We start from the raw sequence: 57,225 nt of genomic DNA on the forward strand, positions 1-57,225 counted from the left end.
GGTGCGGCGCGAGGTGATCCGCTCGGGCCTGCTTCTGCGCGTCGGTCGCGTCGATGTACCCGCGTTCATCGTCGTAGCACGGGGCGATGATGCGTCGTTCGAGCTTGCGAAGCTCGGCCCCCATCGTTTCGATACGGTTGGCGACGGTGATGGGGGAGTAGCGGGCCTCGGTCGTGTGAGTGGCGGCGTCGGCGCGTGCCTGGGCCTGCTGGGTGTCGGCCGTCGCGTCCAGCGCTGCCCGGGTGGCCCGGTCGGCTTTGGCGAGGGCGTTGCGGTGGCCAGTTTCGGAGTGGTGGCCGATTTTGATCGGTTCGCCGCCTTCGGGCAGCCGCCGCACGGCGGCGTGTTCGCGGTCCCACGCGGCCGTTTCGGCGGTGGCCGTGCGGTCGGCCTTGTGCTCGAGCGCGTCGACCCGGTCAACTTGCCGCTGCACCTTCCCGGCCTCGACCTCGGCTGTGGGGCGGTGGGTGCTGTCGAGGCTGGTGGTGACAGCGAAACCTGCGGCCTGCAGCGCTGTGGTGGTGCGCGCGATTGTGCCGAGTTTGGGGAGGCGGTCGCGGGACTGGGGGACGAACCAGGCGCTGATGCTGCGCCCCCAACGCCACCCGTTGGCCTTCAAGACCTCGGCGGTCCCGTCACCCTTGCTGGTGCCGTCGATCAAGGTGCCCTCAGCGTGCGTGTGGGTAATGGTGAGTGTGTTCATGATCTTGTTCTCTCTCCTCGGACAACTTGTTTTTTTGCCTTCCGGCGAGAGAAATCGATAGCGACCGTGAGCGGTGTAGTGCAGGGTCGTGGAATACCGGAGGGAGCGAAGCGAGTGAGGATATGCCGCGAAAGCCCGGAACGAAGACGCGGGAGGAAGCTACGATGACCGGCCGGAATGGTCAAAAAGCATCAGAAATACAGTGCCGCGCAGCGGCCCCGCCTTGGCAGGGATGAGGGCGGTCGCGCCGCCGTTCCGTGTCGGACTTGGCTGTTATGGGTTGTCTTGGTGCAGCAGCGCACGCGTGGCGGTCTTGGCTGCTAACCGTGGCTATGGGGTGTCATTGCGGTCGCATGTTGTCGCGTATGGGGTACGCGGGACGCCGTGGGCACACCGCAACAGCTCACCGCTGTCCTGATCAACGCGAGCTCTGATCGCATGAAGGGGCGCTCGTCGAGTGCACCTCGCCAGGTTGATCTCGATCAAGAGGAAGACTGGCACGGCGGCAGCCGGAGGCAGAAGAAGTGACCCCCTCGACCGCACCTAGCAGGACCTGGACGGCATCCCAAAAACCCTCGCCGCGATCAAGCGGATCGCCGAGGTCTCCATCGGTGCGGGGGAGCAGGTCCAGTCATAACCGGGCCGCTCGTCCATGCTGTCTGTGCTACCGCCACGTTCGATGCCGATCCAGCACAGGTTCTGGAGATTACGGCGTTGGTCAGGACGGCGCTACGGGGCAATCTCCCTGTCTAGGGTGGATATATGAGCCATTCGATAGTGCCGAGCACTACGTATCTGCAGAAGCTTCAGGCCGAGACGGCCCGCAGGATGCAGACCTATGAGTCGGTGCCGTCGCCGTTCTCTGGGGCCGCGGAGGAACTTGCAAGCGCCGTCGAAGCCCAGGTTGAGGCGCTCGTCCGGGATCTGAACGACGTCGTTCACACCCTGCACGCCGACCCGGAGACCGCCTTCGCCGAGCATCGAAGCGCCGCCTATCTGGTGGAGCTACTCGGTCGCTATGGGATAGACGCGCAGCTCGGCGTGCACGGACTCGACACCGCAATCCGCGCCGAGATCGGGTCGGACGACGGCCCGGTCATCGCGATTCTTGGCGAGTATGACGCCTTGCCCGACGTGGGGCACGGCTGCGGGCACAACGTGATCGCCGCCACCGGCATCGGCGCTTTCCTCGCTCTGGCCAACACGCTCAGGGAGAATCCCGACGCATTCAGAGGCCGGGTAGTTTTCCTTGGAACTCCCGCCGAGGAAGGCTTCTCCGGCAAAGAAGCGATGGCCAGGCACGGCGCCTTCGAGGGCGTTGACGCCGCGATTATGGTGCACCCCTACGGCTACGACCTCGCCGACCAGGTGTGGCTCGGTCGCCGTGTGCTCACCGTGACGTTCACGGGCGTCGCGGCGCACGCATCCGCTCAACCCTTCATGGGTCGCAACGCCCTCGACGCCGCCACTCTGGCGTACCAAGCTGTTGGGCTGCTGCGTCAACAGCTTCCTCCGGTAGACCGCGTGCATGCTGTAATCAGTGAGGGGGGATCCCGGCCGAGCATTATTCCCGAGCGTGCAGTACTTAAGCTTTACGCCCGTTCCAAGTACGCGGACACGCTCAAAGACCTCAGCGTGCGACTGGACGACATCGCGCGCGGCGCGGCATTGATGACGGGAACGAGTGTTGAGATCGACTGGGACGAGCACGCCCCATCGCTCCCCGTGCGGACGAACAGCGCGCTCACCGGTCGGTGGGTCGCCGCCCAGCAGCGCCGTGGACGCCAGCCACTCCCGCTGGGCGTGGTGTCAGAAACCATTGCAGCGTCCACCGACTTTGGCAACGTGAGCCATCGCATCCCCGGTATCCACCCTCTGATCAAAATTGCCGCGCCCGACGTTGCCCTGCATACCCGCGAATTCGCGGCGGCCGCTGCAACGGATGCCGCGGAGTCGGGTGCCCTCGACGGCGCCTGTGGTCTCGCCCTCACCGCCCTGGATTTTCTCTGCGACGCCGAATTACGACGCAGCGTGGCGGAAGAGTTCGCGGAACAGGGCGGCGCCGTCGATGTGCCGCACTTCTTCGACTGACGCCTGACCGGGCACTGTCTAACTCCGCTCACACCGATCGTTTCGTTCCCTCCGACGCAAGGTAGTCCCCATGTCTTCAGCACAGATCCTCACTCGGCGCACCGTTCTGATCGACCGTGTACTCGGCGGAATCGAACGCGTCGGCAACAAGCTGCCCGACCCGTTCATGCTCTTCCTCCTGCTGTTCGCAATCACGGCGGTGGCGTCGACTGCCATGGCCTGGGCCAACGTCACGGTGCAGTTGCCCGGGACCGACGAGGTCACAGTGATCAAGGGCTTCTTCACCGCCGAGGGGCTCACGTGGTTCACCCAGAACATTGGGGTTAACTACCTGGGCTTCCCGCCGCTGGCGACGGTGCTCCCCATCCTGCTCGCGGTCGGTGTTGCCGAGAAGTCCGGCCTGCTCGCTGCGCTGATCCGTAAGGCTTTCGGCTCGGCGCCGCGCTGGTCGCTGCCCTACGCCGTGGCGTTCGTGGGGGTCGTGGGGTCGATCATGTCGGATGCGGCATTCGTGGTGATCCCGCCGCTTGCAGCTTTGGTGTTCAAGGCCGCCGGCCGGCATCCCGTCGCCGGGCTGCTCGGTGGGTTTGCCGCCGTGGGTGCCGGCTACTCCACCTCGCTGTTCGTGACAAGCCTCGACGCCTTATTCGCCGGCATCACCACGTCGGTCACACAGAACCTACCCAATGCCGGTTCCGTTGTGACCCCGATTTCGAACTACTTCTTCAATGTGGTCTCCGCGCTCGTACTCATCGCCCTGGCCGGCTTCATGATCGACAAAATCCTCGAACCGCGTCTGGGCCGCCAAGGGATCTCGCGCGAGGAGATCATCGACAACGACGACGTGTCGGGTTCCGCCGCGATGAACACGCGGCTCACGGACACCGAGAATCGCGGCCTGTTCTGGGCGTTCGTGGCGGGCGTCGTCGCTGCCGGAGTGATCCTCGTCGGCGTGCTTCTGCCCGAATCCCCGTGGCGAAACGAAGATGGCGGGTTCTTGCCTCGCTCGCCCCTGTTGAGTTCGATCGTGTTCATCGTTTTTGCCACGTTCGTGATTCCAGGGCTGGTGTACGGCAAGATCACCGGAACCATCGCCAGGGGCAGTGACGTACCCCGCGTGATGGGGCACGCCATCAAGGACATGAGCGGATTCCTCGTGCTCGCGTTCATCCTCGGCCAGTTTGTCGCCCTGTTTAATTTCTCCGGAATCGGAAGCTGGCTGGCTGTTGCCGGAGCCGGAGGCCTTGAGTCCATCGGCCTCACCGGATTTTCGGCCGTCGTTGCCTTCGTACTGCTCGCCTCGCTGCTGAACCTTTTCATCATTTCCGGTTCGGCCATGTGGACGCTGATGGCCGCAGTGTTCGTGCCGCTGTTCGTATTACTTGGCTATGAGCCCGCGTTCATCCAGGGTGCTTTCCGGGTCGGAGATTCGGCCACCCAGATACTCACACCCCTCAATCCGTACATGATCGTGCTCCTCACGATGCTGCGCAAATACGAGCCACAGGCGGGGCTTGGCACCATAATCGCCCGCATGCTGCCCTTCGCAGTCACCTTCTGGCTCGCCTGGGTAGCCGTGCTGAGTGTCTTCTTCTTTTTCGACCTACCGATGGGCCCGGGCAACGGCATCATGATCCCGCAGTAGTAACTGCGCAAGACCCAAGGAATACGCCGTGCCGGAGCCTCCTTAAGTTCAGTGTGACCCGAAAGGATTTTCATGACTGTTAACCAACCCACGATCTATGCCCTGCACGAGAACCCCGAATGGTTTCCACCGTTCGCCCGGGCCTTTGAAGCAGAGGGCATGGAGGTGAAGGAATGGCTGCTCACCGACGGCGTTCTCGACCTGGATTCGGTACCACCGGAGGGAATCTTCTGGTCGCGCATCAGCGCATCCGCTCACACGCGTGACCATGGAAAGTCGAAAGACTACGCCCGCGCCGTGTTGGCCTGGCTCGAGGCCCACGGCCGCCGTACAGTGAACGGCCGACGTGTGCTCGAGCTTGAGATGAGTAAGGTCGAGCAGCTGGTCGCGCTCAAGGCCGCTGGCATCGACACCCCGCGCACCGTGGCGGCGGTGGGTCGCGAGCAAATTCTCGCCGCCGCACGCGACTTTCCCACCCCGTTCATGACCAAGCACAACCAGGGCGGCAAGGGTCTGGGCGTGCGCAAGTTCACGAGCCACGAAGAACTCGCCGAGTACGTAGCTTCCGACGAGTTCGAGGAGCCGCAAGATGGCATCACCCTGATTCAGGAATACATCCAGGCTGCGGAACCGTTCATCACCCGGGTCGAGATCATCGGCGGTGAATTCATCTACGCCGTCAAAGCCGACACCGCGCGCGGCGGCTTCCAGCTGTGTCCAGCGGATGCCTGCGCCATCGACCCGATCACGCGCGAGCTGATCATGCCTCCCGGCGCCACTATCGCACCCGTGGCCGGTCAGCAGCTGTTCAGCCTACGGGAAGACTTCGACCACTCGATAATCGAGAAGTACCTCGCGTTCGCGCACCGCAACAGCTTGGAAGTCTGCGGCATCGAGTTCATCGAAGCTGAAGACGGTCGGGTGCTCACCTACGACGTGAACACCAACACGAACTACAACGCGCTCGTCGAAGCCGAGGCCCCTCGTTCGGCCCCACGTGCCCTCGCTCAGTACCTCAAAAAGCTCGCAGCCTAAAATACGTGGCGCTGGCCCCGGGGCCAACTCACGAAACAGATCAACTTGCAGGTTGATCCGCGACGGTTTGAGCTCCCGTGGTAGCTGGCACCACCGATGCAACGCTGGAATCAACGCAACCGAGATCTTTTGCAACGCCGGCGGGAGGGATCTATTGGCGAGAGATTTCTTCGCGGGAGAAGTACGCAGACTCGAGCGACCCAGCCGGGAAGAACTGGTTGCCCGCAACCAGGATGGTCGTACCCGACTTTGCCGGGACGACATCATTCCAAACTGCTAGGTACATGGCCTACTCCCTGCATGTTGTGTGCGGATTGACCCGCAACTGCACCACGTGTAGGTGGCTTACCCGGCGCGGTTCTATAACCGGGAACGTACACAGCACACCCGAGAACGTGAACATGACCTCGGGTGTGCGCCATAGTGCTCAGTCAGATGTCGCTGGCAGTGTCAAACATTGAGACCTGGGGCGCACTGGCTAGTAATGAGCCTAGTTCGGTCGCACCCGCGCCCGCCCGCCACTGACGATAGGCCGCGTCAGCGTCGGCCGACGCCCACCGCTCCAGCAAAATCATGTGGGCGGGATCGTCACTATCAAGCAACACGTCAACACCCAGACACCCCTCAAATGCCCGGGTCCCAGCAAGGATGTCTCGCAGCATAGCCGGCGCAGCGAGAACGGCTTCCGGCTTCAGGTGAAGGTCAAGAAGAACTGTCAGGGCCATGAAAACTCCAATTCATATCCGGGAAAAGGGCGGACGTGGCGCTTAGAAGTTGAGGATTTGGTAGCCCTCGACCACGAGGGAACGGATACTTGCTTCGCCCTTGTACTGCGCCAGTAGCGGCCACCCGCCGGCCTTGACAGCATCGGTAACCCCGTGGGAGGCGACGCAGAATGCGCAGGCGCCCCGGATATTGTCGTGCAGGGCGACGGCGAGAGGGTTCATCTTGTGCGTGGGATCTGATATGGCGGCGAGGGATTCAACACCCGACCCGTCGAAAACGACGACGACGTCATCGCCAGCATCCTTGAATTCAAGGGCTGTCTTGAGACCGCGATAGACGCGTGAGGTGTCGGAGCCGATGGGCTCATAAATGACGACGGCGATCTTCGAATCAGACATAAATACTTACCTCCTAGTTAGACCGATCTGGCCACCACTAACTATACCGATCGGTCTGGTAATATCAAAGTATGCATGCGTCGACCATCACCCCGATAGTGAGCGCGAAAGAGCGCCTACTCGCCTCCGCAGGCCGCCTGTTCCACGAACACGGCATCAATGCAACGGGAATCGACCTCGTCGTGCGTAACGCGGGCGTTGCCAAAGCCAGCCTCTATAACAACTTCGCCAACAAAGAAGCTCTCGTCGTGGCCTACCTGGAACAGGAACTCGACGGCTGGATCAGAAACGCCCACGCCCTGGACAATCCGCTCTCGCCACGCCGGGAGCGAATCGCAGCCTTATTTGAGGCCATCGCGCGCTCAATCGAATTGAACACGTTCCACGGCTGCCCATTTACCAATGCCGTGATTGAGCTGCCGGAATGCGCGGCAGTACGTACAGTCGCCAAGCACTACCGCGCCGTCGTTCGCACGCACCTAGCCAACCTCATCGGTGCAGACACTACTTCCACGGCAGTATCCCGCCTGGTCTTGCTTTACGACGCAGCCATCACAGCAGCGAAAGTCGGCCGCGACGCCGCTCTCGTCCGCGAAGCAAGCACCATGGCCCAAGAACTCGTCGACGCCCATACCCCACAGGTATAGGAGTCTGGCCAGTAGTGGGGGTGAATCTTCTTATATCTGTCAAGCTGCGATTGGGATCGCTTCAGTGGCAGCGTGGAGTGCATTCAGGGCGCGATAAAGATGACGACACTCGATGCTGTGACGAAGAATACAAAAACTGAGCCCACTCGTGAAGCTGTGGCCGCGAAGGAATGGGTGCGCCTGGCCAAGGAGCAGAGCCTAGCTCTGGACGGAATTGTAGAACGTCATTGTCGGTCTTTTCATCACCTTCATCAGGTTCGTCTGCTCGATCGGCAATGTGCATCTGATGGCTGCCCTGTCCAAGGACGGCCTCAGTTTGGACGGAACCATCCCCTTCGTGTTTGCCGATCTGATCGCCCTACCCCTGATGATCATTTATGGAAAGTTCTACGCCCGCCGCATCGTCTTGCGGATCTTCTTCAGATTTTGAGCGGTGATGAGCGTCGCAGGTCTTGCCGTGGACCTGCTCTTTCCCGTCTTCGGCATCCCTGCCACGGCCCGGCCAATACAGATCGTGCCGACGCACTTCGAGTGAAACTGCACCACATATTTGAGCACCGCTTTCCTGCTCGTGGCCGGTTTGGTAGGCTGGCCGAACCGGAACAGGTCCCGTTTGGGCGAGGAAAACAAGCGTGCCAGAGACGTGGTGTGCGGAATGCAGGTCAAACGCGCCCAAGCACCTGCCACCGACCTACACAAAGGCATTATGTGCTACTTCTACTCCATCCGCTGCCACGACAGGCTCGTGGCGGAGTCGCCGCAGTACCGGGAATCGAACCGATGACCAGTATGGGCGTGAAAACCATCAACGCAACAGCAGAACCGAGCTTGACCTTCCGGTGGTACCCGAGCTGTCAGCATAAGCAATGATCGAGTTCCGCTCGGTGACCAAGCAGTTCCCGGATGGCACGACCGCGGTAGATAATGTGAGCCTTGTCTTCCCCTCTCGGAAGACAACAGTGCTCGTCGGTTCCTCCGGTAGTGGGAAGACGACGATGCTGAGGATGATCAACCGCATGGTCGATCCAACAAGTGGATCAATTGAGATCGACGGAGAACGCGTTTCTACCCTTGATCCGGTCAAGTTGAGGCGCAGCATCGGCTACGTCATGCAGAACTCGGGGCTGTTGCCGCATCGCACGGTCGTCGACAATATTGCGACAGTACCCGTGCTGCGTGGCATTAAGAAGAAGGAGGCACGTCAGCGATCTCTTCGTTTGATGGATACGGTGGGTCTTGAGCGCGCTCTTGCCGAGCGTTACCCGGGGCAGCTCTCTGGCGGGCAGCAGCAGCGGGTGGGTGTTGCCCGGGGTCTTGCCGCTGACCCTAATATCCTGCTGATGGATGAACCTTTCGGTGCTGTCGATCCGATCGTGCGTGCCGAACTGCAGACTGAACTCGTCCGGCTCCAACGTGAGCTTGACAAGACAATCGTGTTCGTCACCCACGACATCGACGAAGCTTTCCTGATTGGAGATCAAATCGTGATCTTCCGTCCTGGCGGAATCGTCGCGCAAATCGGCAGCCCGGCAGATATTCTGGCGAACCCGGTCGACGCGTTCGTGGCGAGTTTCGTGGGAGTCGATCGCGGGAAGCGCTCCTTGCATCTTGAGGGAACGCCGGAGACCCCCGTCGTCGTCGACAGCGAAGGCAGGGTGGCCGGGGTACTGGCCGCTGGCTCAAATCCGCTCCTGATAGCAGAGGCGGTGCCCCAACCGGGCGCCGGTGCTCCAGCGCAGGGTGCCGCCACGTAATGACGTGGCTGTGGGCAAACCTCGGCCTGGTCTGGCAGCTCACGCTGGACCACGTCGCGCTGAGCGTACCTCCGATCATTCTGGGATTTCTGCTCGCCCTTCCGCTCGGCTGGCTTGCCAACCGCCACCAGCCTTCACGCGGCGTGCTGCTGTCGATCGGGGGAGTCCTCTACGCCATTCCGTCCTTGCCGTTATTCGTAATGATGCCCCTGATCCTCGGCACGAAAATCCTTGATCCAATCAATGTTGTCGTCGCTTTGAGTATTTACGCGTTGGCATTGATGGTGCGTGTGGCTTCGGATGCTCTGGCCGCCGTCGACACGGATGTCATCGCTTCCTCGACGGCTATCGGTTATTCAGACTGGTCGAGGTTCTGGCGCGTGGAGCTGCCGCTGGCTGGGCCTGTGTTACTGGCTGGTTTGCGGGTGGTTTCTGTCAGCACGGTCAGCTTAGTCAGCGTCGGCGCCATTGTCGGTGTCGACAGTGTCGGCTTCCTGTTCTTGAACGGTTTCCAACGGGCTTTTCCCGAAGAGATCCTGATTGGGATTATTGCTTCCGTTCTGATCGCCTTCGTCTTTGATGTCGTCCTGGTCCTCGCCGGAAGAGTTTTGATGCCGTGGGCTCCCGTGTTGCGCTCACGCGAACATCCCCGTGGTCTTATGACGGAAAAGACGGTGATCGGGCAATGAACCAACTTTTCGCAACGTTCGCCTGGCTTCTCGATCCAGCACATTACGCCGGACCTGATGCCATCCAGGTCCGGGTGGGCGAGCAAGTCGAATACACCCTGCTCACGCTGCTGCTCGCCTCCATAATCGCACTTCCAGCCGGCTTGGCAATCGGACACACTGGTCGCGGTCGAACCCTCGGCGTCCAGATTCCAGCTGTGCTGCGCGCGTTACCGACCCTGGGCTTGGTCATCCTGCTTGCCCTGATGGTCGGGCTCGGCCTCCTTGCGCCACTGATCGCGCTGGTCATCCTCGCGATCCCGCCGATCCTCGCTGGCGCTTACTCCGGCTTAGAGTCCGTAGATCGCGAGACGGTCGACGCCGCACGCGCTCTCGGCATGACCGGCTGGCAGGTCCTGTGGAAGGTGGAAATTCCGCTGAGCTTGTCGCTCATCACCGGCGGTCTTCGCTCAGCTGCCCTGCAAGCGGTCGCCACCTGGACCATCGCGGCGATCCTGCCGTTGGGCGGGCTTGGCCGGTACATTTTCGACGCTTTGCCCGTACAGGACTACCCGAAGATGCTCGCCGGGTCGATGTTGGTCATCGCGCTGGCTTTGGTAACGGACGCGCTGTTCGCTCTCCTACAGAAGGTGGTGACCCCGCCAGGGGTGAGGGCGGGGCGGGCGTCCCTGGTGCGGGCGAAGACAACTCATTCTCATGCCAGGGCGGCACTCTTCCGCCATGCATCATTCATTCGAAACGAAAGGTGAACTATCTATGCTGCGAAGAAGAGGCCTTGTTGCCGCCGCACTCATCATCACCGGCCTCGTCGCACTCAGCGGGTGTGCGTCAGGAGACCCCCTGAGTACTACTAACAGCAATACGGCCGGCGAGGGTTCGGCCGGTTCTGACACGATCGCGATCGGGTCTGCCGCATTTCCTGAGAGCGAGATTCTCGCCGAAGTTTATGCACAGGCGCTTGAAGGAAAGGGGGTGACCGTGAAGCGCAGTTTCAACATCGGACAACGTGAGGTGTATCTATCGGCGCTGAAAGACGGTTCGATCGACATGATTCCCGAGTACTCGGGCAACCTGCTGCAGTCTTACGACACAAACACAACGGCGGAATCCAGTGCCGACGTTTACGCGGAACTGCTAGAGAAAGTACCGTCCGGCTTCGAAGTGCTCGATCAATCCCAAGCCCAAGACAAGGACTCCTACAACGTCACCAAAGAGTTCTCTGAAAAGTATCAGGTCAACAGCCTTGCCGATCTGAAGAACGTAAACATCCCCCTCAAGCTGGCGTCGAACCCTGAGTCCGCAGAACATCCCGCGGGTGTCGAAGGCATCAAGCGACTGTACGAGGTTAGCGTGACCCTCGTACCGATCAGCGACAGCGGAGGACCACTGACCGTTAAGGCTCTGCTCGACGGCACCGTGCAGATGGCAGACGTGTACACGACATCGCCCGCGATTAAGGCCAACCATCTGGTCACCCTCGACGATCCCGAGAACATGATCCTCGCGCAGAACGTGCTGCCGCTGATCAACAGCAGCAAAGCGTCGGCAAAAATCACCCAGGTCCTCAACAATGTGTCCGCGGTATTAACGACCGACGACCTGATCAAATTTAACACGAAGAGTAGCGGTAGCGCCAAAGAGTCCCCGGCAGCGATCGCGAAAGATTGGCTCGCTGGGAAGGGACTCTGACTCCGTGCCTGTCCGAACTTCACGATCGGATGCATGGCGAATCGGCGATGATCTGGCCCGGGAAATCTTGGCCGCAGTGCAAGAAGAAGGAGACTATTGTGAGCATTCGACTGGGAGCCGTCTTGGCGGAACAATCGGACAAATTACGGCATGAACCCACCGCCAAGCGCGTGCGGGCTTTTGTAGGGGCGGAGGTCGCCGTTGACAGCGAACGAGCCGTGCTCGTGTGGGAACCGCATCAGGCCATACCGACCTATGCTGTACCACGAGAGGATGTAGTCGTTCAGATCATCGACGTGAAGCCGGGTGAGAAGGCTCCTAACGGTGCCCCCAGCCACGACATTCCCGGGTTCCGTGTGATTCTTCGAGCCAGCGCCGGCAGCCCTGAAGGATCGGGCTATGTCGCCGATGACCCTGATCTCTCCGACTTCGTCATCCTTGATTTCAGCAGTTTCGACCGCTGGCTCGAAGAAGATGAGGAAATCGATTCTCATCCGCGCGATCCGTTCCACAGAGTCGACGTCCGCAGCACGTCCCGGCACATCCAGGTGATGATGAATGGTCAGCTCCTCGCCGACACCGTCCACGGCAAATTGCTCTATGAGACGACGCTGCCGACCCGTTACTACCTGCCAACGGAAGACGTACTTACACCGCTTACGCCGAGCCCGACACGCACTCTCTGCCCGTATAAGGGTCAAGCGTCGTATTGGTCATTCACCCTTGACGGACAAGCGGTCGAGGACCTCGTTTGGAGCTACGAGGATCCACTCGAGGACGCAGCCGGATTAAAAGGGTACCTAGCCTTCTACGACGACAAAGTCGAAGTGCTGCTGGATAAGAATCTCGCGGACGCCGACTAGGAGCGCGCTGATTTACGACGTTTCAATGGGCTGTTCGAGTGTCGAAGACCATTTTTTGCACCGCGCCGGAGCCGCGTAGGACCCACTGTGGGGAACTTAGTGCATTTGGAAAGCAAGCGCGATCAGACCAGTTGTGGACACCTCGGGCGGCTGGTGACCATTTCCGGGGTGCCCGCTTGTCACGCTGAATATGGCACGGCGTTGGACTGGTAGTCGTAGGGGTCGGGGTCTGAGGAGGAGCGGTACGAAAAGTCACGCTAAGACCGTGGCGTGTGATGAACTTCCTGGAAATATCAAGGTTCTGTGCTTGTTCGGGACCCACACGCTGGAGTTTTCAATATGGATGTGCTTTCGTCCGGCGCGGGTCGTTTCCTCTGTCATCCCATATCGGCCGTGTAAGTGACAGGAAGCCAAGGTAAACAAATTCCTAAACGTGAATTTCCGTACCGATACTCCTCAGACCCCGGTACTGATCAGACGCGCCAATGCATGACGACGGAGTAGATAGATATGTCAGACCGAGAAACCCGACACGCAGAGCTGGCCTCGACGTACCTGCCCGACGACCTGTTGGGCCGTTTCCGCAGGCGGGCCGACATCTACGACCGGGAGAACCGCTTCTTCGATGAGGACCTCGCCGAGCTCACAGCGCAGGGCTATCTCACTCTGTTTGTGCCGGAGAAGTTCGGCGGCGCAGGTCTGAGCCTCAACGAAGTATCTCGGCTGCAGCAGCGCCTAGCCACGGCAGCGCCCGCAACGGCCCTCGCTATCAACATGCACCTGATGTGCGTCGGAGTTGTACGTGCAATGTTCGAGCGCGGCGACCGGTCACTGACGTACGTGTTCGACGAGGCGATGGCCGGTGAGATCTTCGCGTTCGGGGTGAGTGAGCCGGCCAACGACTGGGTACTGCAGGGATCAAACACCGTTGCTCAGCCGCAGGAGGACGGCGGCTACCTGCTGACCGGGGTGAAGATTTTCACCTCACTGTCGCCGGTATGGACGCGCTTGATCACCCACGGGCTGGACAGCACAGATGCCGACAATCCGAGGCTCGTGTACGGATTCATCGAGCGGAGCGCGGAGGGCATCAGCGTGTCAGACCAGTGGGACGTGCTCGGTATGCGCGCGTCACAGAGCCGCGCGACGATCCTGGAGAACGTGCGGATGCGGCCGGAAAAGGTAGCTCGCAGAATCCCGACGGGGCGATACCCCGATCTGTTGACGTTCGCGATCACGAGCAACTTTCAACTGCTGATCGGGGCTGTGTACACGGGTATCGCACGCCGTGCGCTGGATCTAGGCGCCGCGGGCCTGAAAAGCCGGAAGTCGGCCAAAAACGGCACTACCTACGCCCAGGTTCCGGAGTTCCGGGCACGCCTGGCCGACGCCCTCATGGCGTACATGGCCGTGCCCGCGCAGTTGGACGCTTACACTCGCGACTTCGACGACCTCATCGACCACGGCGCAGGCTGGCCGCTGCGTCTAATCAGCGCCCGCATCAACGCATCGAACGTGGCCCGGCACGCGACTGAAACCGCGCTGATGTGCGCAAGTGGCAGCGGATACAACAACAGCACCGAGCTCAACCGCCTGTTCCGGGATGCTACGGCCGGGCTGTTCCATCCGCCAAGTGCCGACGCCGCCCGACCGATGTACGCGGCCGCATTACTCGACGAGCCCACCGTTGACTGACGGGCTTCGTCCGCCAAAGCTGATCCCTATTCGCTGATCATTCCATGTCCTGCCAACGCGACTGAGGCTGTGTGCAAACTCCCTCCGACAAATCAAACCGGACGATATCGTGGCATTCTCGGCACGAACAGGGCGGGGAAAAGCACCATCATCACGATAGCCGCAACTCTTCTGCAGCCAACCCACGGGAGAACGTGAATTTCATTGCCGACCTCCAGGACACCAACAGCAAGCGTAGAAGTCGGCCCGACTCGGACTGGAACTGGAAGGGGCGAATTTTAGACGATTAGTCATGAAACATGATTCTCCTTACCTCTGTCTCGATTCACCATATGGACGCAAGGGAAGAGTCAAATTTTTGAGAGTCGATGTATTCGTACTTGCTCACTACCGCTGCTCCCGCGCGAAGGAAGCGCTGGCTTTTTCAAGAATGCGGTCTCCGCGCGCAGCTCTTGATTTTCTCGCTCGAGCTCTTTCAGACGGGCCCATTCGGAGCCGGTCAGCTCAGTATCGGTGCCCCCGTTGGCCTCACGAAACTTGTTCAGCCAGTTCCGGAGAGTCTCCGGCCCGACGCCATACGCGGTTGCGACGTCCTTGATCGATTTGGACGTCGCGATCACCTCGCGGCACAACTCGTCCTTGAACTCCTGGGAAAAACGCTTCCGTGTTACGGCCATGCTGATCTCTACTTTCAGTAGACCTTCACTTTAAGAGAGCCCGCTGTCCGAGATATCCGCAGCAGGTCATACCCACAGATAAGTCAAGAGAGTCGCATAATGTGCTATTCATTCCGTTTCGTGAGCTGACCCATCTTCTGTATCAGGACGGGCCGTTCTAGCCGGCGATTACGCGGGTGGGGGAGGCCTGGCCGGCGACGATCGCATCCGCTGCCCGCACCAGGGCCAGGTGCGAGAGCGCCTGTGGGGTGTTACCGACCTGGTGGCTGCCGGCCACGTCGTATTCCTCCGAGAGCAGACCAACATCGTTCACGACGCCCAGTAAGCGGTTCATTAGAGTGTTCGAGTCGTCGATGCGACCCGAGGTGGCGTACTGTTCGACCAGCCAAAATGAACAGGCCAGAAACGGATGCTCATCCGGCGGCAGACCGTCTACTGCGGAGGTCGTCTGGTAGCGAATCAGTAGTCCGTTTCGCATCAGATCCGTTTCGATCGCGGCGACGGTGCCGAGCATGCGGGGATCGGTTGGCGCGCAGAAGCCGACCTGTGAGAGCACCAGGAGTGAGGCGTCCACTTCGGTACTCCCGTAGTACTGCACGTAACTGCCCCGTTCGGTGTCGAAGCCGCGGCTCTCGATGTCGGCGCGCACTTCGTTGCGGAGGCTCTTCCACCGTTCGAGCGGCCCGTCGAGGCCGTGCTCTTCGATGCCACGCACGGCGCGGTCGAACGCCGCCCAGACCATCACTCGGGAGTGGGTGAATTCACGGGCTGCACCGCGCATCTCCCAGATGCCCTGATCGGCCCGGCGCCAGTTCTTTTCGAGAAAGCTCATGAGCGCGCGTTGCAGCGGCCAGGAGAATTCGGTCTCATGTACCCCGGCCGTGCGAGCGGCGTGTAATGCCACCATGACCTCGCCGATCACGTCGGACTGAAACTGATCAACCGCGCCATTGCCCACGCGTACCGGGGCTGCACCGTTGTAGCCGGGTAGGCTAGGCAGTTCTCGCTCGGGCAGGTAGCGTTCGCCGGAGAGCCCGTACATGATCTGCACGTCGCCCGGGTTACCGGCGATGGCGCGCAGCAGCCAGGCCCGCCAATCGCCTGCCTCCATCTCGTAACCATGGCTGAGCAGCACCTCGAGGGTGAGCGAGGCATCGCGTAGCCAGACATAGCGGTAATCCCAATTGCGGGTACCACCAAATTGTTCAGGCAGCGACGTCGTCGCTGCAGCCACGATGCCGCCGGTGTGCTCGTGCGTCAAGGCGCGCAACACAAGTAGGGAACGCACCACTTGGGGGCGTAACGGGCCCTCGTGGCTGCAGTGTGAAGCCCAACCCTGCCACCAGGCGCAAGTCGACTGGTAAGCAGCATCAACGTCGATCGCCGACGGGATTTTCCGATACGAGGGATACCAGGTCATTTGCGCGTCGACCGTGTCGCCCGCCGAAACGTCGAAGCTCGACACGTGGCGGTGGTCGGAGGCGCGCAGGGCCGGGCCGCGCACGACAACCGCGTCAGGTCCGGCAATCGCCACGAGACCGCGCACCGGCTCGCCTTTTAGCTGACGCACCCAGGGAACAGTCGTAGCGTAGCCAAAACGGATGCGCAGATCCTGTGTCATATGCACCGTGCCGCTAATGCCGCGCACCCGTCGCACCAGGTCGGCACGCCCGTCACCGTGCGGCATAAAGTCGAGCACCTCGACCTGACCGGTATCCGTGTCCCACAGAGTCGATAACACGAAGGTATCGCCGTCGTACCGCCGCGTGGCAGTAGCATTTGGATCGGCGGGAGCCAGGAGCCACCGGCCATGGTCCTCATCGCCGAGCAGAGCGCCGAACATCGAGGCGGAATCGTAACGCGGCAGGCACAGCCAGTCGATGCTGCCGTCACGTCCAACAAGCGCCGCCGAGTGGCAGTCGCTGATTAATGCGTAGTCCTCGATAGGGAGTGCCATCAAACCATCTTGTCAGCCGAAGGGTGAGAATATCCTCACTACCTGGGCGCTCCTGACTCTCCCGTGGTTGAAACCATCCGGAGAGCACTGGTTTGTGCCCGCCGAGGCAGAGCACAGCAAGGGCGATGAAGGCATCGGGTGAGATGAAGCCGCAGGCGATGCAGGTCATGAGGCGGATCTTGATATTCACTCGACCCGGCTGTGGGAGAGTCCGTGCTCGATGGACGCGAAGATCGCGGTACGGTGCTTCTCGACGCTCTTCTGCACCTTCACAAAGGAAGAGATACGGCAGCAGCGGGCCCAACCGACCCACTCGATCAACTCGGTAAGCGTATCGGCGTTGCCTTCGCAACTCAATTAGCGCCAACCACGGTTCCAATACTGGTCAGACCCGAGGTTTCTTCGATGACCTATGACCACGACTGGCCGCTGGCATTCAGTGAAAATTCCCACTACCGTCCAATATTTGACTTTTTCACAAGCCACCCGCTCCGCGTAGCCGATCACGTCGCTAGAAACCTCTCCCACGGCCTCGGAGGGAACCTCATCGACTGCAATCCGATGCACTCTGTTCAGCCGGGGGTTAAAGATCCCCAGGTGCGTGATCTGCTCGAACTGTTCCGGGGTCTGAGGAGTATCGGTACGGAAATTCACGTTTAGGAATTTGTTTACCTTGGCTTCCTGTCACTTACACGGCCGATATGGGATGACAGAGGAAACGACCCGCGCCTGACGAAAGCACATCCATATTGAAAACTCCGGCGTGTGGGTCCCGAACAAGCACAGAACCTTGATATTTCAAGGAAGTTCATCACACGCCACGGTCTTAGCGTGACTTTTCGTACCGCTCCTCCTCAGACCCCAGTAACGTCGGCTTCTCTCGCAATCCGCCCGTACTACTCCGCTTTGCTGGCGCCGTTTTCGTCGATCAGCACGGCGAATAGGAGGCGGGGGCTCGCCGCGTATCTCTTCGAGAAATCTACGTGTAACTGGACGTTGTCAACGCCGCACTGAGTGGCTCCGACGCCGGGGCACTGACAAGGATGGGTTCCATCCGTGAGCTCACTGCGAGATAATCGGAAAACGGCCCCGTATGGTGACGATGAAGTACCCCACCCGCCGGGACGTGACCGAAGGGAATGGTGTGGTGTGAATTCTGCATGGCTGCCCGAACGTGGCGTGGGTGCACTCTCGGAATCTGACGCGGAGATATATGTTGCCTCCGTGTGTTTTAAGACCGGGCCACCGGGTGCTGCCGGAGTTGAGGTCGAACGGTTAGTCCACGATGTCTTGGATCCGCAGATCCCGGTTTCAGTCGCACGGGTCAGCGACGCAATGGCGGCATCACACGCACCGTTACCGGGTGGAGGAGTGATTACCTTCGAACCAGGCGGCCAGTTGGAGGTGAGCTCGATTTGCGCGTCGGATCTTCCCTCTCTCGTCAAAGCGACCCGGGCGGACCTTGCAGCTGCTGAGGCTCTGCTGACGGATGCTGGTCTTTGCTTCGGCGCGGTGGCTTTGGATCCTACTCGGCCACCGGTGCGGTCATTGGATCATCCACGTTATGCCGCCATGGAGCACCATTTTGATCGTTTCGGCCCCGCGGGACGGGTAATGATGTGTTCCACTGCCGCTCTGCAGATTTCGCTGGAGGCTGGGTTCAATACTCCCGGATCCAGCGGTGCGGCGCAACGTTGGACGCGGCTGCACAATCTCATTCCGGTCCTCGCTGCTATGTTCGCCAATTCCCCGTTCCTCCATGGCGTCCCCAGCGGTTGGCATAGCAACCGGCAGCGTATCTGGCTAGCGATGGATGCTTCCCGGACTGCAATGGTTCCCCGCTCGGTGGACCCACGCTTGGACTGGGCACGCTACGCGCTGGATGCGCTACTACTGTGCATTCCCTCACCAGAGGCTGCCTGGACAGCTCCGCGCGGGTTGTCGATGCGGAACTGGTTGCGCGGAGAAGGCCCAAGACCTGCAACGCTCGACGACCTGAAGTACCACCTGACAACGTTGTTCCCCCCTGTCCGTCCTCGGGGGTTCATGGAGATCAGGGTGATCGACGCACAGGCAGGCAGCGACTGGGAGTCCGTCACGGCCATGGTGACAGCACTGATGGATGATGAGCATGCAGCCGACCTGGCCGCGGAGGCCTGCGCCCCGGTAGCGTCCCTGTCCAATCCGCTCTGGACAGCCGCCCGTCACGCGTTAGCGAATCCCGTGCTCGCTTCGGCAGCCTACGGCTGCGCCGAAGCCGCTCTGATGGCATTACCCCGTTTAGGAGTCGACGCCGCCACGCGCCACCGCGCGGAAGAATTTGTTGACCGATATACGGCGCGGGGCCGGTGTCCGGCAGAGGAGCGACTGGAGGTGTGGAGAAGGACCGGTAGTTATTTTGATCCGTCAGAGCATGAGGAGCATTGTGAAAATGTCCGATAATTTTTTCGAATCCGGTCACGATCCGGAAAATCTCAAAACCTTCATCGTCGACGCGCTGGAAAGGTCCCGGAACAGGACGCACGCGTTGACTGAGTGCGACGAGGAAGATCTGCTGAAGCAGCACTCGGCGCTGATGTCGCCGCTGGTCTGGGACTTAGCGCATGTCGGCAGCCAGGAGGAACTTTGGCTGGTCCGCGACGTCGGAAAATTAGAGCCGCTGCGGTGCGACATCGACCAGATGTACGACGCTTTCCAGCATGCGCGCAGCGCTCGCACGTCGCTGCCATTGCTCTCACCGGAGGAATCCCGAAAATACCTCGCCCAGGTTCGGACCAAAACCCTCGAGGTCCTGGACCGGACCCCTTTGGAAGGCTCGCCACTGGTAGATCGCGGCTTCGCATTCGGGATGATCATCCAGCACGAGCAACAGCACGACGAGACGATGTTGGCCACCCACCAGCTCCGGGTTGGCAAACCGGTCCTACAGGCTCGAACATTGGCCGCCGACGTCGTGTCCACTGACCGGTACTCTCTACCGAAGGAAGTGCTGGTCCCTGCAGGGATGTTCCTGATGGGGACCTCGGTGGAACCCTGGGCGCTGGACAATGAACGCCCGGCCCATCCGGTCGATCTGCCCGCGTACTGGATCGACACTATTCCAGTAACCAACGGCGCTTACCGATCTTTCATAGACGACGGCGGCTACCGAACCCCCCGCTGGTGGACGGCCCAAGGATGGAAGCACGTCAGAGAAACCGGAATAATGGCGCCCAAATATTGGGAACGCGACGGTGACCGGTGGGTCAGAACCAGATTCGGTGTCGTTGAACAGGTGCCAGAAGACGAGCCGGTGCAGCACGTGTGCTGGTTCGAAGCGGACGCCTACGCCCGCTGGGCCGGGCGTAGGCTTCCGACCGAACCAGAGTGGGAAAAAGCTGCGCGGTACGACCCTCGGTCCGATTGCTCGCAGCGCTACCCGTGGGGTGATGAAGATCCCAGCCCGCATCACGCGAACCTGGGCGGATCCGCCCTCCGGCCGTCCCCCGCCGGCTCCTATCCGCGCGGCGCATCACCGTTGGGAGTGCGCCAACTCATCGGTGATGTCTGGGAATGGGTCTCCAGCGACTTTCGTCCGTACCCCGGATTTATCGCGTTCCCCTATCAGGAATACAGCGAAGTTTTTTTCGGGTCTGACTATAAGGTACTGCGCGGCGGCTCCTGGGCGGCGGACGCAGCCGCGTGCCGTGGGACATTCCGCAATTGGGATTACCCAATCCGCAGGCAAATCTTTGCGGGCTTCCGAACGGCGCGGGATGCTGCGCCGGATGAAGTGCGTTAATCTGTGTGTCGTCATTTAGCTTATATCGGGTCCCCGATGCCGCTCGCGGAGCTGCTACTCACCCCCGCGCACGGGTTGTTGACGCAATCCTGGGCGCCCAGACATCAGCGGTACGGGACCGTAAACGCTGATGGTTTCGGCGTCGGATGGTATGCCTCGGGGGATCCTCTACCGGCCCGTTACCGCCGCGCAATCCCCATCTGGGCAGACGGGTCCTTCGCTGATGTCGCTCGGGTTACCTCCAGCCAGGCGGTGCTCGCGGCCGTCCGGTCCGCAACACCAGGGATGACGCAGGAGGCGTCAGCTGCTGCCCCCTACGCGCACGGGCCCTGGCTTTTCAGCCACAACGGCCGGGTAAAGGGTTGGCCGCAGGCAGTGGAAGCTCTGGCCGCATCGCTTCCACCCGCCCGTCTGCTGGCCCTTGAAGCTCGGGTCGACTCCGCCCTGCTCTGGGCACTTGTCCTGGAACGGCTCGCCGCGGGGGACTGCGCCGGGGATGCGTTGGCGCACGTGGTCAACAGCGTCTCTGCCATCACCGACGCCCGACTAAATTTTCTACTCACGGACGGCACAGTCATAGCGGCCACGGCCGCCGGAGATACTCTTTTTTGGCGAACCGGTCCCGGGAGCGTCGTAGTGGCCAGTGAACCTTTCGATGACAGTCCCGACTGGCATGAGGTGGCGGACAATTCTCTTCTGACCGCCACCGCCGGCTACGTCGACGTCCGCCCAATTCCCAACCTCACGAAGGAACAGGTAGCCCCATGAGCCTCTTTGCCGCCCGCCCCGACATCATCCATCACCTATCTCCGGACTATCTAGGGCGAAGCCTGCGCGCAGACGTGCGCGCAGGACTTAGCGCGTCGCCGAAAACGCTGCCGCCGAAGTGGTTCTACGACAAACTCGGCAGCGAACTGTTTGAACGCATCACAGGCCTGCCGGAGTACTATCCCACACGAGCCGAACGTGAAGTGCTAGAACTCCACGCGGCAGAGATGGCGACCGCATGTCCTGCGGAGACGCTGATCGAACTCGGGTCTGGGTCTTCCCGAAAAACCCCCCTGCTGCTCAACGCCCTGAGAGACGAAGGCTCCCTTCGCCGTTACGTTGGCGTAGATATTAGCGATAGCGCACTGCTGGAGGCCCAAAACGAATTGGCTCCTAGCTTTCCCGATCTTGAACTGCAAGCCGTGACAGCCGACTTCGAGACTCAGCTGCACCTCCTACCTCGGATCGGACGTCGCATGGTCGCGTTGCTGGGCAGCACCATCGGTAATTTTGAGCCATCGACCCGAGCAAGTTTTCTCTCTAACGTCCGCGACCTGCTCGGCAAAGACGGTGGTTCGCTGCTTCTTGGTACGGATTTGGTGAAATCGCCACGCGTCCTCGTTTCTGCTTATGCCGACACGGAAGGGATCACCGCTGACTTTAACCGGAATGTGCTCCGCGTTCTCAACACAGAGCTCGGTGCCGATTTCGACGTGATGGCCTTTGAACATGTGGCAGTGTGGATGCCCCGAGAGGAGTGGATCGAGATGCGGCTGCGCGCCAGCAAACCAATGCTGGTGCACCTGCCAGAGATGGATATGAACATCCAGTTCCACAAGGGGGAAGAACTTCGAACGGAGATTTCGGCCAAATTCCGCCCTGACGGCGTGGTCGACGAGATGGAAGCGGCGGGGTTCTCCGTAGCCGGGCAGTGGACGGATCCGCAAAATCGTTTCGCCATAACCCTGGCCGCAGCCATCTAGGCCGGCCGGGCAACTAACCCCGCCCAACACTTCAGAACGTTCACCGAAGGAAACCAACAAGTCGCTGGATCTCGGCCTCCATGTTGTAATAGTGCACCGAGGCCCGCACCACCATATCCCCCTTTATCGTGTCCCCTGTGGGGGCGTAGTCGACCTGAGCGGAGAACAAGGGTGCCACCGAGACATTGATCCAGTGATCTGCCAAGTTGGCCTTGATATTCCTGGCGCCGTTTCCTTTCACCGAAAAGGTCACGATGCCGCACCTGGTGATCCCGCGGTCGTGGACAGTGACCGAGGGCACCGCCGCCAGTTCAAATCGCAGCTGATCCGCGAGTCCGACGACACGCTCTTGTACAGCCTCCAGACCCAAGGACAAGGCGTAATCGGCGGCCCGTCCGAGGCCCAGCCTTCCAGCAATACTGGCTTCCCAACTCTCAAACCGCCGGGCATCACCACGGACTTCAAACCCTCTGACGCCCGTGGGAACTGCGGAATACCCGTCTAGCATGACGGGCTCCAGCCGCCCTAAGACCGCGGCGCGCACATAAACAAACGCCGTACCGCGCGGTCCGCGCAAAAACTTTCGCCCCGTTCCCACCAACACGTCGCAGCCCAATGACTGCACATCCAACGGTATCTGGCCCACCGACTGGCATGCATCGAGCACGAACATTACCCCGGCAGCACGGCAACGCTTGCCTACCTCCGCCGCCGGATTTACCAAGCCGTTGGCCATTGGCACATGTGTTAGCGCGACCATGGCAACATTTCCACGTTCGAGTTCTCTTTGTAGATGCTCCACGTCAACCTGCCCGTCAGCATCGTCATCGAGCACCACAATCTCCAGGTTGTGGCGGCACGCAATCTGCCGCAACGCAATCACATTGCCGGCGTACTCGCTGCGACCGATCAACAGCCGCGTCCGGGGAACAAAAGGGAAGCTGTACACCGCCATTGCCCAAGCGCGACTGCCACTCTCAGCTAGGGCGATCTCGTTCGGCGCCGCCCCGATCAGCCGCGCCACGGAGGAGTACACGCCCTCCAGCCGATCAGAGGCCTCCTCTGCTGCCTCATAACCTCCGATCTCCTCTTCTCGGCGCAAATAACCCATCACCGTGTCGAACACAGGGCAGGGCACTAGCGAACTTCCTGCATTATTCAGATGGGTCACGCTCGAAACACCACGAGTCTGCCCGCGCACCGCTTCGACATCAATTGACATAACCCCATCCTCCTGCACCTACATCAGGAAGCGACCCCCCACCCACTCCATCCAAACCCATCTGTAGAGCAGTCCCGATGACACTGAGTGTGGCTTCTCTCATATTGTCTGGGCTCGGACGTAGGGATTGTGAGCGATGCTTTCCCTTTACACCAACGCGGGGTACAAGCGCTATGAATCCGACGTCTGGCTTTGCCCCGAGAACACCACTGCCCGAGGGAGTCCTTGAACGGATAGAGAAAGCATGTAACCAGTCCCGCATCCTTCCAGCAATTCGCGCGCGATTAAAACTGCAGGAGCTGGTGGTGTTCCACTGACAGTGTCAGTGCCGGCCGGCATAGCACGGGCTGGAGTCATCGTGCTCCATGAGGTACCTCTGGGACTCTCTGCACCAGTTGCCGATCTCTTCGTCCACCTGGCCGATTGCGGTTGCATTACTGCCGTGCCGCACCTCTACCACCGCATCGACGACCCGTCGTTACCGATAGGAAGTTTAAACAAGCCCGCCAGTGTCACGACACCCTCACGAAGGTAGGGCTCACCTGTGACATCGAGAGCGCTCAGGCCTGGATTCGCGCCGAGGGAGCACAGAAAGTAGCGCTAATGGGTTTCTCTCTGGGAGGTACCATCGCCGTGTGGGCGGCAGCAACACCGCGCATCGATGCCGCAGTCATCTTCTACGGCGCTAGCGTAGCTTCGCCACGCTGGTCGGGCGTCCTCAGGTGCAGCGTTAGAGCAGTGCAAAAAAATTGTTACCGAACGCCACACGACCTCGCGCCAGATACTCGACGAATTCACAAACCAGCCCGCTGATCACTCCAGCGGAGTAAGTGGGCTGCTCCGCGACGAAACTCTCGCTGGCTTCATTTGTCTTGACAATTCTGGCGAAGATGATTGGCTCGTATTACGTGACAATTTCCGGAACAGTAGTTTTACCGTGAAAGAAGGAGGTGGCTCGTGAGCCACTACGCCGTTATCAACCCCGCCACAGGCGAGACCATCAAGACGTACCCGCAGATTTCGGATGATGAACTCGAGCAGGTCATCGCATCGGCTGATCAGGCACACCGAGGCTGGTCACGCAACTCTTCAACCGACAGGGCCGCGCTTCTGCGCAGGGTTGGTGATTTGCATGAGGAGCGCCGCGAGGCGCTGGCGGCCATCATCGTGCGCGAGATGGGAAAGCCCGTCGACCAAGCGCTCGGCGAGATCGACTACTCCGCCGACATTTACCGTTACTACGCCGACAACGCGCAGAAGTTTCTGAAGGACGAACCAATCACCCTTCTCAGCGGTGAGGGTTCCGCTTTCGTGCGCTCCAGCTCTTTCGGTGTGCTGATTGGGGTCATGCCGTGGAACTTCCCGTATTACCAAGTTGCGCGCTTCGCTGCACCGAATCTCATGAACGGCAACACGATCATTCTCAAGCATGCGTCGCAGTGCCCGGAGTCGGCCGCGGCGATTGAGCAAATCTTTCACGACGCGGGCTTCCCGACTGGCACCTATACCAATGTGTATGCAGACAGCGAGCAGGTCGCCACGATCATCGCCGACCCGCGCGTACAGGGCGTCTCCCTCACCGGTTCGGAGGGCGCCGGCGCAGCCGTCGCCGAAGTGGCCGGTCGCCACCTGAAGAAAGTCGTCCTGGAACTGGGTGGGTCAGACCCCTTCATTTTGCTGAGCACCGACAACATGGATGCCACAGTGGCTGCCGCCGTCGCCGGTCGCCTCCGCGGCAATAGCGGGCAGGCTTGCGACGCGGCTAAGCGATTCATCGTGATCGATGAGCTTTACGATGCGTTCACGGAGAAGTTCACCGCCGCCATCCTGGCGAGCTCTCCCAGCGACCCGACCGTCGAGGGTGCAGACTACGGTCCGCTTTCGTCCCTCGGCGCGGCCGAGCATCTTCAGGATCAGGTCGAGCGCGCCGTCGCACAGGGAGCGACCCTGGCAGCCACGGACAAACGCTCTGGCGCCTTCTACCCGTCTGCCGTGCTCACCGATATCACGCCAGACAACGATGCATACCACGAAGAGCTCTTCGGCCCCGTAGCATCCGTCTACCGGGCAGCCTCAGAAGATGACGCCGTCACCCTTGCCAACGCCACTCCGTTCGGACTCGGCTCCTACCTGTTTACGACCGATCCTGAGCAGGCACTGCGGGTCGCCGACCGCATCGAAGCCGGTATGGTCTACGTCAACCTCGTCGGCGCAGACAGTGCAGAGCTGCCATTCGGCGGGGTGAAAAGAAGCGGCTTCGGGCGCGAACTCGGACGCTTCGGTGCCAGCGAGTTCGTGAACAAGAAACTCATCCGCATCGGCTAACCCACCGCAAATCTCCGCGGCCGACGCGGAGATTGCCGTTCAGTCACCGGTGCTGCGGCGTGTGAACATCGCGCGCGTAGCCTCACGGATGCTCTAACGCTCTCGCAGCGCCTCGCGCAGGTCGTACTCGCGCTGTTCCTTAGCAACCGCGAGTTGAACAAGTTAGACCCGGGGTCTGAGGAGGAGCGGTACGAAAAGTCACGCCACGGTCTTAGCGTGACTTTTCGTACCGCTCCTCCCTCGCGACGACCTACTGGGGGCGGCTTGTGAATTAGTCGAATATCCGACGCTAAGGTTTTTGGCGTGTGGCGTTCGGTAACGATCGTTCGCAAGACACTTTGAGACGTCCTCGACGTTCTCGCCATCGAACACGCACACGCAGGGTCAAGAGGAGACACTGTACCTTCGTAACCGGATACTGGACAGCATTGCCCGTGCCGCCTCGGCCGATGACCCGGTCGAACGAACGAAGACACTAACCTTCGTCTTCACCGGCGGTGGATACACCAGGGTTGAGGCCATCACCCGACGAAGTAGTGTCGCAACCGTGACCGTCGAGCGCGATGCGGCCCGGACCGACGCCGGGCCGGAGAGTGCGCGCAGTGATCAGCGCGTCGCCGACCTGCGCCTGACCGAGCAACAACACCTCACCCGGCCACGTTCTGAGCTAGCCGAAACCAGACAGAATGCACGCGAGCAGCACACGTAGACCGATCAGGCCAAGGTCCACCCAAGCAGCTGATAGTCCGAAAAGTATTGGGCCGCCCGCCATTACCAGAACAACAAACGATTAGAGCTTTGCAGTGGTGCGGCGGCCCAGAACATCGCTGGCAAAACCAGGGACCGAAAACTCGAGCATCCCGGGCCTCGGCGCTGCGATAAATCCGCAACGGTGGCAAAAAGGCTCGAGGATGCAGGATGATCCGAGGATCCGCGCAGGAACATCCGGACCGTTTAGGTTGAGTGCTACTGGGCCCGGCTAAGCCATTCGTCAAGACTCGTTGTTGCCAGTCGGTGCGATAAGGCCGGGTCATGTCCGGGGGTGAGGGACGTGTCGTTGACGTTGCCGCCGAAGTATCCGATGGCCGGGTCTGTGACGATTTTGCGGATGTCTCCGGCCTTGGTCAACACGCGCCGTCCGAGCTCAACGATGGGGAGGGCTTCAGGGCCGGCGAGTTCCCAGGTGTTGTTGGTCGGTGGTGTTGTCGCAACTTCGGCGAGGACTTCGGAGATGTCAGCTGCAGCGATGGGTTGCATGAGCACTGGGGAAAGTCGTACCGTCGTCTCGTCAGCGGTTCCTTCAGCGATACCGGCGAGAAATTCGAAGAACTGCGTAGCACGGACGATCGTGTACGGGGAACCGCTGTTCTTGACGATGTTCTCCTGGGCCACTTTGGCGCGCATATAGCCAATGTCGGGCATCCGATCCGCGCCGACAATGGATAACACCACGTGGTGCCCAACGCCCGCGAACTTGGCTGCATCAACGATGGTGCGAGTCGATGTCTGAAAGAACTCCAGCACAGCCTCGTCCTCCAACGACGGCGAATTCGGAATATCAACGACAACGTCCGCGCCAGCAAACGCGTCCGCAACTCCGTCCCCGGTCAGCGTGTTGACGCCCGTGGAAGGTGAAGCGGGGACAACGTCGTGGCCCGCATTGCGCAGCAACTCGACCACAGGCTTACCGATAAGTCCAGTTCCTCCGACGACGACGATCTTCATGTGCTTCCTTTCGAGGCTCTTCAGATTTAAGCGGGTAACGTACGCCTCGCGACTGCAGCCCGCGTATCAGCGAGTACACACCCAGCGTACCCACCGACGTTAGTAGACAGGTTGCGAAACCCAAAAGCATTGCGACCCTGATGATGTGTGGGACAAGTAGGACCCCAGACCTGACACCCTCTCGACAGACGAGGCAGAGACCTCAACCGGGTCACAGTGGATTCCGACCCGCCTACATCCAGTGAAATGAATGCACTCGCCGGATATTTCACTCTTCACAAACCACCCTTATAAGTACTTTTTGAGGGCGCGAATGAGTTGTGCCATTTCGCGGCGCCCAAGATCAGTACTTCGGACAATCGTTTCGGAGTATCGCTCTCGGCGTTCCTTGCCAACCATGACGTAGTCGTTCTCTCTGAGCACTCGAATCGTCTTGGAAATATCAGTGATGCTCAAACTAGTGAACTCACCAATCGATGCATAGTTCGATTTCTCAACCTGACACAGGAACCCCATCACCTTGAACCGCTGAAGAGGATAAAGCACTTTGTTGATCGACTCGTCACTCACGCGCGGCGTCGCCGAAACAACAGCGCCATAAACATCCCCACTACCAACACATTCAACAGGGGCACACCAACAAGCACCCAAACGCTCTCGACGGGCGCATATCGCCACTGTCCGAAAGAGCTCACGATCACAAAAACGCCAGCACCCACCGATACCGAAAACATATATCCGGGAATTACCGGCTCGTTCGTCCGGCCCGAGCGCGTGGCGTAAATCGTGACAGCCATAAACCCGGCAATCACCGCCAGGATCGGACCAAAAATACTGCCCAGCCCCCCCACGACTCCACTACCGTACGCAAGAACAGGCGTAACAGCGATAAAAATAATGTCTCGCCCCGTAAACACTCGAGACGGCCCAGCGGACAGCGCGGACAGACGAGACTGAACTTCACCAGATTCCATTGATCCAAGCTTTCCTATCAATTCTTCCACTACTTGCAGCCTATGCAAGTGTCTCCCAAACTGCAATCGTGGAGTCTTCAAACAGCAACATGCAGATCGGATTCACCGAGTGAATACTCGTCTTTATAAAGTCCCTGGGTGATGAGAGTCAACGCCAAGGTTGGAATCGAGGTAGGCGCAGGAGAGCGCTAGGGCTGATGCGGGTGACGCCTACCTGCACGGCTCCTGCCATCATGTGGCCACATGCACACCACTGGCACAAGCACCTCGGAGACACCGCCCGACCCCAGAGGTGTAACTGCCAGTTAGGCGGCGTCGCCGAGGTACTGCCACCGATTCTCCGGGTTCAACATTCCCAAATCCACCAACTCTCGCGCCGAACGATGATCACCACGCTGATCACCAGAACGCGGATACCGCGGCCACACCCGCTCACCCGGCGCATTTGCGTCACGAAAGAGGGGCCGGCTCGACACGTCCACTCGCTTCGAGCGACGCCGAGGAGCAGCATTCATCGTGGCAACTTCGGCTTGCCACCACTCCCACACCTCCCGCTCGACTCGATACCGATTCGCTCGATCCAACAACAACCCGGCGACACCGATAACGCGAGCGGCCAGGTCACGTAGGTCCCGTTTCGCCCGTGACCACCCCTCCGCACGCTTCACAATCAGTCGGTGACGGCGGAGGCGGCTGAAAATCGTCGCCGTATGGCGAGTACTAACCCCAAGTAAGCGAGCAGCCCTATCAAGGGTCAAGGCAGGGTGCTGGGCAAGGAGCGCGTACACCTTGCCAGCGAGATGTCCCAACCCCGAACGGGTAAAGAGATCATGACGACCATCGGTCAACTGCCGTTCCAACACAGCCACCAAGGAGCTACGCCGACTGAAAAGTTCAGAGGGGGGGCGGGGGTTATTAAATGGTTGTGACGCAACCGTACGAGAAGCTGTGGAAAAGTCCCCCGATAAGCGCCATTCAGCGGCGTTGCCGCTGTCACTGGGCGAGACCCGAACGAGGAAACCGTCCTGGGCAAGGGCAGTAAGGGCCCGTCTGGCGGTGTCGCGGCTCAGGCCCACCATCAGAGCCAGATCCCGGATCGACGCCGCGACAGTACGCTTACCCGTCTGCACCGTCAGGTACGCCACGGCGGACAGGATCGTGCGGCGCGACACCGCCGCTTCGGACTGGCCCCAACGTCCAGGGGAGACCCGGAATCGAGTCAGGAGGTCCTCGACACCGTCGACGATGACGCCCAGCTCCGTCAGATCGGCCGGGACATGCGAGGCCCGAAGCGGCGCCTGCACGGCCGAATACTGCTGGGCCTTCGCCCACTGCCGTTCCAGCCGCGCCGTCGCCTCCGCCGGGGCGCGCGGCTTGCGCGTGCCCCGGCTGGTGTTCTTGGTCCGGTAGTGCTCCATCCCCGGCGCCGACGGTGCCTCCCGCGAAACGTCCGCCAGGGTCCACCCGGCCGACGCGGCCGCGAGCAAGCACATAAACCCCGTCCAACTCGGGTTGCTGCCGCCGTTGACGGTGGCCATGTGGCCTTGGCCCCACGCGCTGAGCGGGCGGTGCGCACTGTAGCGAGTATCAATCGGGCCAGACGGCGTCGTATCCGCCGGCCTCGGCGCCGGCCTCGCCCGATCAAGAACCCCCGTCAAGGCATCAAGATCACTGCTGGTTACTGTCGGCGACAACAATCCTGCCAGAGCGCCACGGAGAACAATCGAGCGGCTACCGTCGCGGTGCGGAGCCAGCGGCGGTCGCGCACCACCCTCCCGCGGGTTACAGAGCATCCCATGGTCCAACGTCACATAATTGGCGTGCGCTGCGGCTGCAAGGGCGGCCACCGCAGTAGCCGGCGCACCCCCCTGCACAGCAACCCAGATGTGGCGGCCACCAGTACCGGAGGATTGACAGACGACGTGTGCGATCCCGAGGCGGTCGAGGATCCCCGAGAGGGCATCACAGTCATCGACAGCGCGCTCCATCAAGTCGGGGGAGACCACGCCAGCTTCTTTGCCGTCGAAGTCAAAACACAACAGACGGAAAATGCCCGCCTCATCGGCCAGACGAACCAGCCACGGTGTCGTGGGTTGCGTCGGCCCGACGCGGAAGATGAGGGGGTAGCTGTTCTCATCTAGACGCCCATAAACATCACGCTTCATCACGCGCACCTGGCCGCGCGGGCTCAACCGACGCGTCACATCCCACGCCGTCAACAAGTCGGAAGACACGCCCAACGAAGTTTCATCTACGGAAACACCGTCAAAACGGTATACATCGGTTACTATGGGGACATCTCCTTCGCTTCAACTCTTGGGGGCGCAAAAGAACCTCCCGTGAGGGCTGGTGATTTTGATTAGCTCGAACCTCGGGCCTGGCAGCATGAGGGTTTGAGCTACGAAACTTGGATAAGCCCGTTGCGAAAGCGACGGGCTTTTTCGTTTAAGCCACGTCTAGGATGGGCAGCTCCTCGTGCTTCTGCTGGACGGGCGATTCTGGCGCGAACTCGGACAAGCCGACCTCGCGGGCCAGAATCGAGGCAATGAAATCGTTGACGCTCATGCCGCGCGATTCAGCACGTTGGCGCACTGCCTCGCTCACGGGTGGCGCGACGCGTGTTAGAAGCGGGAGCCGCTCACCTTTGCTGTAGCGGCCACCGCGGTATCGCTGTGTAGTCATACGATGAATCTATCGGTCCCGAGAAACAGAAACTTGTTGGCAGGCCCGGCGTGTCGGATTTTACTCATCGGATCCTCGCTGGTTGCTGGTCTCCTGGAGACGTTGGCGGAGCTGGACCTTATGAACGATCCAGCGATTTCCGACGTGGTAGGCGGGTATCTCGCCTGTTTGTAGCCATCGGTAGATGGTGGGCTTGGTCTTGTCGAAGAGGTCTATGAGGTCGCGGTAGCTCAGTTCGTCACCGTAGGCGGCGAGCACGTCGACGATGGCCGTGGGGCCGGCAGGCGCCTGATTGCTGGTGGAGTCGAGCCACGCACGAATTTCAGCTTTGAAGATGATCCAGGAGCCGACGACTTGGTGCGCGGGGATGATGCCGCTGTGGAGTCGGGCGAACACGGCGGGTTTTCCGACGTGGAGAATTTTGGCCACGTCGGTGGTGGTCAGTGTCTCTGGGTAGGTGTCCCAGTATTCATCGTCCATCAGGGGCGGTGTCTTTCATGTGAAAATCCGATTCGGATATGCGGCAAACGGTCACCGGGTCGGTCCGTGCTGGTGGGGTGAATATCAGCATTGTTATCCACACCACTTATGGCATTATTCCAGCAGGTCACCCCCGCTTTTATGCCCGGGAGCCTGCATGCCTGATTCGGGGTCATGAATATTGCCTCTGGCACGACTCTGCCGGGCACAATTCCATGCCGAACAGGGTGAAGTATTCCTCTGGATTCACAAACCCCGCCGATGCCGACGGACCGCCTAGGTCCTCACCTGCTGTGAGGGTGTTCACGGCGTCGTTCGTGCTGCCTGCTGTGTTGATGCGAAGGTCGAGGTGGCATCCGGTGGAGGGTCCCTCGTTGCCGACGAGCGCGATCGGCTGACTGGTCGTGACAGTGTCTCCGACTTGTACGGACACGTCGGACAGTTTCATGTGCAGGTAGGAGACGGTGTAGCCGTCCGCTGATTTGATCGAGACCTGGTATCCCGCAATGAGAGTGACGGTTCCGCCGGTGATTGCGTAGATCTGGTCACCGCAGGGGTTTGGGTAATGCTGCAGATCAGCGGCGGGGTGCCAGCTGCTCGCCCCCGCGACAGGACTCTCCCTCGGCCCGTAGTCGCCGGTCATATTGAAACCGGCGCTCAGCGGCAGAGCAACGGCGCCACTGGCGCAGCCACCACCGGCGGCACCGTCTCCGGCGAGAGCGGTCACGATCTGGTCGGCTGCGCCGAAGAAGCTTTCGTAGTGGAATGGGTCGGCGTTGCCCTGCACTTTGTGAATGGCGAGGGTGGGCGCAAGGCTCTGCCAGTCGGCCACGCCGACCAGGCGCTCGAAGAACGCGGTCGCGGCATGGGTGGGGTCCATCACCTCGTCGCGGGTTCCCCACGTTCCCAGGCGCCATTGCTGCTGGAATAAGCCCAGTGAGCTGGTGGGGGTGCCGTCCGGGTTGGTGACGCCGTAAAGATCGTCGCCGAAACCGACGTTCACGAGAGAGCTTTCCCCCATGGCCGTCATTACCCCGAGGACTTGGGCGGTGCGGTCCAGTGTGAGAGCACTCGCTGCGTTCATGATGTGCGCGGCGTTGGTCAGCTGCTCGCCGGAGTACCCGGCGACGGGATCGGTCGGCACCGTCTCGGGGTCGACTGTCCCGGACAGCCCAGTGCACGCGGCGGTCGCTGCCGGGCCCGAGAACACGACAACGATCAACAGGAACACCGTCGCGACCAGCGCGACGGGCACCCCAATGAGGATCAGAGCGCCTGTCCCTTTTGTGTCAGCCACCGTTATCCCTGTGCAGGTCGGATTCGGTCAGCGAGCCAGGGCGCGGACGCGCCGAGGCGGCTCAAGCTGACGGTGTACAGGCCCGCGTCGGTGGGAACCTGAACGATCAGTGCAACCTCGGTGGAGCCGTCCAGAATGGTGCCCGCACCGGTGACCTGGTGCACGGGGACCTGCGCCGGATCCGTTCCTTCGTAGGCTGCCGCGCCTGTCTGGGTCAGTAGCGGGTACATGTTGTTCATCCACGTCGTGGCATCGAGTGTCGGCTGCCCAAACGTCGTCACGACCTTCTCTGCTGTGGTGATCGCGTCGGCCCGGCTGTCCGTTCCCGCTTCTGGCACGGGCAGCACGCTCGCGTCATCGGCGGGCGCGCCCAGCACCGCGGTTTCGGACGGCGTCGACGGTGTACTGGTGGAACTCGTCGGCGGAGCCACGGTCGGCGACGCCGTGGCCCCGGCACATCCTGTCAGAATGAGGGCAGCAGTGAGGTACACCCAGGCGACCAGTGCGCGTGTCACAGCCCGTCCGCGACTGCTGCGGTGACTTGCAGCCACGCTTCACGCGTCGCCGGGGCCAGAGCGTCGTAGTTCAGCGTTCCTCCATCGACCAACGCGGGGTCGTGGGGAACGTCGAGCACGGTGCGAGTCAGGGACGCAAAGTGGTCATGCAACCGGCGGTTCAGCTGCGCATCGGCGACCTTCGAGGGGGAGGCGAGAACGGTGACGGCGTTGCGCACCTTCTCTTCGTGGCCTTTTTCATACAGTCCGTCCACAAGCCACGCGGCGCTGGCGGCGGTGTCCTCACGGATTGTCGAGACGATGACGAGTTGGTCGGCAGCGTCGAGGGCTGCTTCCCAGTTGGAGGCGCGCATGTTGTTGCCCGTGTCAACGACGATGACCCGGTAGAACCGGCTCAGGGTGGTGTGCAACTCGTTGAACGCCTGACCATTGATCGTCGATGATGCCGCCGCGTCTTCGTCGGAGGCGAGCACGTCGAACTGGGTGGAGCCCTGTGAACGAACATAGTTGTCGAGGTCTCCGACCCGGGCACTGCGGAGGTCGTTGAAGCGTTCAAGGTCGCGGAGTAGATCGACGGCTGTGTTGCTGTGGCGGGCGGGCTGCGCCCGCCATCCGAGCGTCCCCCGGGTTTCGTTGTTGTCCCACGCCAGCGTGTAACCGCCACGGTAGGTGCCAAACGTCGCCGCCAGGAGCAACGTCGCGGTGGTCTTATGAGCGCCACCCTTCGGGTTGATGACGACGACCGTTCGGGGCCCGCGCAGGCTTTGCTGGACCCGATCAATCGCGCCCCGGTGCGTGAGCTCCGCTGCGCCCGGACCCACCGAGACAAGGCCGCCCGTCAGCCGGCGCACAGTGCCCTGCCACCCCATCACGGCCGGCCCAACCTGGGCAGCTGGCTGAGATTGCAGAAAGTCCTTGAGCGTCAAACGGGCAACTGAATCCCCTAGTCCCTCAAGATGCTCAGAGCGCTCAGAGCGCTCACGCTGTTCAGGATGGTCTGGGCTCTGAGCGCTGTGGATGTTCGGATCCACGACCAGGCTGGCGGGGTCCACGGGAACGGGAGTGGGCGCGCTTACCGTTGCTGCAGTAGCACGGTCGGAGAGCGCTTCCACGTGGCCGTCGGGGTAGACCGCGAGCAGTTGTTCCCCCAGCCGGTCCCGGGTATTCAACCGAACGGGGCGACCCATGTCGGTGGCCGTCACCGTGACGAGGGTGAGAATTTCTGCCCGCACCGCCTGTTCATCAGCGCCGACCACCGACTGCATCACTCCGTTGATCGCGACGGTTCCCGTTGCATCGGCTGCAACGGTGGCCTCAATCCTGGGGAATATAGGAACGGTCTCGATCATGACGTGGGGCCTTTCTCGTCGTCCTCTGAACCGTGGGCGGAGTCGTCGTTGTGATGACCGATCAGGTACGCGCGCAACTGATCGCGGGCAATCCGCCAGCTCTTGCCGATCTTCACCCCGGGCAACCGGATGGCCGCATCACGACTGGTGAGCAAACAACGAACGTTACGCGGCTCCAACCTCAGCACACACGAGACGTCAGCCACGCTCAACATATCGCCGTAGCGGCGCAACATCGAGTCAGGCCACATCATCAGCGCTGTTGTCTCGTCCACCCTCCGAGCGTAACCGACACATAAGGCATATGAGTGCATAAACGTATAAGTACGCATCACATAGGTAATATGAATACAGGACGCTGAGAACCCCCAACGCGGGGTAGAACACAAGTCTATGTGAATGACACGAATGAGCATGAATCAGAACAGACAGGCAGCGGCATGAGTACGAGCGCAAATCGGTGGCTCATTAGCCCTAACTCATCCAACAAACCCGACACCGCGGCGCCCGTTCCCACACGACGGGACGAGCGTCACGGCGCGACCGCGCCGCAAACTGGCATCCCCATCCCCGACACAATCAACCGGCTGCCCCGCCGCGACGCCGCCTGGCCGGCAACGATCTGGTGGCTCGGCGTCCACGGCGGCGCCGGGGAATCCACCCTCGCCGACCTCACAGCCGGCACGCGGCCCTGCGAACACGCCTGGCCCATTCCCACCACCACCGGCACAACGCATCGCGTCGTCCTGGTGGCCAGGACAAACTACGCCGGCCTCCTCACCGCGCAACACGCTGCCACAGAGTGGGCAGCGAACACGTTAGGCGACGGAATACACCTCGCCGGCCTGGTCCTTGTCGCTGACGCCCCCGGGCGTCGACCCAAGGAGTTGCGCCATCTCGAGCACCTCATCGCCGGTGGCGTCCCCCGCGTGTGGAACCTGCCCTGGGTCAACGCCTGGCGCCTCGGACCCCCAGGCACGACCGCTTCGCTGCCCAAAGAATTCCTCGAACTCTTCACCGACCTCTCCCTCACACCAACACGCGCCCCCACCCGCAACTGAAAGATTTCAATGTCCCTCTCCCTCACAGCCGCCCATGCCCTCACCACAATCGGTCAGCTCCTCACCGCGCTTCCTGACCCGGAGCCGCTGGCCCCACCCGGATTTGAAGCCGTCGGCACCATCCTTGCCTGGGCCAAATGGGTGGGCTTGATCGCCGCGATCCTGGCACTGATCGCCGTCGCCGTGACGTTCATGTTCAACTCCCGCCGCGGCGAAGGCGGCGAACACGTCAAAACATTCGTCAGCATCCTCGTCGGCGTCATGATCATCGGCGCAGCAACCGCACTCGTCGGATTCATCTCCGGCTCCTAACACTGGTACCAATCGCGCGAAGGACTGAGCATGACGAACACCGAACCAAGAAACCCACTCTCACGACCGGGATTCGTCGCCGCCGCAATCGTCGTCGGAATCATCGTCCTCGCCGCGATCATCGTCCTCGTGACGTCGCTCGCCCGCGACACGGGCAATAACACCGCACAACCGACAGATGGCCCATCAACGTCGTCGACACCCACTGCGGATGCTTCCGACGAGAGCGTATGCGGACTCGACGGGTTCGAGAACACGAACACCCTGACTCAAGCGCCCGAAAATGACTGGGAGCTCGTGGGAACTGTTGCGGCTCCGACCGAGCCGGACGGGGCCGGCCCCGCTGACATCATCGACGGGCTCCGCACCTGTTACGCGCACACCGCCGAAGGCGCTCTCTTCTTGGCAGTGAATTTTGCAGCTATGGGAACGGATGCCTCCCTGCGCGATCGGCTCCCGCAGCTGGTCGCACCAGGCCCCGGAAGAGACGCCCTCATCGCGGCCGGCTCAGAATCATCGGGTTCAACGCTTCGCGCGCAAGTGGCGGGCTACAAGATCGGTAGCTACTCAGCAAAAAATGCGACCGTCGATTTGGCTGTCAATTATTCGAGTGGCGAGCTGGTCAGCTTGCCACTCAAACTCGTCTGGGCGGAGGGCGACTGGAAAATACAGATGACCGACGCCGGCGTGCTCCCCCTATCACCAGCACCCATCGCTAACCTCGGCGGCTACACCCCGTGGTCGGGAGCGTGAATCACACGGCTGCCGACGAAGGCTGTGCTCCGGTTGACATCTTCTGTGTAGGCGGTGACGCAATCGGGAACGTCGTTGCGAATGCGTCGAACGATGCTGTTCAGGAGTTGGCCAACAGCGTTCTGGAAGGTTTCGGGAAGGCTCTGGCGAGTATTGGGACGATGTGGGTTGCGGTGCCGACCCCCGTTCTCACGGCCGGTGAGGGCACGACTGAGACGCTAACAGCGCCTCCGGGGTCAGATTCCTTCACCACGATTCTTGGATACGTGACCTTCATCGGGCTCACGCTTGCGGTGTTGTCGATCATCGCCCTCGGCGCGACCATCGCTCTTCGGAGCCGTCGCGGTGAGGGTTTCCGTCATGTGGGCACCCTCGGGGTTATCTTCATAGCGATCTTGCTCGTCTCGGGTGCGTCCGCGCTTGTGGGTGGGCTCTTGGGTGCGAATGCGCCCGAGGGGTCATCGTCGACCGTCGGGTTCTTACAGAACTCGCTCTGGTACTACGTCGGGGGCCTGGCTGTCCTCTCCGTGATCATCGGCGGCATTCGAATGGCGTGGGAACAACGTGCACAGCCGGGCAAGGATCTCATCCAGTCACTGATTACCCTCATTGTGGTTTCGGGGACCGGCCTTGCAATCGTCACCCTCGCTACGACTGCCGCAGATGCGTTCTCGATCTGGATCCTCAACGGCGCGACGGATTGCGACGTGTCGGTCGCTGGTGAATCCAACTGCTTCGGAACAAACATCGCCGTGATGGTTGCTCTCTCCGCACAGTCCGGAATCGGTATCATCGGAATCCTGATTCTCGGCTCAATAGCGCTGCTGATGACCTACGTCCAGGTGGCACTCATGGTGGTACGCGGCGGGCTGCTGGTCATCCTGGCCGGCGTATTACCGCTGACCGCCAGCTTCACGAACACGCAAATGGGCAAGCAATGGTTCGGGAAGGTGATCGGCTGGACGATCGCCTTCATTCTCTACAAGCCCGCAGCCGCGCTCATCTATGCAGCGGCGTTCAGCCTCACCGGCACGGACGCGTTCAAGGATGACGGCGGCGGTATTTGGACGATCCTCACCGGGCTCGCGCTGATGCTCATGGCCCTCATCGCCTTGCCCGCTCTACTCAAGTTCGTCGCTCCCATGACGGGTGCTGTCGCCGGCGGCGGTGCCGCGGGTATGGCGCTGGCCGGCGCAGCGGGCGCGATCGGCGGCGAACTGGCCAGTGGCGCGATCAAGCGCCTGAGTAGCTCGTCATCGACCCCCACCGGCGGCGGTGGAGGTGGAGGTGGTGGCAGCAGCGATGCTCCGACCGGTTCAAGCACGCCCGGCGGTGGCAAGCCCGCGGCTCCGACCCCGACGCCCTCCGGTGCTGGGGGCAGCTCTGCTTCTGCCGCAGGAGCTGGGGCAGCAGGCGGTGGCGCAGCAGCAGCTGGGGGCGCGGCAGCTGGGGGAGGTGCTGCGGCAGGTGGGGCTGCAGCTGCAGCGGGGCCTGCCGCGCCCATTGTGATGGGCGCACAGATGGCGGGAGCCGCAGCCAAGGGCGCCGCCAACGCCGCGAAGGCGGCGGCCGAAGATTCAACCGGACCTAGCGGTTCCTAAGCAGGAGGTTCCTCGATGACAACGCATAGCGCACCGCGCAGCTACGGCAACTGGACGAAACCCAAGACCGCTGGTCTTCTGGGGTTGGGGTCAATCGGTACGGCGATTTTGTTCGTTGGGGCCGGTTTCAGCGTCATCGTGACGATGGCTTCAAACATTCTCAACGGCGTCGTCACGGCGCTCGTGTTCGGGATGTTCCTTCTGACAGTCGCAGTCAAAGACAAGCACGGTCAAAGCCTGCTCATGCGGGCCACCACCCGGGTCGGGTGGATGGTGACCAAGAGCACGGGGACGCATATCTACCGGTCCGGGCCGCTCGGCCGCGCCGAGTGGGGCACAGCGCAACTGCCCGGCTTGGCCGCGGGCTCCCGGCTGACGGAGTGGCGCGATAGCTACAACCGTCCGTTCGCCTTGTTGCAGGTGCCCACTACCGCGGACTATACCGTCGTCATCGCGACGGAGCCCGACGGCGCAGCGCTCGTCGACCGCGAACAGGTCGACGTGTGGGTTGCCGAATGGGGCATGTGGCTCGCCAGCCTCGGCGACGAACCCGGCATCGAGGCCGTCTCCGTAACGATTGAAACTGCTCCCGACACGGGCACGCGGCTCCGCCGCGAAGTGAACAGTCGGATTGATCCAGACGCCCCGGAATTTGCTACGAGCATCCTTCATGACTTGGTGCGGCAGTACCCGGCCGGTTCGGCGACGATCAAGGCCTATGTCGCCATCACGTTCAATGCGGCTGCCCGCGTCGGAGGGAAGAAGCGCACCCCCGATGACATGGGCCGCGAGCTGGCCTCGCGCCTGCCCGGCCTCACGCAGAGCCTGTCCTCGACGGGCGCGGGGGCAACGCGTCCTTTGAACGCCCAAGAACTTTGTGAAGTCATCCGCGTTGCCTATGACCCGGCGGCAGCACGACTCATCGACGACGCGAACGCGGCCGGTGAGCCGCCGGAGCTCTACTGGCCGGAGGTTGGCCCCACCGCCCATCAGGCGAACTGGGACACCTACCGGCACGATTCGGCTCTGTCGGTGACGTGGATGATGAGCGGCGCCCCGCGCGGCAATGTCCCCTCAAGCATTCTGGCCCGCCTGCTCGCGCCGCACCGTGACGTCGCGCGGAAGCGTGTCACGTTGCTCTACCGGCCGATTGATGCGGCCAAGGCTGCGGCGATCGTCGAGGCAGACGTGCGCGCCTCGACGTTCAATGTGCAGTCTTCGAACAAGCCCACGGCACGGAGCATGACCGCAACACGGGCCGCTCTCGCTACGGCGCAGGAGGAAGCATCGGGCGCTGGTCTGGTCAATTTTGGGATGCTCGTCACCGCCACTGTGACAGGCGCCGCCCACGAGGCTGACGCGAAGGCCGCAATCGACAACCTCTCTGCTACAGCCCGGTTGCGACTGCGCATCGTGCACGGCTCTCAGGACTCCGCGTTCGCGGCCGCACTTCCGCTCGGCCTGGTCCTGCCGAAACATCTGCGGATTCCGTCTGAGGTTAGGGAGCAGTTGTAATGCCCGCGATTGATTCCACCCGGCGCAATGCGGCGAATTCGAAACTCACGTCGAAGCCGCGCGAGCTGGCCACGGCCAAGCAGACGAAGGCAGACACGGAGAAGAAGCCCGCTATCCGTCGTCCCGGTCCTCGGGGCTGGTTGGGGCGCGGTCGGGGTGAGTCCACCGTTATCCAGCCGGCAGATGAGTGGCGCGGAACGACCGTGCAGGTGTGCGGCCTGCACCCCTTCTCCGTTGGAACAGGAACCCCGATGATCGGCGTACCGATCGGCCTCCAACTCTTCACCGGCGCGACCGTGTGCGCCGATCCCATTTCCTGGTTCCAAGACGCCGGCCTCATCTCGAACCCCTCGGTGTTTGTGCTCAGCCTGCCGGGCCTGGGCAAGTCAACGCTCATCCGACGGATGGCCGCCGGCGGAGCAGGATTCGGAAACCTGCCGCTGGTTTTGGGCGATCTCAAACCCGACTACGTCGACATGATCCGCGCTCTCGGCGGGCAAGTCATCACCCTCGGCCGTGGCCGCGGGCACCTGAACATCCTCGATCCCGGCGAAGCCACCGCGGCCGCCGAACGGCTGCGCCTCGCCGGTAAGGAAAAGGAGCGTCAAATGGTGCTCGCGGATGCTCACGGCCGCCGGCAAACGATGGTGTCGGCCCTGCTCACGATCCTTCGCAAAGACCCACCGTCCGCCCGCGAGGAAGCCATCATCGACCGCGCCCTCACCGTCCTCGACGACCGCAACGAAGGCATCCCGGTGCTCGGCGACTTGCTGCGCGTGATTCAGGAAGCACCCGCAGAAGTGCGCGCCGTCGCCCTGGACCGTGGCGACCTTGAGCGGTACAAGAAGATCACGGAGGAGCTGGAGGCCTCACTCATCAGCCTCACCTCGGGCGGACGTTTAGGCGAAACCTTCGCCCATCCCACTGATGTTCCCATGATGAGGGATCGCCCTGTTGTATACGACGTGTCCTCGATCGATGACTCCGACACCGACATGCAGGCCGCAATTCTTCTGGCCTGCTGGTCGGCGGGCTTTGGCACCGTGAACATTGCCAACGCTCTGGCTGACGCCGGTCTCGAGCCACGCCGTCACTACCTGGTCGTCCTCGACGAACTTTGGCGGGCGCTGCGCGCGGGAGCGGGCATGGTCGACCGGGTCGACGCCCTCACCCGGCTGAACCGTCAACGCGGCGTGGGCCTCGCGATGATTTCGCACACGATGAGCGACCTTCTCTCCTTGCCGAGTGAGTCCGACCGGATGAAGGCACGCGGCTTCGTTGAGCGGTCTGGCATGGTGATCGCTGGCGGTCTACCGGGCGCGGAAATGCCCATGCTCACCAGCGCCGTTCCACTCTCGCGCGCCGAACAGGAACTCCTCACGTCCTGGCAAGATCCCGGCACGTGGGATACCGGGTTGGGGCGCGAATCTGACCCTCCCGGCCGTGGCAAATTCCTCATCAAAGTCGGCGGCCACCCGGGCATCCCGGTCAAGGTCGAACTGATCGAATCAGAACGCGCCATCAACGACACCAACAAACTCTGGCACCCCGCATCCTCGTTCCCCGAACCCGACGAGTCCAACCCCATCAGTGGACAAGGCAACACCGACGACGCCCGGCATGACGTCGATGGCGAAGCCGACCGCACAGCCGACGAAGAGGACAGCGCGGCATGAGCGCATCGAACAGGCGAAACCAGAACGGCGTAGACGGGCAGACGATCATGCTGATCGTCTGCCTCGCGCTCGTGGCTGTGGCCCTGGGCACCGTGTGGGTGGCCGTGACGTGGGGCTCACAGCTGGACGGGGTCAACTCCGACCTGACCGGTGACCCGTTCGGGCTGTTTTTCGGCGTGCTGGGAGGCTCCGTAATCTGGCCGGCGTCCGGGACGTGGATTCTCGCGGCCACGCTCGTCGCGGTCCTCGTCCTGGGCATCCTCGTCGCCGCAGCGGTCTCGCGTGCCCGGCGGCGGCGTAGCAACGTCGACGGAGCAGCGACCTACATGGGCAAGGGGCGCGATCTTCGCGCGCTGTCAGCTACGGGCGCGAGGGCGACCGCTCATCGTCTCGGCGTCACCGACTGGCTCGGCGTCCCCATCGGCATCACCGTTGCCGGACGGCAGAAGCTCTACGGATCTCCCGAAGATATGCACGTCGACATCTGGGGGCCCCGCACCGGAAAATCCACCAGCCGCGCAATCCCAGCCATCCTGTCCGCCCCAGGCGCCGTCCTCACCACGTCGAACAAACGAGACGTTTTGGACGCCACCCGTGATGTGCGCGCCGCCGGCGGCGGCCGCGTGTGGGCGTTCGACCCGCAACGCATCGCGCTGGAAGAACCAACGTGGTGGTGGAACCCCCTCAGCTATGTCACCGACGACGTAAAGGCCGCAAAGCTCGCCGAGCACTTCGCTACCGGTTCTCGCGCCGGCGACTCGCGCGCCGACCCGTATTTCGACAACGCGGGCCAAGACCTCCTGGCCGGCTTCCTCCTCGCCGCCGCCGTAGCCGGTCTACCCATCACCAAGGTGTTCACCTGGACCACAACGCCCGGCGATGAGGCTCCTGTCGACATTCTGCGCGCTCACGGATACGACCAGATGGCCGACGCCGTCGACGGCCAAGTCAACGGCGAACCGCGACGCCGCGACAGCGTCTACGGAACGGCCGCGCAGATGGCGTCATGCCTGAAGGTCCGCGCGATCGGGCACTGGGTGACACCCCTCGGCGGCAACATGACCGGGGATCTCCGGCCACAGTTCGACCCCCACGCCTTCGTACGCAGCCGCGACACCCTCTACAGCCTCTCCAAAGAAGGCAAAGGAACCGCCGGCCCCCTCGTCACCGCTCTCACCGCAGCCACCGTCGAAGCCGCCGAAGAACTAGCCACAACTCAGCCCGGCGGACGACTAGCCGTTCCATTGCTCGGCGTTCTCGACGAAGCAGCCAACGTATGCCGCTGGCACGGCCTCCCCGACCTGTACTCCCACTACGGCTCACGAGGAATCGTCCTCATGACCATTCTGCAGTCATGGTCACAAGGCGTCGAAGTCTGGGGCAGAGACGGCATGCGCAAACTCTGGTCAGCCTCCAACATCGCCGTCTACGGCGGCGGCGTCAAAGAACCAGAATTCCTCAACGAACTCTCCCAAATGGTCGGCGACTACGACAAACACACAACCTCGACCAGCGTCGGCCGAGGAAACCGGTCAACATCCCACCAAGTGCAGCGCGAGCGCACGTTGGACGTCGCAGACCTGGGAGCTTTGCCCCGCGGCCGCGCCGTCGTGTTCGCCTCCGGCGCACCCGCAACACTGATCGAAACAGTGCCCTGGATGCGCGGCCCCCAGGCTGACGCCGTCCGCGCGTCCATCGCCGCACACGACCCGTCACGCCGCCCGGCGCCGGTCGACGAGCCCCCGGTACCGGCAAACGGCACGCAAGCCGGGTCGAATGAGGCCCCGAAACAGGAGGATGACCTGTGAGCGAGTTCGACGCACTCCGCGACGATGATGATGATGACGACGACACGGAAGCTTCAGAAGAAGCCGTGCCGCAGCTGTTCTACGGATCGTCAGACGAGTTCATGCGCGACCGACTCCGACACATGTACTCCCGCCGCGTCGGCCCCGGCAACGCCAGCTTCCGATGGGCCGCAAACTGGTGGAACTACCCCGAAGCCCTCGCCCGCATCGACGCCCTCTGGCGAGCGTGGGAGCACCTGAGGCTCGACGGCGCCACCGGATCAAGCACCTGGTGGATCGAACACGCCGACCACCACATGCCAATCCTCATGAGCACAGAAGGACCATTCGCGAAATCAGAGGACACCAACAAACCCGGCGAGCCACTGCCCTACACCGCCCCACCAGAAGGGCTCTTCCCCGACATGCGAGCCAACTGACACGGCCGCAGCCCGAAGGACCGGGCGATTCAATCCTTCCAGCGCAACCGGTGAAGTTGGAAGGCTCGCAGTAGGTCGTCGTCTTCGTTGAAGATCGGGTCAGGGGCCGCTGGGGATAGTTGCCGACTGATTGGGTCGTCGCCTGGCCGTTCGAAAATGGCCCACATGGCCAGCTCGTCGCCATGCCGAGATGCGAATCGCACTCCATCGAGGAGAAGCCGGCCGTCGTCGCCGGCATGCGCGTACAAATGCTTCGCGACCCGTTGGGTCAGTTCGCGCGGCTCGGCGCTCTTGAGTGCTGCCGCGTCGAAGTCCGGGTATCCGAGCTTGTCCGCGAGCCGGAGAAAATGCGGGCGAAGGGCAGCAATCGTCTGCGATGCGCGCACATCAGCGTAGACGCCGTCCAGGGTCGCGAAGCCGATCCGCTTTCTGCTAAACCAATCGCGGGGTATCTCACTCGCCGGAGGGACGGGGAACTCGGTCAGGTCGTCGGGATCTTCCACGATGCCAACGGCGTTGACCACGTCGACGTCACCCACGCGATCCGGGCGAGCGTAGGCAAGCACCTCCACGAAGCACGCGTAGCGGCTATCGCCAGCGTAAACGGTACGGAAAACCCGATCGATGTCGTCCCATCGGTTGGTAAAGGCGTACTCCTTATCGACCCACATCCACGGCTCGGGGGCGCGCCCAATCCGCCACACAGCCGCGTGGGCAGCGTCGACCGTCCTGATCGGCAACAACTCCATCAAGCGCCGACGAAGGCAGTCGCCGCAGCGAGCACCCGCGGGCCCGCGTCGTCGAAATCATCCTCGCGCAGCATCCGCGCGGGCGACCGATCGCCCAACATCGGATTCATACCCTGGAACCAGGTCGGGACGATTCCCACACCCTCACTCGCACGAATCAGCGTCACCACTCGGTGCGCCAGACGCAACCGCTGCTCGGCCGCCGGCGCCGGCCGCCGTCCGGTTGTGACCCATTCACGGACCGTTCGAGTCTCCGTCACGGCCGCGATATACGCGACCAGTTTCGCACCCAGCACATGACGCAAATCATCGACGATCTGCGGCATGTCCTGCCGAATCGAGTCGTTATACGCCCTCAGACTCACTGTCGCGATGGATTCCATACACCCATCATCGCACATCCACCCTCAAATGCACCACTATGAAACCACCCTCAATACCAGCCTCAATACCTTGCAACGCAGGTACGAGGAGGTAGTCAGCAGACCGACGGGAAGAAGTGCCGCACGCCCTACAATTACCGGGAGAGCCCGCCGCGGTCCCGCTGTTGCACGCCGCTCTTACTACTGCGGCGAGGTTTAGCGGCCTTGCCCGACTGGGAGATGACTGCCTCTCGCGGGTGTTTGGCGTTTTCACCGTCTGCGAGGATTCGGGCGTTGATCGTCTTCTGGTCGGCCTTGCCTTCAAGGCTCGCGGCGAATCGCGCGCGCCGCTCTGAGCTGTCGTATTCCAGTTCCCCCGAGCCGCGCTCGACGCGTGTCTGGTCGGTAGCTTCGGTGGCCCGTTTGCGCTCCTCATCGCGAGTGTTGAGGTCCGAGCTGTCGGCTCCGTCGAGGTCGCTGGTATTCCAGTCTCGATCGGCCGCTTCCTGAGCCTCACGCTCATAACGGTCGGCGTTGGCGAAGAGGAGCTGGCTCGCGGTGAGGTCGTCGCCCGCTCGCTGCCGCTCGGTAACGGCATCGGCACGGTCGCGTTCTGCGTCCCGGAGCGCTGCAGCTACGGCAGCGGGGTCCGCTTCGGGGGAGTCGATGTCGATGCCGTAGCGTTCCTGCACTTCGTGTTTGATGGTGTCGCCGGCGTCATGGGCAACGTCGTCGAAGTCGCGCCAGGCCGCGGCAGTCTCGTGCACACCGGCGATGTCCTCGGGGCTGGCTTGATTCCACCACTCGGGTTGCGCGACCGGTGCGAGGCTGGCTCGGGCGGCTCCACGCTCAGCCTCAAAGCGTGCTTCCAGCTCGCGCGCCTCCTGGGTTGCGCTTGCTTCGCGCTGTCGCGCCAGCTGCTCGCGCAGCCGGGCGATACGTTCTCCAAACTGCGACGCAACGGTCAGTGCGATGCGCAGCGAATCGTCGAACATCTCGCCCACACCGTCTGTTTCTTCGGCCATGATCTTCCTTTCGTCTAGTCTCTGCCCAGACCGTCACGCTCGCGCGGAGTGGCTGGAGTCTTACGCTTGGTGGGTTGCAGCGTGGTTGGCACCGGCAAACCGGTCCCCGGCGCCGCGAGACCGTCGGTCGCCTGTCGCACGACGACCGGAATGTCCGCTGTCTGTGTCCGTGAGTCCGGCTGTGCGGACTTGCTGGGCAGCATCGGCAGGCGGTCGGTGACTGCGGCGAATTGGTTACGCAGCATCATCGTGACGTGCTCGGCCCGGCGGGCGTCACCGACCGCGCTGTGCATGTCAAGAATCGCCACGGACACACGGCCCAGCTGCCGGAGCATGATTGCCTCAGCCATCGTGCCCTGACCACCGCTGGCTGCCTGCATGAGAATCATGGCGGCGTTCGACGCTGACCCCAGCTGGGCCGGTTTTGGCCGTGACTGGTAGGCCCGAAGGTGCGCTGACCGGGCCAGCTCCCGGGACGTCTGCGCGAGGGGTCCGGGTGTCGCCTCGACGCGCTGCGACCACGCGGCGAAAGCACCGGCCGTCTCGCGGGCGATATGCGCCCACGTAGCCCGATCCGTCACGGGAACGTCGCGGAGCTGCTTGCGGAGCTGCCCGATCTCGTCGCTGTACTGCTTCCACATCTCCGGGGACGGCATCGACTCTTCCCGGCCCGGTGCGACAGGTCGATACTCCCACGGGTTCTTCGCCGTGGCCCGCCATTCATCCACGGCCCCCTGCGCCGTCTGGGGGCTATCTGGCCAGCCCTCCCGGAGCCTGGGCAAAGTGAGGTCACGGGCCAGTCGGCCACCCCCATACCAAATCGGCTTCTCCCCACCCGTCGGCCGCACCGCTACCGAATAGCCGGCAACAACGTCATCGCGCCCGGCGGCGTAGCGAGGCCGGATGAGCACTCCACCACGGCGCAGCCGGCGAACGAATTCGCCCTCGTCCACCGACGCGGTCGCCGCCGCCCGGACAGAACGCTCCAACTTGTGGGCATCCACCTCAACGGCGCTCGAACGCGCGGCGCGCTCACGCTCGGCAGGCTTCACGCCGCGCTCTCCAAGACCCACCCCACGGCTCTCCAACTGCTCGAGCCCATAGTCCCGTTCAAGATCGCGGCACACCTCCTGGGCGCGCGTAAAATCATTATGCGTCGTCGCTTTCGTACCGTCCTCCCGCACCAAAGTCACCGCCAGGTGAATGTGATCGTTGCCGTTCGTGGACAGTCCGTGACGCACCGCGACCCAACGGCACGCGGCCTTACCGCTCGCTTCGGTGAAGCCCATCCGATCAGCGAAGTCCTCTGCGATCGTTCCCCACTTCTCATCCGAGAGCTGTCCCTCTGCGGCGCGCAACGACAGCGAGCAATGCCACACATCCCCGGCAACACGTTTACTCGTCACCTCGCCCGTAACAGGGTCAGAATCCTTCACCATACGCAATACTTCAACGTCGAACGCACGACGTGGAGCGTCCAGGCTCCGCGCAATCGCCAGGGCAGTGTTGGTGTCCAACACGCTGTAACCGTGCTGCGCCATGATCGCGGAGTCGCCAGCGACGAGGTGCTGTTCCTCATGCTCGTTGTGCCGCCCGCCCCCAGCCAGGTACACCATCAGGCCGCCCATCTGGCCGCCCCGCCGAATGTTCGGCATCATGACTCGGCCAACCTGTCAATAACATCCTCAACCTTGACGGCGAGCGCACGGTACTCAGCCACAACAGCGGCAGCAGTGTCAGGGAACGCACCCTCCGTATTGGCGAACTTCGCCAACTGGTTCACGTTGTTCGAGACATTCGCCATCAACCGGGTCACCACGAACAACTCCGCAATCGCACCCTGACGATCCGTCGTCGTCTCAATGTTCGCGTTCATCGCCGACTCAAACAACAACCGCGGCACCGTCACATCAGCAACCACCGCACGAGCCCGCAACTGAACATCCTCCTCAGCCGTCACGTACACCCGGTAACTCTTCTCTCGCCCGCCCTCAACATTGGCGCGGCGCTGACGACCAAACAAGCGACGCTCGTTCTTCTCCGTCATCGTGTTCGCCTCCTCTTGGCCCAGCGCAGCGACCCCGAAAATCGGGGACATACGTCAAGTATGCCAATTCCGGCGCGCGGCGTCCAGAATTTGAAGCCATTTACCACCGGTAAATGTATAGCTTGCTCCAAATCGGCACCGCCGGTATGGAGCGTTTCCGCCCTTGATGCTTCGATGAAACGAAGCTGAGACACACTCAGCCGAGGCGTGTGTCAGGCCTGTAATCTGGGGACCATGAGCGATGCGAATGTGAAACCAGAAGATGCAGCCGCGCGAGCGCGGGCAATCATTGAAGCGAACGTGGACACCCGCGTAGAAGCAGTACGCGTGCTCGCCGATGCCGGCAACGAATACGACAGCGCAGACCAGCAACTGAAGTTGGCGACCCTCGCTCACGAACACGCCTGGAGTGCAGCACTGGCCTCCGGATGGAGCGAAAAAGACCTCCGCGCTACCGGCGTCAAAGCACCCGGCCAGTCCACACCGAAGGCACGCAAACGACGCACCACCGCCCCGGTCACGACCCCACACACTGAGGCGTAGCCTCCGGCTCTTACCTGTAACGAACAAGCCCCGTCGAGCACAGCTCGACGGGGCTTGTTCGTGCAACTTCCGTTGCCTTTTCGGCTGTTTATCGTACGCATCATTCCTCTCTTGGCAAGGGCTTTCGCGGCATATCCTCACTCGCTCCGCTCCTTTGCGGTATTCCACGATCCCTGGCCAATTCACCCCTGACGCTGTAAAACGGCGTGCGCCAAAAGGCAATGGGGTTATAAGAGAGGACCACACCATGATCGAACCGCTAACCGTCTGCACACTGCCGAACTGCATGCAGTGCACGATGACCACCCGCGCACTCGACGCCGCCGACCTGCCGTACACCGTCATCGACCTCACAACGGATGCGCATGCCACCGACCTGATGCACCAGTTCGGCTACACCTCGGCGCCCGTTGTTGTTGCCCGCGTGCTGTCCTGGTCAGGCTTCCGGCCCGACTTGATCGCGAAGATCACGGCCCTACGCGACCACCCCACACTCGCCGGCAAGTAAGGCCTGGCGATGAAAATCAGCACCCCGCAGACAACCCCGCCCGTCAGCGACCTGGAACACCTAGCGCGGGCACGAAAATTTACGGCACGCCGCGACGGCCTTCGCTCCCACGGACGCCAGAGCTACACCTTCGCCAACACGCTCACAAAGGACCAAACCAATTGATCAAAGCGGCCTACACCTCACCAGCCTCACCCCTAATGACACCTGCTCAAACCAGCGATGCCCTGGGAATCTCACTCGAGAAACTCAGCACCCTGAGACACGGCAACACCGGACCCAAATACCACGCAATCGGCTGGGGCCTCGTGCGCTACAACACAGCAGACGTCATGCGCTGGCAAAAAACCCAAGCCGTGGCATAGAGCCATATTCTTGATCGCGGCAGATCACTTCAGCACCGAGCCCCGGTCCATCGCAAGTGGCTTTGCAGCTACGCGTGCGGCTCCTGGACTTCCCCCTCCCACCCCAAAGCCGCTGCGAGCTCATCGGCGCCTGGGAGCGCATTCTTCTCCGAAGGTGGCAAGGAATCATATGTATACGTGGACACTGCCATGGGAGAGCCCGAGCGCCCGAGTGCGTACCGGACTGTGTGATCGTTTCGATCGCCGCAGATAAGTATGCCAACGGTAGGCGCGTGAGCGTCTCTACGGAGCCTGTCGTCCACGAGCGAGACGTAGAAACCAAGTTTGCCAGCATGTTCCGGTTGGAACTTCCCCGTTTTGAGTTCGATGACAACGTACCGCAGTTGCTCAATATGAAAGAACAGTAAATCGAGATAAAAGTCATCGCCGGCAACGTCGAAATGTACCTGGCGGCCCACGAAAGCGAACCCAGTCCCAAGCTCGCGGAGAGTGTCCACGATCCGGTCCATCAGTGCTTGTTCCAGATCGCGTTCGGCCGCGTCTTCGGTCAAATTCAAAAAGTCGAAGACGTAAGGGTCTTTGGCGATCTGCCTGGCCAGATCGGAATCCGCGGGCGCCAACTCGGCGCTAAAGTTTGATGGCGCGGCGCCCGTTCTTTCAAGAGTGCGGTTCTTGATCTGATTCAGCAGGACATTGCGAGACCAACCATTTTTCACAGAAGCCGTGGCATACCACTCACGTGTGTCCTGATCCTCGAGCTTGTCCAGGAGCAGCCGAACGTGTCCCCACGGCAAATGTCCCACAGCCTGTGGGACATTTGCGTGTGCAGGCCAGGCCGCAGCAAGCGCCCTCATATATTGCAGATTGCTGCGGGACAACCCGGTCATCTGGGGAAACTCGACACGCAAATCCCCGGCCAAACGCTCGATCACGCCAGCGCCCCAACCTTGCTGCTCCTGCTCAGTGACGATGGCCCGGCCCAAAGACCAATACAGCTCGATGAGTTGAGTGTTGATCGTGCGTTGTGCATGTCCTTGAGCGTCTCGGACCCTTCGCTTCAGCCCGCCAAGAAACGCGGCGTATCCATCAGGGAGAACAATCTCAACACGAGCCATGCCTTCATTGTCTCCCGCCCAAGTTCACAGCACGGTCACTGGGCTTCCGACTAGAAGTGACTCGTTAGCGTCCGCCGATATAAACGCGAGCCGCCGCCATCACGTCCTTGGACCGCCCATCCGAGAGCGCCTCGGCCGGCGAAGCATCATCGAGCTGTGGGTTCATCCCCATGAACCAAGCTCGGGCGACTTCGGTCGGCTCAACCGAGATGAGCAATTCCAACACCTGGAACGTATCTCGCAGCACCTGCTCACTCGCATACGGCGGCCGAACCATCCCGCTTGCCCAACGAGCGATCGTGCGGGCCCCCTTGCCAACAATTACCCCTAGAAGCGCCTGGCCAAAAGCTCCCTGCAAAGCCAAAGCGATAGCAGCAACATCCAACCCCACAGATCGAGCATGAGCCGCATCGGCGGCGACGCGAGAACCAGAGCCACGTGCCATGTCACTCATAATGATCCACCCCCTGTGAATTGCCTCTTCGAGGCTTCTAACTTATCAGCACAGCAGGTTAGATGTTGGGTGATATGACAGGTGATATGTTGGGTGATATGTCGGGTGATATGTCGGGTGATATGACCGATAATCGCGATTATGACAAGTAGTAATGCATCTATTGCAGAATCTGCCGGATAGGGCTCCCCTAATGACCGACGCGACCGCCAAGGCTTACATCGAAGATGTACAACTAGTCGAACTAGGCAAGTGGCGGGGGCGGCGGGTCTACGAGAGCGTCGGCGCGCCACGCGGTGCGCCACTCCGCGGCATCCCAGCCATCCATGATGTAGATTCGCTCGTGCGCAACCCGGTCGCCCCTGAACTCCATCAGACTGACGGTGTACATCCATGGCGCGCCGTCGTAGCTGATCAGGTTCTCCACAACCACCAGGTCGGCACGATGAGTGATTCGTCGAGTGTGGAATTGAGCCTCGCTGGGTACTGCCGGCGCCATTCGCGGAAGTTCTCCACGCCTTCAAACCGTTCGCCAGACTGAGGGAACTCCAGCACAGTGTCGTCGTGGTAGATCTCTTGGGCGACGTCCTCGTCCTTGCCTGAGTACTCCCAGTGACGCCGCAGAGCCTGCAGCAGGTCCGTCTTGTCGAGCATGACTCGCCTCCTCGGACCGAAACTATAGTAACTTTAGACTCCTTGCATGACAATGGGTCGAACTTACTGAGCGACATGTACGAGCTCCGCGCAGCGGGCGGTCCAGGCCAGCCAAGGGCTTTTGGGACTCAGGACCCTGCACGGAATTCGTGACGTGGTCACCCTTCGAGGGCTCTGCTTTGTGCCAGAGTTCGATAAGGTCGGGCCGGATGTCGGCCCAGTGGTCCACGGCCACGAGTGGTGCCGCGCTGCAGCCGACAAACTCGGCCGGTGCATCGACGCTAAACTGGCCAAAAAATGGGGGGACCATGAAGATCCGTTTCGTCGCACCCGCGGCCGCTTTATTACTACTGACTTTGACGGGGTGCACCAACGACACCGGCAAAAATACTTCGCCAAAGGAACAGGAGCCGGCTGCAACTGCAGAGTCAGCCGCAGCAGCCTACGAGTTGACCACCGCTTGCGCTTCCGCCTTCTCAAAGGCGGAAGTCGACCTGCACACCATGTACGACAGCGGCCTTGAGGACGACGAGGCCGCATTTACGGCAGCGTTAGATCCTCTTTTTTACGCGTGCGAAAGCCCCGCTGACCTCTACGCTGGCGGTGTCGAACACCCGTTCGTATACGGCTTGACAGACGGTCTATACCTTGACAAGATGACGCTCAAAATATACTGCGGCGGCTATGAAGCGACGTCGGCGTGCACGGACATGGATTCGTTCCAGCCCTGAGTTACAGCTCAACTGTGATCGTGGGGCCGTCGAACGGAAACACGAGCGCCTGCTCGAGCGCCAGAGGGTGGAGCGAGAGCCCGCACGCGAACCCTCCACCGCCGGCGTATGTGCCACGGACATCCGCGGCAACCGGCGTCTCGATGTTCTCTGTGATCTGAACGTCTGTGAACACCGCGCCCATACGGTCGGCGATCGCATCTGTGCAGACGCTCGCCGGATCGTCGCCGCCGGAGCACCCGACTAGAGCAATAACGAGGGCGGCCGTGCCGATCGAAGCGGGGGCACGGTGATGCGATCGTCGGCTCATCCCCGCAGCCTATCCGCGCCACAACACAAAAAACCCTGGTTTGCCTCCCCCTTTAGGGAAACGAGCCGAGGCCGAGTTGTCACTCCTCTTACACTTTCGGCAGGCCGTTTGCCAACCACCGCGAGCCAATCTAAGGCGCGCGGTAGGTACTACCACTCAGACTCCGGGATGCCGGCAATTTCGAGAGAACAATACGCAACGGCCTCAGTCAAGCTAACTCCACGGTTGGCAATCGACCCTGGAATACACTTCATTACCGTCATCGAGTCCGGCGCGGGGTAACCCTTTTCGACAAGTCCCTTCTCGACCTTGAGGATCGAACTCCAGGCACTTCCACGGTTCGAATCCGTAAGACTCTCTCCGGCTGATTGCAGAGCCGCATCGGTAGCCACCTGAACCTCGTCGTAAGTGTGTCCACCCCCCAGAACGACACGCGCTTGCTCAATCGAGTCTGGGGCATCACCCGAGATTGGAGCTCCACCCGAGACTGAGCTACATCCCGTCAAAAGGAATCCGACTATCAGCAACCCGGCAGCAAGTGTCTTTGACCGCATCTCGCCAACCTCCATTATTTAATACCATCAGTCTGGCACGCGCACAGTTCGACTCAGGCTTACGCGAAGAGGTCGAGCGTCGCCTCTATCACCGCGATGAGGCGCCGCGATTCACCCTGAGTTCTGGATCGCCGAATTGAGCCACCTACGAAACTCATTCGGATCGACATATGACTCCTATCTGGCCGATAAATGTCCTCATATAGGTCCATCAATCGGCGGTGAACGACCAGGTGTCGAGCACGACCTGTATAGCGCCGAACAAGTTTCATAACCCATGGCTTAGAGGACGCTTTGGTTATGCAGCATCTGGCAAGGGCCCAAGGCATCGTGAAAATCGCATTTCGGCATAAGTCCGCGATCTATTGCCTGACAAGCTCGGTAATTCGGCGCAACCACTTCTTCAGGTCGCCGCGGGGATCGGTAGCGTCGACCAACTCATCGGTCATGCGTTCGACTGCCTCGCTGTTCAACCATGACTTGGCGCTGTTGGACTTACTTTTCTTCTTAGCCTTCTCTACGTCCTCCCAAGCGCCCGCATCTTCAACACTGGCGTGAACTACTTGAGCACACATAAGCGGCACAGAATCCCACATATCTACGGTCACAAACGCATACTCAGGCCGCGCAGCCACGATGGCATCAAGATGGAGATAATTCTCAAGCTCACGGCGCTCCGTGTGAACGGCCTCTACACCGGCAAGCAGGTTGTGCTCATCCTCGTAGGTCTTGTACTTGGGATGGGCGGGCGGGCGGGTGTCTCTGTCGAAAAGGTGAAATTCCGGCACAGATAGGTGGCGGAGACGTGATACCCATAACGCGACATTGCTGCCGCCCGCAGGCACAAAAATGAGTTCACCGCGCTCCTCAAGCGCACCTAAATCGGCGATCGACGGATCTGTTTTGGAAAGTGTTCGAGAAATTAGTGCCAGAAAAGACATGTCGTGTTTTCCTTCGACACCGACGAAGACCTTCACCCGGTGGTCGGGTAAAATCCCCAGTGCGTGCGCGACAGCCCTAAAAGTTTCGTCCCCGCCAGGTAGCACTTGCCGCCCGCCGGATTCTGGAACGTGAATGTAACGAAGCGATTTTTCGGGAATCAAACGGCCCAATGTAGGCGTGTGCGTAGTCAGGATCACTTGGCTCCCTTCGCGCTCGGCAATATCCCGCACGGCGCTGAGCAGAGCGCGCTGTTGATCTGGATGCTGCCCTGTCTCAGGTTCTTCGATTGCGTAAATGACGTTTGCGCCGGCACTCTTCAACTCTGCTTGAGCTTGGAGAAATCCCAAGAGCACCATTCGTCGTACACCGCTACCTCTCTTGTTTAGCGGAACGTCCGATTCGCCATGAAGCGAGACTTTGAAGACCGACTCCCACTTCAGGTCCTCCCCGATTCGTGGATACAGTCCCTCCGCAATCGATGGCGACATAGCCCTGATCTTCTCGATTGTCTTAGTGACCAAGAGCTCGAGCTGGTCTGTCACCGACTTCGCTACGGCATCCAGTGCCGGTTTCTGACCAGCGATTGCGATCTCAACTGCCGCCCGCATGGGGTCTTGGGCTTCGACGTCCTGATCGGTACTGGGACGGTCGGCCGCAAACAGGAAGAAAGAAGGTAGCTCCTGCTGTATTTTGCTATAGATCTCTTTCGTACCCTCGATACTGACAGGAATAAGGCGCTCCTCGAGCTTCAGATCAAGGAACGATCCCCGTATCGCGGCGCGCAACTCGGCGTTGACGCTCGCGTTCACCTCGCTTAAGTCCACTGCCAATTCATTGGCGCGCTTGCTGAGGTTGGGTCTGGTGAGCGTTAACAGGTCACCCGCGCCTTCAACACTCGGGTGGTAGGCACGCAGGTACACTTTTTTGCTTGGGGCTTTCGATGTCCCGTCAAAGACCTGCACCACTTCCAACACGCCTTCCTGATTCAGGAGATGCTCCGCGGAGAGAGTGGTCCTGTTCGTCGAATCGATAATTAGCTCGTCTGGCAAATCTCCGAACTGACACGAAATCGTCATAGCGGTGCGTTCACCATGCTTGCTCGCGTCATCGCGGTCTGGCTTACGAGTCCCAAAGAAAATGGCCAAGGCCTCAAGAACAGTCGATTTACCGGCGTCATTTTGCCCGATCAGAGCCACGAACTTGCCTAAGGGGATGTGTACCCGATCGCGGTAGCATCGGAAATTTTCTAAGGAGACGCCAATTAGCTGCATAGGTACAGTTTCGACGCGCGCTGCATCGGAGTCTCTACCCCTCTTCGGGATAGCCGCGCATGGCGATCTACATTGAACCTCGGCCCATGCAACGGTTTTAACGAAATGAGGAACGGAAAGACCGCACAACTATGTGGCGATTCCTTGTTTTCGACGTCTGCGCCCAGCCCTACGCTTGGAATTGCCGCACATGGCGGCAAACCACGGCAAGGAGCTTGAAATGCGCGTATCTCCGTACCACTCCTCGAATGCAACCGATCCCGACGTTCACCACACTCACAACAACTGCCCCAGTGGACAGCAGATCCCCGCCTCTAACAAGCGGCCCGGCACCAATAACTGGCCGCTTTGTAAGCACTGCGCCAGCATGTAATCGAAAAGGGGAGGCACCACCGGTGCCTCCCCTGATAGCTCTGCAGAAGCGTCAGCGCCCAGCCTCCGGCACTCCGCGACCATCGCCTGAATTACAGGCTTGTGGAGTTTGGTGATAAATGGCGGCGTTCCGTGGCCGCACGATGTCGCATTACCGGGCTTCGAGTCGTCCTACATCAACCTGTTCTGAGGCAGCGAGGTTCCAAGACAAGCTGGCACGAATAGGACGAAGACGCGTCAAAGATAGTCGGGCTACTGTAGGCCTTGGATAATGTCCCAAAGACCTAAGATTTCTGGCGGCAAAGCGGATGCTAGTCTCCCACTTGCTACCCCTTTATCGGTCGCCCATTCACGCGACTGATTGAAGAAAATAAATAGCCCGACAATGGTGCCGATGGCGAAGCCCGGTAATCCGAGCACGAAGAGAAAAGCCGCAGCAATCACACCTAATACTGAGATAGTTACTCGCAGTGTTCGTCTACCGTTGAGCGCCACGTATTCGGACTTTTCCCGTTCTAAGTCATCTCTTTCCGACCGGAGGCGGTCTATCTCGGTTTGCGACGTGAGCGCCGATAGCTCCGCGGTTGCTCTTGCGGAGGATGCTACGGACAGCTCGGCAACGCTGCGCGTGACAGTATCAGCCATTCGCTTCCTTTCGGTAACGAACGCGTTTCGCTGCACATTAGCTGCAATAGCCTGACGGTTCGACCGCTTGTTGGCAACGAATGTCGAAATCGACTCTCCGTTTTGCGGCACGCCAGACGATGCCCCGTCGAGGAGATCAACGAGCGTCAGTTGCGCCACTCTGATGTCGGTTTCTGTCACTGACCCTTGAGAAAGGGTCTGAGCGAGATCGAGTGCAATGTCGGGCGGATATTTGACCGCAATCCGCAAAACCGCTTCTTGTCGTAAAAATGAAGCGGCTGCCTCGATGAGTTCTCGAACCTCTGGCGCTGGCGCCGATTCCGTAACGAGGGTTGCCCATTGTCCGGGGCTTAGAACTAGCGGTTCTAGATCACGACTGTTGGCTTTGCGATATGCAGGAGAGAGTTTTCGGTCGTGGGTGATGATCCATCCGCCTGGCCAAAGATTTGTCTGATCTCGAGAGGATCGCCTCCGTGCTCTCCACACAAGTTCCATCGACTCGGCGTCTCGGGCAATCTGCCTGGCTCCTCGATTGCTGGATGTGTTAGTGATCACCTCTGTGAGTTCAACAATTAATTTGTCCACGTTCTGACGAGCGATGTTCTCATGGCCTCTGACCGTTATTCCAAGTGATGACAACTCGGACTCGATTCCCCGAGCTCGTCGAGCAAAGTCATCCCAGGTTCTGTATTGGCCGGCTTCTGCGGCTTCAAGGAAGAGTTCGAGTACCTGTTCATTGACGCTGCTCGCATAGACACGTGCG

59 protein-coding genes and 1 pseudogene (1 of these 60 only partly in view) are annotated in these 57,225 nt (G+C 61.2%); 30 read left to right on the plus strand and 30 right to left on the minus strand.

Annotated elements, in window-relative coordinates; all coding sequences use genetic code 11:
• Window positions 1-703 (minus strand): DUF3560 domain-containing protein (locus CXY75_RS02590; RefSeq protein ID WP_104081303.1); only part of this gene is annotated, 703 nt, incomplete at its 3' end.
• Window positions 704-1,465: 762 nt separating this feature from the next.
• Between CXY75_RS02590 and CXY75_RS02595 the strand changes: the two genes are divergently transcribed.
• From CXY75_RS02595 to CXY75_RS02605, 3 genes are all read left to right on the plus strand, one after another.
• Window positions 1,466-2,794, plus strand: coding sequence for a M20 family metallopeptidase (locus tag CXY75_RS02595; protein ID WP_104081304.1), 1,329 nt, complete (start codon window positions 1,466-1,468; stop codon window positions 2,792-2,794).
• 70 nt (window positions 2,795-2,864) lie between these two features.
• On the plus strand, window positions 2,865-4,439 hold the full coding sequence (locus CXY75_RS02600; protein WP_104081305.1) for an AbgT family transporter: 1,575 nt from the start codon (window positions 2,865-2,867) through the stop codon (window positions 4,437-4,439).
• A 72-nt stretch (window positions 4,440-4,511) separates the two neighbouring features.
• Window positions 4,512-5,474, plus strand: coding sequence for a RimK family alpha-L-glutamate ligase (locus CXY75_RS02605; protein WP_104081306.1), 963 nt, complete (start codon window positions 4,512-4,514; stop codon window positions 5,472-5,474).
• A 151-nt stretch (window positions 5,475-5,625) separates the two neighbouring features.
• Here CXY75_RS02605 and CXY75_RS20705 read toward each other — a convergent pair whose 3' ends face one another.
• The 3 genes from CXY75_RS20705 to CXY75_RS02615 all read right to left on the minus strand — a co-directional run bounded on the left by CXY75_RS20705 (window position 5,626) and on the right by CXY75_RS02615 (window position 6,598).
• A complete protein-coding gene (locus tag CXY75_RS20705; RefSeq protein ID WP_255411755.1) occupies window positions 5,626-5,760 on the minus strand; it encodes a hypothetical protein in 135 nt (44 codons plus the stop codon).
• Between the two features lie 145 nt (window positions 5,761-5,905).
• Window positions 5,906-6,199: a putative quinol monooxygenase gene (locus tag CXY75_RS02610; protein ID WP_104081307.1), complete on the minus strand. Its 294-nt coding sequence runs from the start codon at window positions 6,197-6,199 to the stop codon at window positions 5,906-5,908.
• 42 nt (window positions 6,200-6,241) lie between these two features.
• Complete coding sequence (locus CXY75_RS02615; protein WP_104081308.1) at window positions 6,242-6,598, minus strand: DsrE family protein; 357 nt, start codon at window positions 6,596-6,598, stop codon at window positions 6,242-6,244.
• Between the two features lie 71 nt (window positions 6,599-6,669).
• Here CXY75_RS02615 and CXY75_RS02620 point away from each other — a divergent pair, with 71 nt between their 5' ends.
• From CXY75_RS02620 to CXY75_RS02660, 8 genes are all read left to right on the plus strand, one after another.
• Entirely contained in the window at window positions 6,670-7,245 is a 576-nt protein-coding gene (locus CXY75_RS02620) for a TetR/AcrR family transcriptional regulator (protein ID WP_104081309.1), read from the plus strand.
• A gap of 226 nt (window positions 7,246-7,471) precedes the next feature.
• A complete protein-coding gene (locus CXY75_RS02625) occupies window positions 7,472-7,675 on the plus strand; it encodes a permease (RefSeq protein WP_104081310.1) in 204 nt (67 codons plus the stop codon).
• Between the two features lie 436 nt (window positions 7,676-8,111).
• A complete protein-coding gene (locus CXY75_RS02635) occupies window positions 8,112-8,999 on the plus strand; it encodes an ABC transporter ATP-binding protein (RefSeq protein WP_104081312.1) in 888 nt (295 codons plus the stop codon).
• Window positions 8,999-9,688, plus strand: a complete 690-nt coding sequence (locus CXY75_RS02640) for an ABC transporter permease (protein ID WP_104081313.1) — start codon at window positions 8,999-9,001, stop codon at window positions 9,686-9,688. The genes CXY75_RS02635 and CXY75_RS02640 overlap by 1 nt, the downstream gene beginning before the upstream one ends.
• Window positions 9,685-10,437, plus strand: a complete 753-nt coding sequence (locus CXY75_RS02645) for an ABC transporter permease (RefSeq protein ID WP_104081314.1) — start codon at window positions 9,685-9,687, stop codon at window positions 10,435-10,437. The genes CXY75_RS02640 and CXY75_RS02645 overlap by 4 nt, the downstream gene beginning before the upstream one ends.
• Entirely contained in the window at window positions 10,409-11,377 is a 969-nt protein-coding gene (locus CXY75_RS02650; RefSeq protein ID WP_104081315.1) for an ABC transporter substrate-binding protein, read from the plus strand. Before CXY75_RS02645 ends, CXY75_RS02650 begins: the two co-directional genes overlap by 29 nt.
• A 98-nt stretch (window positions 11,378-11,475) precedes the next feature.
• A complete protein-coding gene (locus CXY75_RS02655; protein WP_158251091.1) occupies window positions 11,476-12,240 on the plus strand; it encodes a DUF427 domain-containing protein in 765 nt (254 codons plus the stop codon).
• Between the two features lie 510 nt (window positions 12,241-12,750).
• Window positions 12,751-13,935, plus strand: coding sequence for an acyl-CoA dehydrogenase family protein (locus tag CXY75_RS02660; RefSeq protein WP_104081317.1), 1,185 nt, complete (start codon window positions 12,751-12,753; stop codon window positions 13,933-13,935).
• A gap of 331 nt (window positions 13,936-14,266) precedes the next feature.
• Here the strand turns inward: CXY75_RS02660 and CXY75_RS02665 are convergent.
• From CXY75_RS02665 to CXY75_RS20930, 3 genes and pseudogenes are all read right to left on the minus strand, one after another.
• Window positions 14,267-14,612, minus strand: a pseudogene (locus CXY75_RS02665) (transposase); the annotation flags it as partial.
• 157 nt (window positions 14,613-14,769) lie between these two features.
• Window positions 14,770-16,569, minus strand: coding sequence for a glycoside hydrolase family 15 protein (locus CXY75_RS02670; protein WP_104081319.1), 1,800 nt, complete (start codon window positions 16,567-16,569; stop codon window positions 14,770-14,772).
• A 186-nt stretch (window positions 16,570-16,755) separates the two neighbouring features.
• Entirely contained in the window at window positions 16,756-16,842 is an 87-nt protein-coding gene (locus tag CXY75_RS20930) for a hypothetical protein (RefSeq protein ID WP_369826645.1), read from the minus strand.
• Between the two features lie 951 nt (window positions 16,843-17,793).
• Between CXY75_RS20930 and egtA the strand changes: the two genes are divergently transcribed.
• Genes egtA through egtD form a run of 4 tightly spaced genes read left to right on the plus strand, consistent with a single transcriptional unit; the run spans window position 17,794 to window position 22,101 of the window.
• A complete protein-coding gene (egtA, locus tag CXY75_RS02680; protein ID WP_199182339.1) occupies window positions 17,794-19,011 on the plus strand; it encodes an ergothioneine biosynthesis glutamate--cysteine ligase EgtA in 1,218 nt (405 codons plus the stop codon).
• The gene (gene egtB / locus CXY75_RS02685) at window positions 19,001-20,350 is read left to right on the plus strand and encodes an ergothioneine biosynthesis protein EgtB (RefSeq protein ID WP_104081321.1); all 1,350 of its coding nucleotides are present in this window, start codon (window positions 19,001-19,003) and stop codon (window positions 20,348-20,350) included. The genes egtA and egtB overlap by 11 nt, the downstream gene beginning before the upstream one ends.
• A gap of 3 nt (window positions 20,351-20,353) precedes the next feature.
• A complete protein-coding gene (egtC, locus tag CXY75_RS02690; protein WP_104081322.1) occupies window positions 20,354-21,118 on the plus strand; it encodes an ergothioneine biosynthesis protein EgtC in 765 nt (254 codons plus the stop codon).
• Window positions 21,115-22,101, plus strand: coding sequence for an L-histidine N(alpha)-methyltransferase (gene egtD / locus CXY75_RS02695; RefSeq protein ID WP_104081323.1), 987 nt, complete (start codon window positions 21,115-21,117; stop codon window positions 22,099-22,101). The genes egtC and egtD overlap by 4 nt, the downstream gene beginning before the upstream one ends.
• Before the next feature lie 40 nt (window positions 22,102-22,141).
• On the opposite strand, the gene CXY75_RS02700 is transcribed toward egtD, so the two are convergent.
• Window positions 22,142-23,323 carry an aminotransferase class V-fold PLP-dependent enzyme gene (locus CXY75_RS02700; RefSeq protein WP_104081357.1) on the minus strand — a complete coding sequence of 394 codons (1,182 nt, stop codon included), beginning with the start codon at window positions 23,321-23,323 and terminating at the stop codon, window positions 22,142-22,144.
• 429 nt (window positions 23,324-23,752) lie between these two features.
• Between CXY75_RS02700 and CXY75_RS20935 the strand changes: the two genes are divergently transcribed.
• From CXY75_RS20935 to CXY75_RS19660, 3 genes are all read left to right on the plus strand, one after another.
• Window positions 23,753-24,136, plus strand: coding sequence for a dienelactone hydrolase family protein (locus CXY75_RS20935; RefSeq protein WP_369826646.1), 384 nt, complete (start codon window positions 23,753-23,755; stop codon window positions 24,134-24,136).
• Between the two features lie 144 nt (window positions 24,137-24,280).
• Window positions 24,281-25,648 carry an NAD-dependent succinate-semialdehyde dehydrogenase gene (locus CXY75_RS02710; RefSeq protein WP_104081325.1) on the plus strand — a complete coding sequence of 456 codons (1,368 nt, stop codon included), beginning with the start codon at window positions 24,281-24,283 and terminating at the stop codon, window positions 25,646-25,648.
• 547 nt (window positions 25,649-26,195) lie between these two features.
• Complete coding sequence (locus CXY75_RS19660) at window positions 26,196-26,357, plus strand: hypothetical protein (protein ID WP_158251093.1); 162 nt, start codon at window positions 26,196-26,198, stop codon at window positions 26,355-26,357.
• A gap of 257 nt (window positions 26,358-26,614) precedes the next feature.
• Here the strand turns inward: CXY75_RS19660 and CXY75_RS02715 are convergent, their stop codons facing one another.
• From CXY75_RS02715 to CXY75_RS02755, 10 genes are all read right to left on the minus strand, one after another.
• Window positions 26,615-27,373 (minus strand): SDR family oxidoreductase, encoded by a 759-nt coding sequence (locus CXY75_RS02715; protein WP_104081326.1) that lies wholly within the window; start codon window positions 27,371-27,373, stop codon window positions 26,615-26,617.
• Window positions 27,374-27,661: 288 nt separating this feature from the next.
• Window positions 27,662-27,943, minus strand: a complete 282-nt coding sequence (locus tag CXY75_RS02720) for a transcriptional regulator (protein WP_233201687.1) — start codon at window positions 27,941-27,943, stop codon at window positions 27,662-27,664.
• The gene (locus CXY75_RS02725; RefSeq protein WP_146069339.1) at window positions 27,940-28,377 is read right to left on the minus strand and encodes a hypothetical protein; all 438 of its coding nucleotides are present in this window, start codon (window positions 28,375-28,377) and stop codon (window positions 27,940-27,942) included. Before CXY75_RS02725 ends, CXY75_RS02720 begins: the two co-directional genes overlap by 4 nt.
• 275 nt (window positions 28,378-28,652) lie before the next feature.
• Window positions 28,653-30,581, minus strand: a complete 1,929-nt coding sequence (locus tag CXY75_RS02730) for a hypothetical protein (protein ID WP_233201688.1) — start codon at window positions 30,579-30,581, stop codon at window positions 28,653-28,655.
• Between the two features lie 211 nt (window positions 30,582-30,792).
• Window positions 30,793-31,029 (minus strand): hypothetical protein, encoded by a 237-nt coding sequence (locus CXY75_RS20320; protein WP_146069340.1) that lies wholly within the window; start codon window positions 31,027-31,029, stop codon window positions 30,793-30,795.
• Window positions 31,030-31,089: 60 nt separating this feature from the next.
• Window positions 31,090-31,509 (minus strand): helix-turn-helix domain-containing protein, encoded by a 420-nt coding sequence (locus CXY75_RS02735; RefSeq protein WP_104081329.1) that lies wholly within the window; start codon window positions 31,507-31,509, stop codon window positions 31,090-31,092.
• A 172-nt stretch (window positions 31,510-31,681) separates the two neighbouring features.
• Window positions 31,682-32,806 (minus strand): M23 family metallopeptidase, encoded by a 1,125-nt coding sequence (locus CXY75_RS02740; RefSeq protein ID WP_104081330.1) that lies wholly within the window; start codon window positions 32,804-32,806, stop codon window positions 31,682-31,684.
• A gap of 2 nt (window positions 32,807-32,808) precedes the next feature.
• A complete protein-coding gene (locus tag CXY75_RS02745; RefSeq protein WP_104081331.1) occupies window positions 32,809-33,321 on the minus strand; it encodes a hypothetical protein in 513 nt (170 codons plus the stop codon).
• Entirely contained in the window at window positions 33,318-34,670 is a 1,353-nt protein-coding gene (locus CXY75_RS02750; RefSeq protein WP_104081332.1) for a cobalamin biosynthesis protein CobQ, read from the minus strand. Before CXY75_RS02750 ends, CXY75_RS02745 begins: the two co-directional genes overlap by 4 nt.
• Complete coding sequence (locus CXY75_RS02755) at window positions 34,667-34,945, minus strand: helix-turn-helix domain-containing protein (RefSeq protein WP_146069341.1); 279 nt, start codon at window positions 34,943-34,945, stop codon at window positions 34,667-34,669. Before CXY75_RS02755 ends, CXY75_RS02750 begins: the two co-directional genes overlap by 4 nt.
• A gap of 165 nt (window positions 34,946-35,110) precedes the next feature.
• Here CXY75_RS02755 and CXY75_RS02760 point away from each other — a divergent pair, with 165 nt between their 5' ends.
• Genes CXY75_RS02760 through CXY75_RS02795 form a run of 8 tightly spaced genes read left to right on the plus strand, consistent with a single transcriptional unit; the run spans window position 35,111 to window position 43,815 of the window.
• The gene (locus CXY75_RS02760) at window positions 35,111-35,731 is read left to right on the plus strand and encodes a DUF6668 family protein (protein ID WP_104081334.1); all 621 of its coding nucleotides are present in this window, start codon (window positions 35,111-35,113) and stop codon (window positions 35,729-35,731) included.
• Between the two features lie 9 nt (window positions 35,732-35,740).
• Window positions 35,741-36,043: a hypothetical protein gene (locus tag CXY75_RS02765; protein ID WP_104081335.1), complete on the plus strand. Its 303-nt coding sequence runs from the start codon at window positions 35,741-35,743 to the stop codon at window positions 36,041-36,043.
• Window positions 36,044-36,073: 30 nt separating this feature from the next.
• Entirely contained in the window at window positions 36,074-36,796 is a 723-nt protein-coding gene (locus CXY75_RS02770; protein ID WP_104081336.1) for a hypothetical protein, read from the plus strand.
• The gene (locus CXY75_RS02775) at window positions 36,793-38,397 is read left to right on the plus strand and encodes a hypothetical protein (protein ID WP_233201689.1); all 1,605 of its coding nucleotides are present in this window, start codon (window positions 36,793-36,795) and stop codon (window positions 38,395-38,397) included. The genes CXY75_RS02770 and CXY75_RS02775 overlap by 4 nt, the downstream gene beginning before the upstream one ends.
• 15 nt (window positions 38,398-38,412) lie before the next feature.
• A complete protein-coding gene (locus tag CXY75_RS02780; RefSeq protein ID WP_199182340.1) occupies window positions 38,413-39,912 on the plus strand; it encodes an SCO6880 family protein in 1,500 nt (499 codons plus the stop codon).
• Entirely contained in the window at window positions 39,912-41,588 is a 1,677-nt protein-coding gene (locus CXY75_RS02785) for an ATP/GTP-binding protein (RefSeq protein WP_233201690.1), read from the plus strand. The genes CXY75_RS02780 and CXY75_RS02785 overlap by 1 nt, the downstream gene beginning before the upstream one ends.
• Window positions 41,585-43,396, plus strand: a complete 1,812-nt coding sequence (locus tag CXY75_RS02790) for a type IV secretory system conjugative DNA transfer family protein (protein WP_104081337.1) — start codon at window positions 41,585-41,587, stop codon at window positions 43,394-43,396. The genes CXY75_RS02785 and CXY75_RS02790 overlap by 4 nt, the downstream gene beginning before the upstream one ends.
• Window positions 43,393-43,815: a DUF4913 domain-containing protein gene (locus tag CXY75_RS02795; RefSeq protein ID WP_233201691.1), complete on the plus strand. Its 423-nt coding sequence runs from the start codon at window positions 43,393-43,395 to the stop codon at window positions 43,813-43,815. Before CXY75_RS02790 ends, CXY75_RS02795 begins: the two co-directional genes overlap by 4 nt.
• Window positions 43,816-43,844: 29 nt before the next feature.
• Here CXY75_RS02795 and CXY75_RS02800 read toward each other — a convergent pair whose 3' ends face one another.
• The 5 genes from CXY75_RS02800 to mobC all read right to left on the minus strand — a co-directional run bounded on the left by CXY75_RS02800 (window position 43,845) and on the right by mobC (window position 48,049).
• Window positions 43,845-44,564 (minus strand): RES domain-containing protein, encoded by a 720-nt coding sequence (locus CXY75_RS02800; protein WP_104081338.1) that lies wholly within the window; start codon window positions 44,562-44,564, stop codon window positions 43,845-43,847.
• On the minus strand, window positions 44,564-44,890 hold the full coding sequence (locus CXY75_RS02805) for a hypothetical protein (protein ID WP_199182341.1): 327 nt from the start codon (window positions 44,888-44,890) through the stop codon (window positions 44,564-44,566). Before CXY75_RS02805 ends, CXY75_RS02800 begins: the two co-directional genes overlap by 1 nt.
• 191 nt (window positions 44,891-45,081) lie before the next feature.
• Window positions 45,082-45,951, minus strand: coding sequence for a hypothetical protein (locus CXY75_RS02810; protein ID WP_104081340.1), 870 nt, complete (start codon window positions 45,949-45,951; stop codon window positions 45,082-45,084).
• 14 nt (window positions 45,952-45,965) lie between these two features.
• The gene (locus CXY75_RS02815) at window positions 45,966-47,609 is read right to left on the minus strand and encodes a relaxase (protein ID WP_104081341.1); all 1,644 of its coding nucleotides are present in this window, start codon (window positions 47,607-47,609) and stop codon (window positions 45,966-45,968) included.
• Window positions 47,606-48,049, minus strand: coding sequence for a plasmid mobilization relaxosome protein MobC (gene mobC, locus CXY75_RS02820; RefSeq protein ID WP_104081342.1), 444 nt, complete (start codon window positions 48,047-48,049; stop codon window positions 47,606-47,608). The genes CXY75_RS02815 and mobC overlap by 4 nt, the downstream gene beginning before the upstream one ends.
• 183 nt (window positions 48,050-48,232) lie before the next feature.
• Between mobC and CXY75_RS02825 the strand changes: the two genes are divergently transcribed.
• The 3 genes from CXY75_RS02825 to CXY75_RS19665 all read left to right on the plus strand — a co-directional run bounded on the left by CXY75_RS02825 (window position 48,233) and on the right by CXY75_RS19665 (window position 49,414).
• Complete coding sequence (locus CXY75_RS02825; RefSeq protein WP_104081343.1) at window positions 48,233-48,541, plus strand: hypothetical protein; 309 nt, start codon at window positions 48,233-48,235, stop codon at window positions 48,539-48,541.
• Window positions 48,542-48,788: 247 nt separating this feature from the next.
• Entirely contained in the window at window positions 48,789-49,049 is a 261-nt protein-coding gene (locus CXY75_RS02830) for a glutaredoxin domain-containing protein (protein WP_104081344.1), read from the plus strand.
• Between the two features lie 200 nt (window positions 49,050-49,249).
• Window positions 49,250-49,414: a hypothetical protein gene (locus tag CXY75_RS19665; protein WP_158251094.1), complete on the plus strand. Its 165-nt coding sequence runs from the start codon at window positions 49,250-49,252 to the stop codon at window positions 49,412-49,414.
• A gap of 68 nt (window positions 49,415-49,482) precedes the next feature.
• Here the strand turns inward: CXY75_RS19665 and CXY75_RS02835 are convergent, their stop codons facing one another.
• The 4 genes from CXY75_RS02835 to CXY75_RS02850 all read right to left on the minus strand — a co-directional run bounded on the left by CXY75_RS02835 (window position 49,483) and on the right by CXY75_RS02850 (window position 51,637).
• Window positions 49,483-50,529 (minus strand): YhcG family protein, encoded by a 1,047-nt coding sequence (locus CXY75_RS02835; protein WP_104081345.1) that lies wholly within the window; start codon window positions 50,527-50,529, stop codon window positions 49,483-49,485.
• A gap of 64 nt (window positions 50,530-50,593) precedes the next feature.
• Complete coding sequence (locus tag CXY75_RS02840; protein WP_146069342.1) at window positions 50,594-50,983, minus strand: hypothetical protein; 390 nt, start codon at window positions 50,981-50,983, stop codon at window positions 50,594-50,596.
• Window positions 50,984-51,227: 244 nt separating this feature from the next.
• Entirely contained in the window at window positions 51,228-51,410 is a 183-nt protein-coding gene (locus tag CXY75_RS02845) for a hypothetical protein (RefSeq protein ID WP_104081347.1), read from the minus strand.
• Window positions 51,398-51,637, minus strand: coding sequence for a hypothetical protein (locus CXY75_RS02850; protein ID WP_104081348.1), 240 nt, complete (start codon window positions 51,635-51,637; stop codon window positions 51,398-51,400). The genes CXY75_RS02845 and CXY75_RS02850 overlap by 13 nt, the downstream gene beginning before the upstream one ends.
• A gap of 308 nt (window positions 51,638-51,945) precedes the next feature.
• On the opposite strand from CXY75_RS02850, the gene CXY75_RS02855 reads away from it, so the two are divergent.
• Complete coding sequence (locus CXY75_RS02855; RefSeq protein WP_146069343.1) at window positions 51,946-52,368, plus strand: hypothetical protein; 423 nt, start codon at window positions 51,946-51,948, stop codon at window positions 52,366-52,368.
• Window position 52,369: 1 nt separating this feature from the next.
• Here the strand turns inward: CXY75_RS02855 and CXY75_RS02860 are convergent, their stop codons facing one another.
• The 3 genes from CXY75_RS02860 to CXY75_RS02875 form a co-directional block, all read right to left on the minus strand.
• On the minus strand, window positions 52,370-52,678 hold the full coding sequence (locus tag CXY75_RS02860; protein WP_104081350.1) for a hypothetical protein: 309 nt from the start codon (window positions 52,676-52,678) through the stop codon (window positions 52,370-52,372).
• Between the two features lie 916 nt (window positions 52,679-53,594).
• The gene (locus CXY75_RS02870) at window positions 53,595-55,445 is read right to left on the minus strand and encodes an ATP-binding protein (protein ID WP_104081352.1); all 1,851 of its coding nucleotides are present in this window, start codon (window positions 55,443-55,445) and stop codon (window positions 53,595-53,597) included.
• A 624-nt stretch (window positions 55,446-56,069) separates the two neighbouring features.
• Window positions 56,070-57,225 carry the 3' portion of a hypothetical protein gene (locus CXY75_RS02875; RefSeq protein ID WP_104081353.1) on the minus strand. The gene runs 968 nt beyond the window's last position, so the window shows 1,156 of its 2,124 coding nt (coding positions 969-2,124); the start codon falls outside the window, past its right edge; it ends in the stop codon at window positions 56,070-56,072.

This window comes from Cryobacterium sp. Y11, from assembly GCF_002929535.1.
In the GTDB taxonomy this organism is placed as follows: domain Bacteria; phylum Actinomycetota; class Actinomycetes; order Actinomycetales; family Microbacteriaceae; genus Cryobacterium.

Coding starts and splice junctions, on each gene's coding strand:
- CXY75_RS02595 (WP_104081304.1), top strand. CDS start 1,466: ATGAGCCATTCGATAGTGCCGAGCACTACGTATCTGCAGAAGCTTCAG.
- CXY75_RS02600 (WP_104081305.1), top strand. CDS start 2,865: ATGTCTTCAGCACAGATCCTCACTCGGCGCACCGTTCTGATCGACCGT.
- CXY75_RS02605 (WP_104081306.1), top strand. CDS start 4,512: ATGACTGTTAACCAACCCACGATCTATGCCCTGCACGAGAACCCCGAA.
- CXY75_RS20705 (WP_255411755.1), bottom strand. CDS start 5,760: ATGTACCTAGCAGTTTGGAATGATGTCGTCCCGGCAAAGTCGGGTACG.
- CXY75_RS02610 (WP_104081307.1), bottom strand. CDS start 6,199: ATGGCCCTGACAGTTCTTCTTGACCTTCACCTGAAGCCGGAAGCCGTT.
- CXY75_RS02615 (WP_104081308.1), bottom strand. CDS start 6,598: ATGTCTGATTCGAAGATCGCCGTCGTCATTTATGAGCCCATCGGCTCC.
- CXY75_RS02620 (WP_104081309.1), top strand. CDS start 6,670: ATGCATGCGTCGACCATCACCCCGATAGTGAGCGCGAAAGAGCGCCTA.
- CXY75_RS02635 (WP_104081312.1), top strand. CDS start 8,112: ATGATCGAGTTCCGCTCGGTGACCAAGCAGTTCCCGGATGGCACGACC.
- CXY75_RS02640 (WP_104081313.1), top strand. CDS start 8,999: ATGACGTGGCTGTGGGCAAACCTCGGCCTGGTCTGGCAGCTCACGCTG.
- CXY75_RS02645 (WP_104081314.1), top strand. CDS start 9,685: ATGAACCAACTTTTCGCAACGTTCGCCTGGCTTCTCGATCCAGCACAT.
- CXY75_RS02650 (WP_104081315.1), top strand. CDS start 10,409: ATGCATCATTCATTCGAAACGAAAGGTGAACTATCTATGCTGCGAAGA.
- CXY75_RS02660 (WP_104081317.1), top strand. CDS start 12,751: ATGTCAGACCGAGAAACCCGACACGCAGAGCTGGCCTCGACGTACCTG.
- CXY75_RS02670 (WP_104081319.1), bottom strand. CDS start 16,569: ATGGCACTCCCTATCGAGGACTACGCATTAATCAGCGACTGCCACTCG.
- egtB (WP_104081321.1), top strand. CDS start 19,001: ATGTCCGATAATTTTTTCGAATCCGGTCACGATCCGGAAAATCTCAAA.
- egtD (WP_104081323.1), top strand. CDS start 21,115: ATGAGCCTCTTTGCCGCCCGCCCCGACATCATCCATCACCTATCTCCG.
- CXY75_RS02700 (WP_104081357.1), bottom strand. CDS start 23,323: ATGTCAATTGATGTCGAAGCGGTGCGCGGGCAGACTCGTGGTGTTTCG.
- CXY75_RS02715 (WP_104081326.1), bottom strand. CDS start 27,373: ATGAAGATCGTCGTCGTCGGAGGAACTGGACTTATCGGTAAGCCTGTG.
- CXY75_RS20320 (WP_146069340.1), bottom strand. CDS start 31,029: ATGACTACACAGCGATACCGCGGTGGCCGCTACAGCAAAGGTGAGCGG.
- CXY75_RS02735 (WP_104081329.1), bottom strand. CDS start 31,509: ATGGACGATGAATACTGGGACACCTACCCAGAGACACTGACCACCACC.
- CXY75_RS02750 (WP_104081332.1), bottom strand. CDS start 34,670: ATGATCGAGACCGTTCCTATATTCCCCAGGATTGAGGCCACCGTTGCA.
- CXY75_RS02760 (WP_104081334.1), top strand. CDS start 35,111: ATGAGTACGAGCGCAAATCGGTGGCTCATTAGCCCTAACTCATCCAAC.
- CXY75_RS02765 (WP_104081335.1), top strand. CDS start 35,741: ATGTCCCTCTCCCTCACAGCCGCCCATGCCCTCACCACAATCGGTCAG.
- CXY75_RS02770 (WP_104081336.1), top strand. CDS start 36,074: ATGACGAACACCGAACCAAGAAACCCACTCTCACGACCGGGATTCGTC.
- CXY75_RS02780 (WP_199182340.1), top strand. CDS start 38,413: ATGACAACGCATAGCGCACCGCGCAGCTACGGCAACTGGACGAAACCC.
- CXY75_RS02785 (WP_233201690.1), top strand. CDS start 39,912: ATGCCCGCGATTGATTCCACCCGGCGCAATGCGGCGAATTCGAAACTC.
- CXY75_RS02790 (WP_104081337.1), top strand. CDS start 41,585: ATGAGCGCATCGAACAGGCGAAACCAGAACGGCGTAGACGGGCAGACG.
- CXY75_RS02800 (WP_104081338.1), bottom strand. CDS start 44,564: ATGGAGTTGTTGCCGATCAGGACGGTCGACGCTGCCCACGCGGCTGTG.
- CXY75_RS02805 (WP_199182341.1), bottom strand. CDS start 44,890: ATGCCGCAGATCGTCGATGATTTGCGTCATGTGCTGGGTGCGAAACTG.
- CXY75_RS02810 (WP_104081340.1), bottom strand. CDS start 45,951: ATGGCCGAAGAAACAGACGGTGTGGGCGAGATGTTCGACGATTCGCTG.
- CXY75_RS02815 (WP_104081341.1), bottom strand. CDS start 47,609: ATGATGCCGAACATTCGGCGGGGCGGCCAGATGGGCGGCCTGATGGTG.
- mobC (WP_104081342.1), bottom strand. CDS start 48,049: ATGTCCCCGATTTTCGGGGTCGCTGCGCTGGGCCAAGAGGAGGCGAAC.
- CXY75_RS02825 (WP_104081343.1), top strand. CDS start 48,233: ATGAGCGATGCGAATGTGAAACCAGAAGATGCAGCCGCGCGAGCGCGG.
- CXY75_RS02830 (WP_104081344.1), top strand. CDS start 48,789: ATGATCGAACCGCTAACCGTCTGCACACTGCCGAACTGCATGCAGTGC.
- CXY75_RS19665 (WP_158251094.1), top strand. CDS start 49,250: ATGACACCTGCTCAAACCAGCGATGCCCTGGGAATCTCACTCGAGAAA.
- CXY75_RS02835 (WP_104081345.1), bottom strand. CDS start 50,529: ATGGCTCGTGTTGAGATTGTTCTCCCTGATGGATACGCCGCGTTTCTT.
- CXY75_RS02840 (WP_146069342.1), bottom strand. CDS start 50,983: ATGAGTGACATGGCACGTGGCTCTGGTTCTCGCGTCGCCGCCGATGCG.
- CXY75_RS02850 (WP_104081348.1), bottom strand. CDS start 51,637: ATGCTCGACAAGACGGACCTGCTGCAGGCTCTGCGGCGTCACTGGGAG.
- CXY75_RS02855 (WP_146069343.1), top strand. CDS start 51,946: ATGAAGATCCGTTTCGTCGCACCCGCGGCCGCTTTATTACTACTGACT.
- CXY75_RS02860 (WP_104081350.1), bottom strand. CDS start 52,678: ATGAGCCGACGATCGCATCACCGTGCCCCCGCTTCGATCGGCACGGCC.
- CXY75_RS02870 (WP_104081352.1), bottom strand. CDS start 55,445: ATGCAGCTAATTGGCGTCTCCTTAGAAAATTTCCGATGCTACCGCGAT.